Here is a 55,045-nt window from a genome sequence, read left to right as displayed (position 1 = left end):
GCGGCGACGAGGCTGTGCTCGCGGGCAATGCCCTTGCCGGCAATGCCGAAGGCCGTGCCGTGATCAGGCGAGGTTCGCACGAAGGGCAGGCCAAGCGTCACATTGACGGAATCGTCGAAGCCGAGCGCCTTGGCGGGGATCAGCGCCTGGTCGTGATACATGCAGACGGCGACGTCGTAGCGGGCGCGGGCCTCGTCATGGAACATCGTATCGGCGGGCAGGGGGCCGATGGCATCGATGCCCTCGGCGCGCAACTGCTGCACGGCCGGATGGATGATGTCCTCGTCCTCGCGGCCCATCGTGCCGCTCTCGCCCGCATGTGGGTTGAGACCGGCCACCGCAAGGCGCGGCTGTGCGATCCCGAAGCGCTCGATCAGGTCGGCATTGGCAATGCGGCAGGTCTCGACGATCAGGGCACCGGTCAGCGCCTGCGGCACGTCCCTGATCGGGATATGGATGGTGACGGGAATGGCCCGCAGTTTCGGCCCGGCAAGCATCATGACCGGCGTCATGGCCTTACCCGTCGCGCGTGCTGCGAGATCGGCAAGAAACTCGGTATGTCCAGGGAATTTGAAGCCCGCCTCGTAAAGCACCGATTTCGCGATCGGGTTCGTCACGACGGCAAGCGCTTCGCCCTGGTGGGTCAGCGCGACCGCGGTCTCGATCGCGGCGATCGTTCCGGCGGCCGTCGCCACATGCGGTTCACCGGCGGCGACTTCAACGCCGGCCGCTATCGGCAGGACCGGCAGAGCTTCGGCAAAGATGTCGCCAGCCGTGCTGGCATCCGCGTGGCGGATCGGCACGGTAACATCGAGCTGACGGGCACGCACGGCCAGCACGTCGGGGTCGCCGATGAAGAAGAACGGCGCAAGACCGAGCTCGCGGCGGCGCAGCCACGCCGTCAGCGTGATATCCGGGCCGACCCCTGCCGGGTCACCCTGCGTCAGCGCCAGTGGCCGCGAGAAGGGGACTGCCATGGCGATCAGCGATAGATGATCTGCGCCTTGGAGCGCAGTTCGTCGAGGTACTTCTTGGAATTCTCGTCGGTCGGCGCTTCCTTGTTGGCCTTCGCCTTGTCGAGGTCTTCCTGGCGGAACACCATCTCGGCGGCCGTGTCGTCGGAAACCTGACGCTGGCTGCAGATTGCCAGATACTCGACGCCTTTTTCTGTTACGCGCGTCGCCGTCGTGTTGCCCTTGGCCTGCTCGATCAACGGCTTCCAGTCGGCCGGTAGCTGCGGCGCCAGCATGCGGCCGAGATCGCGGACGGAAACGTCACGCATCGTCGCGGCGAAGACCTTCGCCTGATCACAGCCCGGATATTTCGAGCGCGATGCGTCCGCTTCGCTCTTGCGCTTGGCGGTAATGCCCTTCTTCGACTGCGGCACGACGAAGATGATCTGCTGCAGCATGTATTCCGTGGTTTCAGGCTTCTGCTTGTTGTTTTCCATCATGCGCGAGACAAGATCACTGCTCGACATGCGCGCCGCAGATCCATAGCGGGCGTTGACGACGCGTGGCCAGCTCATCTGCACGGCGATGAATTGCTTGAAATGATCAGGGCCAACACCGGCGCGATTGAGGATTTCGGTCAGCTGAGCAACCGTCAGCTTGTTGCCCTGCGCAAAACGCCCGAAGGAGGCATCGACCTCATCGGTCGAAACCGACATGCGAACACGGGCAACTTCCTGACGCTTCAGCGTTTCGTCGACCAGCGATTCCTCGGCGCTTTTCGCATCCGCTTTCTGATGCTGAAGCTTCAGGAAGGCCACACGCTTGGCAACGTCACCGGAGGTGATCGCCGTGCCGTTGACAACGGCCTTGACCTCGCTTGCGGCAAAGGCCGGCTGAAACGCGGCAGCTGCGATGCACATCGCAGCCCCTGCAAGGATTGCCGTAACCGTTCTTCTGGCGCCAATCATCTATAGACCCTTCCCTAGACGGCACAATGCAATGCGCGCCTATTTCCTTCCATCGAGACTACAGGACGTCATTTCCAGCGAAATGATGCTCTCCTATGCCTCAGATAATTGCTGACGGCAATGTCCTGCAAAAGTCTTGCGGCGAAAGAAAGGCTCTCTTTCTTTCGCCGCGGTTCTTCAAGCTTAGTTGTTGTATATCTTCTTGTCCGGATCGTCGAAATTGCCGACGTTGATATCGCCGAGCGTGCGGAACGTCAGCTTGGCGCCGATCGTCCAGTCGCTCGCCGACTCATCGCTCAGGTCGCGCTTGTCGGTATAGGCGATCGTGAAGATTGTGCACTCATCCTCGTAGGACAGGCCGATGCTCTTCCTGGCGATGACGTCGTTGTTCAAATCCCAAGCGATGCCGCCGAAGATCGACCAGTAATCCTTGAACTTGACGGACGCCTTCGTCTGCAGTTCGTCCGCATCAGACAGCAGACCGTAGTCCGGCTGCTTGGTGATATGGGTGTAGATCAACTGGCTCTGGAACGTGTCGTTCTGGAAGCCAGCGGTGAAATCGCCACGGCGGAATGACAGGTCCTTCTCGTCAAGACGATAAGATGCGGCAAGAGCCAGCCCTTGAGGCGTTTCGATGCCGCCGAGACCGACATAGTCTGAGCGCGACGTCTCAAGACCGGATTCGGCACCAACGTTTCTCAGGTCACTCGTATCAAACGAATTCTGGCCGGCAATCTGGAACGACTGACCAAAAATACCATGCAGCTTATAGCCGTTGTCAAAGGTGCCAGTGTACTGGAAGCCGATATTGGCGCGGGTACCACCCTCGATACGATCGTAACCCGAGAACTTGTCGCGATCGAACAGATTGGTCGCATCGAAAACAAAGCTCTGCGCGTCCTCGTTCGGCAGGGCGCCAGCGAGTGGCTCATCGGGTCGCGCATAGATCTGGGCGATCGGCTCGATCACATGTGTGCTGTTGGATGTAGTAATCAGGAACGGGTAACGGGCTTCCAAGCCGGCGGTCACCATACCGCGCGTCGCGGCATCACCGTTGTCGAAATCGCCACTATAGGTGCCGCCGACGGAGTTCGGTCCATCCATATTGAGCGAAAATGCATCGCCGCGAGCCGCAAGCAGAGGCGTAATCAAAACGCCCGCGGGGGTCACGAAGGTGCGCTTCCACTCCAGTTCACCGCTGAGGCGGGACATCTGTCCCTTCAGGGAGTATCGGTCTTCGCCATCAGGGTTGTCAAAGAAGCTGTCATGCGTGCGCGAAATATTGGTCAGGTTGACATCGAATGACAACTCACCGCCAGCAAGCGGTCGAGGTGCGACGTAGTGATAGTCCAATGTCGGATAAACGACAGCCTGCTGCTTCTCCGCTTCGCTGCCGGCGTCGGCATCCTGACGATCGAAGTAAAAGGCGCGCATGTCGAAGTAATTGCGCTTCCCAAGACCAGTCAGATAGACCTGATTGGTGTGGGTCGTCTGATCGTAGCCTTTCAGCTCATATGTACGAGAGAAGTTGTTGTCACTCTGGTACATAACGTCCCAGCCGAAGGTCCAGCGGGGATTGATCTTGAACTCGGCCTGTGAGGCGATCATGCCACGGCTATCGCGCTGGTCGCTGGTGCCATCGGTGAACCTGTCCGGGTTCATCTGGTTGATGCCAGCCATGCGAAGCGTATGGGTGCCGTTTTCGAAGCGCTGGCGGAACTCAGCATCGAGCAGGAAACCCTGTTCGGTATAACCGGTCCCCGTTACCGTCGCATCCATGCTCGGCGAGAAAACGTAATAGTACGGAACCGAAAGACCGAAGCCGAGATTCTGCGACGTGCTCATCGTTGGGAAGAGGAAGCCGGACTTCCGCTTCACCGTATTATCGGGAACTTCGATCCACGGAAGATAGGCGATCGGCATTCCAAGCAGTTCGAAGCGGGCCTTCTCAAGACGTATGGTATGCTTCTCGCCATTCTGGATGACACGCTCTGCCTTGACCTGCCAGAATGGCGGCTTTTCAGGCTTTTCCGCGCAGGGAAGGCAGGCCGTATAGACGCCCCTGTTCAGGATCATCTGCGTGCCGCCGACGCGCTCACCGCTTTCGGCGACGATGCGCGTATTGTCCGCTGTCTCGATACGGAGAGCGTTGATGAAGCCATTGGCAAAATCGTCAGTGACGTCGAGCTTGTCGGAATACATCCGGTTGCCATCGGGACTGATCATCTCGATGTTGCCGAGCGCCATCATCCGGCCGGTCTTCTGATTATATTCGACGCGCTGCGCCACCAGCTTGTAGCCGGCGTAATTGATCTGAACGCCACCCGTGACGGAAACGATCTGCTGGTCCTTGTTATAGACCAGTTCGTTTGCCGAAAGCACCAGCTTCTGGCCCTCTTGGACCTTCGGCTGCAGCTTCTGGATAGCTGGATTTTCCTGTGCAAAGACTTCTGGAATGCTGCCGGAATAGCTGAGCAGAGTCGCACCTGCGAGCAGGGCAACCAACTGTTTACTAAAAGTCTTGCGGTCGCCTGCCGCCACTAGCCATCCTCCTGATGAAGCAGAATCGTTGCGCCGAGTGCCAGCGCGACGACTACCGGAATCCAGGCCGCCACGAAAGGCGGCACAACTCCGCTGCTTCCAAATGCTTTTACAAGCACGGTCAGCACATAAAGCACGAAGCCTGAGAGGATGCCACCCAGAATCACGGACCTCGATTGGTTGAACCGGCTAAATTTCAGGGACACTGTTGCAGCAATGAGAGTCATCGCTACGAGAAGCAGCGGCTGCGACAGCAGTGAGTGGAATTGCGTCTCCAGCGCCTTGGTCGGAACACCGAAGGATTTCGCAATTTCAATTCGATTAGAAAGATCAAAAAAAGCAATGGTTTCAGGTGGAGTCAGGCGCTCCCTGACGAAATCCTGCTTCAAATTGGTACGCAGTTGTACCGTTGGCTTACGCTGGACGATTTCGCCGGGGCGGCGCTCCGTCACATCCTTAAGGAGCCAGTAACCATCTTCCAACTTTGCCGACTTCGCATCCTGGCGCAGGATCACCCGGCCATCCGAATCGAAGTGGATAAGCACGGCGTCGGTCAGCAGCGTGCCGTTCTCAAGGATCGTCTGCGCGCCGATGATAACGTCGTCCTGGCCGCTGATCTGACGAATCCACGGAATCTGCGATGCCTTGTTGGCAAGCTTGTCCTGCCCGCGCCAATCGGTCTCGACGAGCGCGGCCTGGCGCTGGCCCCAAGCGGCAATCGGGTTGATGACCGTGACCGTCAAGACGCCAAGCAGCAAGGCGCCGACAACGAAGGGCGTCATGAACTGCCAGACGGAAATGCCTGCCGCGCGAGTGACGACCAGTTCGTATTTCCGGTTGAGCCCGATCAGCACGGTCATGCCGACGAAGAGGGCGATGAATGGAATAGTCTGCTGCAAAAGCAGCGGTAGACGAACCGCCGTCATCAACAGGCCACTCGCAACCGTGTAGCCGGGAAGGCCGGACATTCGGGTCGCGGTCTCGCTGAAGTCGATCAGGAAGACGATGCTGATGATTCCCAGGAAGAACCAGACGGTCGTCACCATGTAGCGGCGGAAGAAATAACGCCCAAGCGTGCCGAAAATCATGCGGCACCTCCCGATTTTCCGTTCTTACGCGGGCCTAGATAGCCGCTCACAAGACGCGAAATCGCCGTAAGGCGATTGCCTATGGCCGTCGGAACGAGTCGCCTATGGAAATTGAGAAGGACGATCGCAATCAGCGAAGCGACAACAGGGATGCCGTAAAGGATCACGATGTAGGCTGGGCGCGTATCGATCTCGTTTGCAGCGTAGAAAGATGCCCAGCGAAGAGCAAAGGCGATCCCGAGCGCCGAGATCATCGGATGGAGGCGCGCTTCGCGATGCGAGCGTGCGTCGCCGGCAATCACCAGTGAAATCAGAGCAAAGACGAAAGGCAGCGTCCAGTCCGTCAGGCGCCGATGCAGCTCGGCAGTATAACTGCCTGGTTTCGCAATGTAATCTTTATCTGTCGGGTCGGGGTTCAAAAGGAACGACAGATCGCGGTCGCTGGCGCGCAGCGTCGCCTCGCCACGGTTTTCCGTCAGGTCCGACAGGTCGAACGAATAGGAATCGAAGCGGATGATCGAGACGTTGCCGTCGCGGGTCTTTCTCTGGACTTCGCCATCCTTCATGAGCAGCGATGTGCCACTTTGATCGACCGCGCCTTCCCGCGCATAATAGATCATGTCGAAAGCCGGATCGCGCTCGTCGACGACGAAGAGCCCGCGCAGCACGCGGCCTGCAAGACGTTCGGATATCTGAACGTAGAGGCCGTCGTCGATCTTGCGGAAGTTCTTTTCCTCGATGACGGTCGAGAGCAGGTCGGCATAGGTCGCGGCGACCATTGCGCGGACGCCGGTCTTGGCCTTCGGTTCGACGACGTTGTCGACGAAGAAGGAGAAGACGCTGATGACGGCCGCAAGCAGCAGGATCGGTCGCACCAGGATGCTGCGCTTGGCCCCTGCAGCGTCGATGACGGTCAGCTCGGAATCGTTGTTCATCGTCGTCAGCGTCTGAGTGATGCCGATGACGAGAGCGAAGGGCAGGACGATCGGAATGATCGACGGCAGGATCAGTGTCGCCAGCATCGCGAACGATCCGACGGATTGCCCGCTGTCGGTCACGAGATTGACGCGCTGCAGCACCTGAGTCGTCCAGATGATCGCAAGCACTGGCAGCAGCGCTACGAAAAACATCTGGCCGACGCGCCGCAATATGTAGATCTCGAGAAGTTTCATGCCTGCCCTTGAACGATCCGCCGGGCAAACGCCCCGCAGCGGATTCCATCTACGATGTTTGTTTCGCTTTTGCGACCGGTCCGGCTCAAAAATTCATTCAAATTTCAGAATTTTTTGGGCGGTGTGACGAATCTGTGAACGCGTAGAGACCGGCAAAGACGACGACCGCGAGCAGCCAGCCGAGGATGATGTCGGAAAGGAAATGGCCGCCGAAAGCGAGCCGCATCATGGGTGTCAGCAGCGACACCGCGACAACTGGCAGGAAAAGCCCGGTTCTCGCCGGCTGCGGAATGAATACCAGCAGACAGAGAAGCCAGCCGGCACTCGCCGCTTCGCCCGAGATGAACGAACAGTTGCTGACGCATTTGCCCGCGAAGGATCCGGCCTGGACGAAGTCCATCATGCCGCCGAATTCGGTGACGGAAACCGGGCGAGGGCGGCCCCAATGTTCCTTCAGGATCAGATTGACGATCAGGCCCGGGCCGATCAACAGCGAGCCGAGCGCGATCTTCAGATTGCGCGCCCGGACCGCGTTGAACGTCGCTCCATGCTGCGTGTAGCAGGCGATCAGGAAGCCGAGCTGAACGATCGCCACCACATAGGGCAGCCGGAAGAAGATAACGCGGAGATTTTTGAGGAACCAGTTGCCGGCCAGCGTGAAGGAGCCGCAGACATCGCCGGCAAGCGCGGTGGCGTCGCAGGTCGCGGGCGTGAAAAAGTAGCGGGAGGTCGCCAGATCGATCCCGGGAAAGGCGTAGAAGATGACGAGCAGCAGCCACCACAGGCAGAAGAGCCCGACGAAAATATCGGCAGCGGTCGGCGGAAAGCTGATTCTCCAGCCGGAAATATAGGTCTTGAGGGCTGCAATCACTGTCGATGTCTTCCGTTGGCCTGGCCTTCCCGCGGCGCGCTGGCTTTCTGCCCCGGCGGCGCGGATTTGTCCATGGCCCGGCGATCACGTCTTGTTTTCGGGCATGAAACCCGGAATGATCGCCGCCAGAGAGGATTCCGCTGCGAATCCCAAGGAGAAGACATGTCTGTTAAATTTGATATTTCATTCGCTAAATCCGCCAAGATTAGCGGCGGCCTTACCGTTCTCTTGAAGGCTGGCGACGGCGAGCTTGCGGCTGGCGCAGAAATTGCCGACCCCGCGGGCGTCATCGCCAAGGCATCCAAGATCGCCAAGTTTTCCGCCAAGGCGATGTCGGCGCTCGATCTCGTCGCCCCCGAAGGCTCCCCCGCGGACCGCCTCTTCGTCATCGGTCTCGGCAAGCCGCAGGATCTGGTTGCGCATGACTGGCTGAAGCTCGGCGGTATCGCTGCCGGCAAGATCAAGGGCGCCGACAAGGCGACGATCTTCATCGATGCGCCGGGTGCGGCGATCGACGCCAAAGCTGCCTCCGGCTTTGCGCTCGGCATGCTGATGCGCGCCTACGCTTTCGATAATTACAAGACCAAGAAGTCCGACGAGGACGACAAGGCGAATGGCAAGTCGGCCAAGGTGACGATCGTTACTGCGGATGCCTCCGGCGCCAAGAAGGCGCTGGCCGATGCTGAGGCCGTCGCCGAGGGCGTCAATCTCGCCCGCGATCTCGTCAACGAGCCGCCGAATGTGCTTGGCCCGGTCGAATTTGCCGCCAAGGCAAAGGAGCTTGAGAAGCTCGGCGTCGAAGTGGAAATTCTGACGGAACGCGAAATGAAGCGTCTCGGCATGGGGGCGCTGCTCGGTGTGGCCCAGGGTTCCGTCCGTCCGCCGCGTCTGGCGATCATGCATTGGAAGGGCGGCAAGGCGAAGGACCGGCCGATCGCCTTCATCGGCAAGGGCGTCGTCTTCGATACCGGCGGCATCTCGATCAAGCCGGCCGCCGGCATGGAAGACATGAAGGGTGACATGGGCGGCGCCGCAGCCGTGACCGGTCTCATGCATGTGCTCGCCGCCCGCAAGGCGGAGGTCAATGCCGTCGGCATCATCGGTCTTGTGGAAAATATGCCCGATGGTAACGCGCAGCGCCCCGGCGATATCGTCACCTCGATGTCCGGCCAGACGATCGAGATCATCAACACCGATGCCGAAGGCCGCCTCGTGCTCTGCGATGCGCTCTGGTATTGCAACGACCGCTTCAAGCCGCGCTTCATGATCAACCTGGCAACGCTGACGGGCGCCATCATGGTCGCGCTCGGCAATGTCCATGCCGGTCTGTTCTCGAACGACGACACGCTCTCGGCGCAGCTGACCTCGGCGGGGCTCGCGACCAACGAGAAGCTCTGGCGCATGCCGCTCGGCCGCGACTACGACAAGATGATCGATTCGAAGTTCGCCGACATGAAGAACACCGGCGGCCGCTATGCCGGTTCGATCACCGCCGCGCACTTCCTGAAGCGCTTCGTGCAGGAAACGCCCTGGGCGCATCTTGATATCGCCGGCACCGCGCTCGGATCGCCACAGGACGAAATCAATCAGTCCTGGGGCTCCGGTTTCGGCGTCAGGCTGCTTGATCAGCTGGTGCGCGACCACTACGAGGCCTGATCACAGGCTGGAATGCAGGCATGACCGAAGTCCTTTTCTACCATCTGACGGAATCCAAGCTGGAGGACGCGCTGCCGCCGCTCGTCGACAAGAGCGTCGAACGCGGCTGGCGCGTCGCCATCCAACTGAGGGAGACGGCGCGGCGCGATGCGCTCGACGCGCATCTCTGGACCTACAGGGACGACAGCTTCCTGCCGCATGGCACTGAAGAGACCGAGCTGGCCGAAAGTCAGCCGGTTCTCCTGACGGTCACTGGCGACAACGCCAACCAGGCCACCGTCCGCTTCATCGTCGACGGCGCCGAGCCGCCCCAGCTGGAAGCTTATGAGCGCGTCGTTTTCATGTTCGACGGTTACGATCAGGAACAGCTGGAAGGTGCTCGCGCCCAGTGGAAGAAGCTGAAAGGCGAGGGGCATAACCTCACCTACTGGCAGCAGACACCCGAGGGGCGCTGGGAAAAAAAGGCCTGAGGCCTTGCCGCGGACTGCTCAGCCGTCCCGCTTGAACGTCCATTTGACGACATAATCGCCATTGCGTTTGAGCTTTGTCTTGGTTTTCAGCCGTACCGGGCCGCCGAGCGCGGCTTCAGCCTTTTCGAAGGCCTGGCGGGCTTCGGCCATGGCGGCGTGGTAGGCGCTGTTGTCGCGCTTCGGGGTGTCGGCGACTTCTTTCAGGAGGGCGGTCAGTTCCGCTTTGTCTTCGGCCATGTCCGCCCTCGCTATCAGTATGGGCTAGAGCCTTCGTCAGGCGCAGCCTCTCTCGGTATCAATCGTGGAAGGCTTCCACGAATTTGCGCTTGCCGAGCATGAAGGCATCGGCGACGTGGCGCAGCGGCGCCAGGTCGACGTCGGACTTGCCGGCCTTGATGATTTCGGCGAAGCGGCGATAGAGCGACGGATATTCTTCTTCCGGTGCCGAGAATTTCAGCTCGCCGTTGACCGAAAGCTTCGAGCCGCCTTCGGCGAGTTCCATCGTGCCGGCCGCGGTCTCGGCGATGATGTCCCAGCTCTGCTTGCCGGTCTGGCGCCAGTCGAACTCGCCGTGGACGGTCATTGCGCCGGCATCGCGGAAATGCAGGTCGGCCGCGATCGGCGCGTCGCGGTTCTCCGGGAATTCCAGCGTCGCTCCGGTCAGGAAGATCGCCTTCGGCAGGATATGCGTGACGATCGACAGGGCGTTGATGCCGGGATCGAAGACGCCGAGGCCGCCGGCCTGCCAGATCCAGTCCTGGTTCGGGTGCCAGTGACGCACGTCTTCCTTCCAGATGACGTGGACGTTCTTGATTTCGGTCTTCGCAAGCAAATCCCTGGCCGCTTCGACAGCCGCGGCATAGCGCGAATGCCAGCTGGCAAACAGCGAAACGCCCTTCTTGGCGGCCAGCGTCTCGAGATCGGCCACTTCGCTCAGCGTTGCGCCGGGCGGCTTTTCGAGAAACACGTGCTTGCCGGCCGAAAGCGCCTTGTAGGCGGCGTCATAGCGGTATTGCGGCGGCATGCAGAGCGAAACGGCGTCGATCGCGGGAACCGCTTCGAGCATCGCCTCGATCGTCGTGAAGCTCTGGATGCCGTCGACGGTGCCGTGGCGGCTTGCTGTGGCAACGAGCTTGAAGTCGCCATTCTTGGCGATGGAGGGAAGATGCTGGTCGCGGACGATCTTGCCGACGCCGACGATGGCGAGGTTGATGGGGGACATGAAGGGTGCTCGCTCCGAAAAGTATGATTTATTGGGCGCCTGTTTTATCAGAATGCTACCGCCGGGCAAGCGCCCATGTCACGCTCAAAGCGATGCCATGACGACGGGGCGGTCGTCTTTCTTGAACTTCAGCGTCACCACCTTGTAGCCCTCGGCTTCGAGCCTTGTAAGCAGGGCAGGGAGCATGGCGACGGTCCGCTTGTGTATGTCGTGCATCAGGATGATACCGCGGCCGCGCTGGCGCAGCCGGTTCATGGCGCGATCGGCCACCTGGTCGGGCGTCGAGTTGAAATAGTCCTTGGTATCGACATCGACATCCATGACGATCATCTCGCGCATTGCCACCGCCGAGCGCAGCTTATGGCTGTCGGCGAGATAAGGGAAGCGGAAGAAGTTGACGTCGGTGCCGGTCGCCTTGGTAACGGCCGCCGTGCCATGGGCGATCTCGGCGATCGCCTGATCGAATGTCATCGTATTGAGGTTGGGATGCTTGAAGGTGTGACTGCCGATCGTATTGCCTTCCAAGGCGACGCGGCGTGCCAGTTCGGGATGCAGTTCAGCCATCTCGCCGACCATCATGAAGGCGCCCTTGACGCCGAAGCGGTCGAGCGTCGCCAGTACCCGGTCGGTGCGGCCGGGGATCGGGCCGTCGTCGAAGGAAAGGACGACTTCCTTTGGCTCCAGCTTGAGGTCCTTCAGCGAGGAGACCGTCAGCACGCGGCCGGCAAGATGGTGGGTTTCGCCGAAGGCGAGGTTGGCGGGCTTCGGGAAGCCGGCGGCGCTTTCTTCGGTTTGCAGCGAAGACGTCTTGATGGTCTTGTCGGGCGCGGGTTGCTTGGTCGTCTGGCAGCCGCACAGGGCAAGCGCGAGGACGACACTCGAAAGAAAGGCGAAACGGGACATGAAAGGGGCTCAACAAATCAGTAATGAATGTTGAGACAACCTTTCGAATTATGGTTAACGATCGGTTTAAATCGGGCGCCCGGTCGTTAACTTGTGCCGTTCTGCCGCAGCCTTTTCAGCGGGTGTGTGGCTATCCTGCCATGGCCTCTTCATATTCGGCCGAGAGTTCCAGCCACTGCTCTTCGGCTGCTGCCAGTTTTGCGGCTGCCTCTCCGCGCTGCTTGGCCTTTTCGGCGGCCTTGGCAGGCGTCTTCTCGTAGAGCACCGGATCTGCAAGTTCCGCATCAAGAGCCTGAATCTGTTTCTCCAGCTTGCCGGTCAAGGATTCGATTTCGTTGATCTTTTTCCTGAGCGGCGCAAACGAGGCGCGCTTGTCGGCATTCAGCTTGCGCTGCTCGGCCTTGCTTGCGGAATCGTCGGCGCTCTGGACCTTCTCGTCCTTCTTCCTGCCGGAGGAAACGATCAGGTCGCGATACTCGTCCATGTCGCCGTCGAAATTGGAGACGGTGCCGTTGTTGACCAGCCAGAGCCGGTCGACGGTCGCCTCGATCAGGTGACGGTCGTGCGAGATCAGGATGACGGCGCCGTTGTAATCGTTGAGCGCCTCGATCAGTGCCCGGCGGCTGTCGATATCGAGATGGTTGGTCGGTTCGTCAAGGATCAAAAGGTTTGGCGCATGGAAGGCGGCAAGGCCCATCAGCAGGCGCGCCTTTTCGCCGCCGGAGAGATCCTTGGCGGCCGTCGCCATCTTTTCGGTCGCCAAGCCCATCTGCGCGACGCGGGCGCGCACCTTGGCCTCCGGTTCGGTCGGCATCAGCCGGCGCACATGCTCCACCGGCGTCTCGTTCGGCACGAGATCATCGAGCTGATGCTGGGCGAAGAAGCCGATCTTCAGATTGGAGGCGACCCGCAAGTCGCCGCTCTCGGCGTTCAGGCGCCCGGCAATGAACTTCGCGAAGGTCGACTTGCCGTTGCCGTTGGAGCCGAGCAGGGCGATGCGGTCGTCATTGTCGATGCGCAGGGAAATGTTCTTCAGGATCGGCTTGCCCGGCTCGTAGCCGACAGCGCCGCCCTGGATCGCCACGATCGGCGAGGCCGGCTGCTTCTCCGGCTCGGGGAAGGTGATCGGCTGGACGTGATCCTCGATGACGGCGGCGACGGTCCCCATGCGCTCCAGCGCCTTGACGCGCGATTGCGCTTGGCGGGCCTTGGAGGCCTTGGCCTTGAAGCGGTCGATGAAGCTCTGCAGATGCTTGCGCGCCGCATCGTTCTTCGCCTTCGCCTTCATCTGCAATTCGTCGGCTTCGGCCTTCTGGCGCTCGAACTGGTCGTAACCGCCGCGATAGAAGGTCAGCTTCTTTTGGTCGAGATGGACGATCGAGTTGACCGCGTTGTTGAGCATGTCGCGGTCGTGGCTGATGACGATGACCGTATGCGGGTAGCGGCGCACGTAATCCTCGAGCCACATCGTGCCTTCGAGGTCGAGATAGTTGGTCGGCTCGTCGAGCAGCAGGAGATCAGGCTCGGCAAACAGCACCGAGGCGAGCGCCACGCGCATGCGCCAGCCACCCGAGAAGGAGGAGGCAGGCCGCAGCTGGGCTTCCTGGCTGAAGCCGAGGCCGGCGAGAATGCTGGCGGCGCGGGCTTCGGCCGAATGCGCATCGATATCGACGAGCCGCGTCTGGATCTCGGCGATGCGATGCGCATCGGTCGCGGTCTCGGCTTCCTTGAGGAGAGCGGCGCGCTCCTTGTCGGCCGAAAGCACGATCTCGATCAGCGACTGCTCCGTCGCCGGCGCTTCCTGCGCCACCTGGCCGATGCGCGCATTCTTGGGGATCGACACGCTGCCGGTCTCGGCGCCGAGATCGCCGGTGATGATGCGGAAAAGCGTCGACTTGCCCGCGCCATTGCGCCCGACAAGGCCTGCCTTGGTGCCCGCCGGAAGCGTCACGCTGGCATGGTCGAGGAGAAGGCGCCCGGCAATGCGGGCAGAGATTTCGGTAATCGTGATCATGCCCGGCGTTTTGGCCGAAACGGCGGATCAAGGCAAGAGCGTGGAAAGCCTCAGCGGCCGAAAGCCTGGATCGGCTGGCGGCGGTTGGATTGGGCGGCGAGCAATGCCACGCGGGCATTGGCCTGGAGCTGCGTGCCGGTCGCCGCATCGCCGCTGAGCGCGATGCCGATCGAGATCGTCAGCTTGCCGGGATCCGATTTGTCCGACGTCGCAAAGACCATGTTCTCTTCGACGGACTGGCGCAGGCGGTCGGCGATGGCGATTGCATCGCGCATGCCGACATTGGCAAACAGGAAGGCGAATTCGTCGCCTTCGACGCGCGAGACGAAGTCGTTCTTCTTGATCGATTTGCGGAACAGGTTGCCGAGCTTCTTCATCAGCTTGTTGCCGGCCTGCACGCCGTATTTGGCATTCAGCTGGCGGAAGTCGTCGATATCGACCATGAGCAGCGCGCTGCCGGCGGCATCCTCGCCCTCGTAGAGATCGCCGATCGTCTTGGCGAGCGCGATGCGGTTTGGCAGGCCTGTCAGCGGATCGGTGACGGAAGCGGCCTGGGCGGCGGCGACGCCGCGCTCCAGGGTCTCGATCCGCTCGACATCGGAAAGGAGCTTGGCTTCGAGTTCGGTCTCGGCGGCGAGCACCGATGCCAGCGACGAGGCGAGATATTCCATCTCGCTCATGAAGCCGTCGAGGCCTTGTTCGGAATTGCCGGAGAGCGACTGCAGCAGCGTTTCGGCCGCGCGGGCGAAGGCATATTTCTGCTTCAGCCCGTCCGAGAGACGATCGGCCGCCTCGCGCAGCAGCTTGCTGGCCTCGGTGCCGGCCGTTTCGGCGGCAAGGCCGCAATGGCTGACGAGCCGGTGTTTGAGGCCGAGCTCATCGAGCCGGGCCTGCGCCGGGTGGCTGCCAAGCGCGGAGATATCGGTGGCGAGCGCCGTGTTGCGGCCGCAGACGGCTTCGTGCAGCAGCTCGTAGTTCCGCGGCAGACCCGCAATGTTCAGCCGTGCCATATGCTCGGCGATCTTCTGGGCGTCGTTCTGCGGGGCAGGGCGGGCGCCCTCGCGCTGTGCTGCATTCCTGGTTGTGTTCTGCATCACCGTTCCTCGCACCTTCGGCACTGCTTTAGCCGTGGCTTATCTTCCCGCTATGCGCTGCAGATTTTAAAATAGCTTGAATTTTCAGTATCTCCGCCTTGGCGCGGCCTGAAAGGCGCAAATGCGGTTAATGCAACCTTGAAGCGGCGCTCACCAAAGGCGATGGCGCCCATCAGATTTCGTCATTTGATTGCGGCGCCGCTTTGCCGTGAAATGCGCCTGTCATTCATGAAAGGATCGCCATGACGCTTGCGCTCTATTCGCTCTGCGGCGCCAATCCGCAGCACTTCTTTTCTCCGCATTGCTGGAAGGCGGTGATGGCGCTGGCGCATAAGGGCCTGGCCTTCGAGGAAATCCCGACGACCTATGCCGGCATCGCCAAGATCGGCGGCGGCTTCTCGCCGACCCTGCCGGTGCTCGACGATAACGGCCACCTCGTCACCGACAGTTTCGCGATCGCGCTCTATCTGGAGGAAGCCTATCCCGATCGCCCCTTGCTGTTTGGCGGCGAGGGCGGCAAGGCGCTATCACGCATGGTCGAGGGCTATTCGCAGATGGTGATCCACACCGCGATCATGCGCATGGCGCTGATGGATATCCATGGCGCGCTCGACGAGGGCGACAAGGCCTATTTCCGTGAAAGCCGCGAGCAGCGGCTCGGCCGGAAGCTGGAGGATGTGGTGGCGAACCGCGCTGCCGAAGAGGTAGCCTTCGCCGCCAAGCTGGAGCCGATGCGCCACATGCTGAAGTTCCAACCGTTCATCGGCGGCGAGACCCCGCTCTTTGCCGACTATATCGTCTTCGGCGCGCTGCAGTGGCTCCGGGTCACCGCAGGGCTCTCGATGCTGGCGCCGGACGATCCGGTTGTCGCATGGCTCGATCGCTGCCTCGATCTTCACGAAAGCCGGGGGCGCACTGTGACAGCGGCGTGAAATTGCCTCATCCCCCTTGTTTTCGGGGCGGCGGGCGGGTAAAGACCGCCCACTTTTCCCGCTAAACCAGAGGATTTGACCCAATGGCGATTGAACGCACCTTTTCGATGATCAAGCCTGATGCAACGAAGCGCAACCTCACGGGCGCTATCACCAAGATGCTCGAAGACGCCGGCCTGCGCGTCGTCGCATCCAAGCGCGTCTGGATGAGCAAGCGCGAAGCAGAAGGCTTCTACGCCGTTCACAAGGAACGCCCCTTCTTCGGCGAACTCGTTGAAGGCATGACCTCGGGCCCGACCATCGTTCAGGTTCTGGAAGGCGAAGGCGCCATCCTGAAGAACCGCGAAATCATGGGCGCGACCAACCCGGCAAACGCTGACGAAGGCACGATCCGCAAGGTTCACGCTCTCTCGATCGGCGAAAACTCGGTTCACGGCTCGGACGCTCCTGAAACCGCTGCCCAGGAAATCAAGTACTGGTTCTCCGACACCGAAATCGTCGGCTGAATCGGAATGTCAGCCTGAGGGCTGAAGTGATTGAAATGACTCTTGAAGCCGGGGCTTTTGCTCCGGCTTTTTGTTTGGGCGCTGTTAGGCGTTGGCGTGTGCGGCCCCCTCATCCGCCCTACGGGCACCTTCTCCCCAAGGGGAGAAGGGAGGTGCCGCACCGTTTCGTTTCCCCTTCTCCCCAGCGGGGAGAAGGTGCCCGTAGGGCGGATGAGGGGGCTCCGAGCAGAGCGTTTGATATTTAACGTGGCTACTTACGCCGCCGGACACTTGTCCGTATTCGAATAATCCACCGTCCCGTCAGCCTTAAACACCTCGGGATTCTTATTGTAGAATGGCCCGACCACCAGCGGCTTGCTCGGCAGCATCGCCGCCTGGTCGACATCGGAGACGAATTGCGTTTGCAGTTCCTGCAGCGTCTTGCCGTCGGCGGAGACCAGCTTGATCTTGGCGCTGTACGGCTTGTCCTTGCGCACGCAGTGGATCGCCGGGCTCTGCAGTGTGATCTTGTCCCAGGCGGGGAAGATCTTCTCCTGCAGGGTGATCGGATCGCCGCCCGCGGGGTTTTCAAACTCGGCGATCGCCACGGCGCCATCGGGGATCGGCGAGGTCTTGCGCAGTGTCACCAGATAGGTGGCGGTCGCCACGCGGTAGTTGAAGACGAACATGTGGCCGGTCACTTCGACCATCTTTTCCATCTCGCGCTGGCAGCCCGCAATCAGCAGGGCCGAGAGGCCGAGCGCGGCAATCGCCTTGATTTTCATGGCATCTCCTCCTTCTTGCGCCGGTAATGGCGGTTGGCCTTGGCCCGGTTGCCGCAGACCGCCATGTCGCACCAGGCGCGGCTCCTGTTCTTGCTGCGGTCGATGAACAGCCAGCCGCAGTTCCGGCATATCTTCATCCTGTCAGGATCCGGCATGACGATCAGCCGTAGCGCCGAATGCGCCGTCGCCGCATCGAGACCATCCGGCCGCGCCCCGCGCAGCGACGATGCGATCCGCTCCAGAAGATCGGCCAGCATCGCATCATCGGCTTCGCCAAGCACCCGCTGGCGGAAATAGCGGTCGACAGCCTCGCGAAGACCGAGAAAGGCCGGCCGGTTCTCTTGATGGACCGGCAGGACATCGCCGAACAGCGCCCGCTCGGCGCAGAACTCCGTCGCCGCAGCCGGAAAGGCATCGAGTTGCGCTGTCGAGGCGAAACGGTCGATGCTGCGCTCGGCATCGTGACGCAGAATGACGCTGTTGGCGACATCGAGCGCCAGGGCGCCACCGGAAAAGCGATGCGGGGTCCAGGTAAAGCTCATGCTGAAAATATAACTGGTAAAACGTATTTTGCCAGTTATTATTTTAAGCGATGCGGAGCATGTGAATGGGATATCTGCTGCAGCAACTGGCCAATGCCGTGCCGCTCGCCGCGCTCTATGCGGCGCTCGCCTTCGGCTATTCGCTGGCCTTCGGCGTCACCAAGCGTGCCGATATCACTTATGGCGCGATGTTCGCCTTCGCCGGCCAGATCCTGCTGCTCTTCACCGATTTCGCCTATAACAAGCTGTGGCTGGTGCTGCCCGCTGCGTTGGCGATCGGCATCGGCCTGTCCTTCGTCTATTCGCTGCTCACAGGCTTCTGGATCGGCCGCAGCATCATGCGGCCGCTGGTGCGGCGCTCGGCAAATACCGTGATCGTCGCCGCACTTGGCGTCACCATCCTGCTGATGGAAACGGTAAGGCTCGCCTCGCAGACCCGCGAGCTCTGGCTGCCGCCCTTGCTGAACAGCACGGTCGTGCTCTGGAGCGACGCCTCCTTCAAGGTGACGCTGACGCTGATGCAGCTCGTCAATACCGGCATGATGATCGCGCTGATTGCAGCGGGAGCACTGATCCTGCGCTACACCCGCCTCGGCCGCATCTGGCGCGCCGTCACCGATGATCCGCTCGCCGCCGAACTTTGCGGCACGAGCTCCGGCCGCGTCTTCCTGATCGCCTATGTGGCAGCCATCTTCTTCGCCACCTGCTGCGGCATCCTCACGACCTTCTATTACGGCACGATGGATTTTGGCGCCGGCCTGCTCTTCGGCCTGAAAGTGCTGATGATCTCGGCCGCCGGCGGCTATTCCGATCCGTTGAAATCAGCGGGCGGGGCGGCAGGTGTCGGCTTCGCGGAAACGCTCTGGACGGCCTATGGCTCGTTCCTCTGGCGCGACTTCGCGGTCTTCTCGCTGCTGGTCTTCCTGCTGGTGATGAGCCGGCGGGAGCGGGCAATACCTTAAAAGGTTCTGCTCATTTCCACTTGTCGCGGGCGCTGTCGTCGCTGTCCTTGGCGGCGATCCAGTCGCCGCTCTTGCCGTCTCTGGCATGTTCCTTCTTCCAGAATGGCGCCGAGGTCTTCAGGTAATCCATCACGAAATTGGCGCCGTCGAAGGCTGCCTGCCGATGCGGGGCGGCGGCGATGACCAGCACGATATTCTCGCCTGCCGCGATCTTGCCGTAGCGGTGGATGGCGGTGAGGCCCTTGAGCTCGAAGCGCTCGATGGCGAGATTGGCGATCCTGAGCATCTCGGCTTCCGCCATGCCCGGGTAGTGCTCAAGCTCCAGCGCCGAAAGCGTCCCGCCTTCGTCGCGGCAGAGGCCGGTGAAGGTGACGATGGCGCCGATGCCGGGTTTGCCCTTGGTGAGGAGGGTGGTTTCGGCCTGTAGGTCGAAATCGTCGCGCTGGACGCGGATGGTGGGGGTCATGGGCACACCCTCGCGGAGGCGGAGAGGGTGTGCCGTGCCAGCCCCCCTCTGGCCTGCCGGCCATCTCCCCCACGGGTGGGGAGATTACGAGTGGCGTGCTCCTCGCGCCATTCCTGCGTTGGGTGGTTCTGCAACGTCAATTGTTTGGGGAAGCCGGTGCGTCCAGCCAATCTCCCCACCTGTGGGGGAGATGCCCGGCAGGGCAGAGGGGGGCGGACTGGCACGGCGCTCACCGTCTCACCCACCCGTCATCGGCGGAAAAATCCCGATCTCGCGGGCATTCCCGATCGGTTCGTCGTGCTCCACATGCTCCTGATCGAGCGCCACGCGGATGACGTTCTCATATTGAAGCGCGGTCTCATACTCTTCGCCCAAGCCCTTCAGATGACTCAGAAGATCGGAGACGGTGACGACGGAGGCGGGCAGCGAAATCTCTTCCTCGCTCTTGCCGATCCGCTCGCGCACCCAGGCGAAGTAGACGAGGCGTGTCATCACTCTTCGTCCACGATGTGCTTGAGGCCGGCGCGGAAATAGTCGTAGCCGGTATAGATCGTCAGCAGCGCGGCGATCCACAGAAGGCCGATGCCGATCTGCGTCGTGTAGGGCAGCACGGCGTCACCGGCGGGGCCTGCCAGCAGGAAGGCGATGGCGACCAGCTGTACCGTCGTCTTCCACTTGGCGATCCGCGTCACGGGAACGCTGACCTTCAGCGCCGCCAGATATTCGCGCAGGCCGGAGACCAGTATTTCACGGCAGAGAATGATGATCGCCGCCCAGATCGACCAGCCGGCAATCGTGCCGTCGGCAGCAACGAGCAGCAGGATCGAGGCGACCAGCAGCTTGTCGGCGATCGGATCGAGCATGCGGCCGATATTCGACGTCTGGTTCCAGATGCGGGCCAGATAGCCATCGAGGAAGTCGGTGACCGAGGCGATGACGAAGATCCAGAATGCGACCCAGCGGGCGAGATCCGAGCTCTGCAGCCGTCCCTCGACGAAGAAGCAGATGACGATCAGCGGCACCGCAAGAATGCGTCCGTAGGTCAGCAGGTTCGGGATATTGTATGCGCGCGATGCCATGAATCTGTTCTCTGAAATGATGTGCCCGTAGATGACGGCTTTGGCCCTCGACCGTCAACATTCTTTCTGGTTTTCGCTGTCCTTTGCGTGGAATTTGCGACCGTAACAGCCTATTTCGCGGCGTCGTCGTGAAAATGATTGTAGACCACCTTGGCCACCGTCTCCGAAATGCCCTCGACGGCCATCAGATCGGAGAGAGCGGCGCGCGAAACGGCCTTCGCCGTGCCGAAATGCTGCAGAAGCGCACGCTTGCGCGATGGCCCGATGCCGCCGATCTCGTCGAGCGGGTTCTTGACCATCTCCTTCTTGCGCCGCGCCCTGTGCGAGCCGATCGCGAAGCGGTGCGCCTCATCGCGCATGCGCTGGATGAAGTAGAGCACCGGATCGCGCGGCGGCAGCGTGAAGCTCTCCTTGCCGGGCGGGAAAAACCGCTCGCGGCCGGCATCGCGGTCGACGCCCTTGGCGACACCGATGGCGATGACGCTGTCGGTAATTCCGAGTTCGGCCAGAATGCTGCGCACCGCCGTCATCTGTCCCTGGCCGCCGTCGATGAGAATGACGTCGGGCCAGGCGGGGAAGGGCATGTCGGCCGCATCCGTGTCGGCTGCAACAGCGGGCTGCGAACGGTCGGGAATGCCTTCTTCCTTGATCAGCCGCTGGAACCGCCGCGTCATCACTTCCTTCATCATCCCGAAGTCGTCGCCGGGGGTGATGTCGGTCGATTTGATGTTGAACTTGCGGTACTGGCCCTTCACGAAGCCTTCCGGCCCTGCGACCACCATGCCGCCGACGGCATTGGTGCCCATGATATGCGAGTTGTCGTAAATCTCGATGCGCTGCGGCGTATAGGGCAGGGCGAACGTATCCTTGAAGCCGTCGAGCAGGCGCGATTGCGACGCTGTCTCGGCAAGCTTGCGGCCATGCGCCTCGCGAGCGTTGCCGACGACGTGATCGACGAGATCGCGCTTTTCGCCACGCTGCGGCACGAGGATCGACACTTTATGCCCGGCCTTTTCGCCAAGTGCGGCAGCCAGCAGTTCCATTTCCTCGACGGTTTCCGAGAGCATGATCTGCTTCGGCACCGGCTTGTCGTCATAGAACTGCGCCAGGAAGGCATTCAGCACTTCGGCGCCCGTCAGCTGCGGATCGGCCTTCGGAAAATAGGCGCGGTTGCCCCAGTTCTGCCCGGTGCGGAAGAAGAACACCTGGATACAGGAAACGCCGCCCTCGTGATGGATGGCGAAAACGTCTGCCTCTTCGACGCCTGCCGGATTGATGCCTTGGTGGCTGGAGACATGCGACAGCGAGGCGAGGCGGTCGCGATAGACGGCGGCCCGCTCGAAATCGAGATCCTCTGCGGCGGCATTCATGGCTTCCGCCATATGCGCCTTCACCTTCTGGCTTTTGCCGGACAGGAAGTCCTTGGCTTCCTGCACCAGTTCGCCATAGCCGGCATCGCTGACCTCGTGGGTGCAGGGGCCCGAACAGCGCTTGATCTGGTAAAGCAGGCAGGGGCGGGTACGGGTCTCGAAGACGCTGTCTGTGCAGGTGCGGATCAGGAAGGCGCGCTGCAGCGAATTGATCGTGCGCCCGACGGCCCCGGCAGAGGCGAAGGGGCCGAAATAATCGCCCTTGCGGGCGCGGGCGCCGCGATGCTTGAAGATTGCGGGTGCGCGGTGATCGCCGGTGATCAGGATATAGGGAAACGACTTGTCGTCGCGCAGCAGCACATTAAAGCGCGGCCGCAAGCGCTTGATCAGATTCGCTTCGAGCAGCAGCGCTTCCGTCTCGGTGCGCGTCGTCACGAATTCCATATTGGCCGTCAGCCGCACCATCTGGGCGATGCGGTTCGAATGCACCCGGCCCATGGCATAGTTGCCGACGCGCTTCTTCAGGCTGCGCGCCTTGCCGACATAGAGCACGTCGCCATCGGCATTGAACATGCGATAGACGCCGGGGCTGTTCGGCAGCCGCTTGACGAATTCGGCGATCAGATCCTGGCCAACCAGCCCTGTTTCGTTGACCCCGCCTTCGTTCCAGTCGATCCCGGCCGAAATCGGCGCGGCGGAAGCATCGCCTTCCACCTCGATATCGTCTTCATTCTCGTCGGCTTCATCATAAAGAACACCGCCATCCGGCAGCTTCTTGGCATTCATTCCTTGATCTCCAGCACGTCAGGCGTCTGCCACGCGAGATGCTGGCCGCCGTCGAGTGCAATCATCTGACCCGTGATCGAAGGCGTTTCGAACAGAAAACGAATCGTTCGCCCAAATTCCTCCAATTCGGGGCCTCTCTTCAAGATAAGAGCTGCGACCTGCGCTTGGAAGTCTTCTTGCAGCTGCCTTTCGCTCGGCATCGAGGGGCCAGGCCCGATCGCGTTGACGCGGATGCGCGGTGCAAGCGCCTGCGCCATCGTCTGCGTCGCCGTCCACAGTGCCGATTTCGACAGCGTATAGGAATAGAAGCTCGGCCGCAGCGCCCAGACCCGCTGGTCGATGATATTGACGATCAGCCCGTCGGCGCCATCCGGCAGCTGCTCGGCGAATTTGGCGGCGAGAATCGACGGCGCGCGGAGATGCACGGCGAAATGCTCGTCCCAGATTGCGGCGTCGAACTTGCGCAGCGAATCTTCGGCGAAGATCGAGGCGTTGTTGACGAGCAGATCGAGCGATCCGAGCTCCGCAGAAGCCTTTTCGATCAGGCTTGCCGTCTCATTTATTTTTGTAAGATCGCCTTGGACCGCAATCGCCCGCGCACCGCTCTGCCGCAATTCGGCCACAAAGCGATCGGCTTCCGCGAGCGAGCCATTCGCATGGACTGCGACCGAAAAGCCGTTATCCGCCAAATCCTTGGCAATCGCCCGGCCTATTCTTTTGGCGGCACCGGTTACCAATGCGGCCTTAAGTCTTTTCCCGCTCAAAAGCTTGCCTTCGTCATCAATGAATCTAAGTGCTTCCTATATAGGGGCGGGCGAAGAGTAGATAAATAGGTGAACGCAATTGCGTTTCAGGCCGATTTATTCTATGTATTATTTGAGAATAGATTTTCGTAAAATAAGTATTGTGAATTTAACCATTCATTATGGTTAACAAATAGTCTGTTGCGCTATAGCAACATCGAATTTCAGCCACCCCACCGCCACAATCATTTCACAATTTGGCTCTTTCAAATCCGCAATTGGGCTCCACTTTCACCCTCGATCCGAGAGGGACATCTAGTAATTGCTCGCGAATGCTTCGGTGTAAAACAGTTGACGAAGAGCGCGGGACTGAAAGGAGACAAGTATGCGTACACTCATTGCTAGCCTGATGGCTTCTGCCTTCGTCGTAGCCGGCTTCACCGCTGCAAACGCTGCCGATGCAGTTGATCAGGTCCCGGAAGCTCCGGTTGCACAGAACGAGCCGGTTACCCCGGCCGGTAACTGGGAAGGCTTCTACCTCGGCGGTGCAGGCACCTATAACGCCGGCGACTTCAACGGCGGCCGCGACGGCTACGCCCTCGGCGGTCAGCTCTACACGGGCTACAACTGGCAGGCCGGTCAGATCGTTTACGGTGTTGAAGGTGACCTCGGCTATTCCGGCCTTGACCACTCGGCTGGCGGCATCACCGAAAAGAACCGTTTCAACGGCTCCGTTCGCGGTCGCGTCGGCTACGACTTGAACCCGTTCCTTCTTTATGCGACCGCCGGTCTCGCTGCGACCAACAACAAGGTCAGCGGCTTTGGCGACTCCGACAGCAAGACCTCCTACGGCTACACCGTCGGCGTCGGCGCAGAAGCTTTCGTCACGAACAACATCACCGCTCGTGTCGAATATCGCTTCAGCGACTACCAGAACAAGAACTACGACGTCGGCCCTGCAAACGTATCGCGCGGCTATGACGAACAGAGCGTCAAGGTCGGTATCGGCGTGAAGTTCTGATCGGCTTCCGGTCAAAGAAAAAGCCCGGCTTCGAGCCGGGCTTTTTTATTGTTGCGGTTTGAGATCGGGATAGGCGGGGAACTTCTTCTCGAAATCCCGGATCCAACCGATCAGCTCGGAATGATCCGCTTCCCACTGGCCCTTGAAGCGCAGGTCGAGATAGCCGATTGCGGCGGCGAGGGCGAAATGGCCGCCGTGCAGCTTCTTGCCGAGTTTCGGCGGATGGGCGCTGATATGGTTGAGGCCGCTGACGGCCTTCTTCCACTGCCGGTCGATCCAGGGCTGATGCACCTTTTCCTCGTCCCGGAAACGCCGTTCATAGACGATCGCCAGCAGGCAGTCGCAGATGCCGTCGCAAAGCGCTTCCAAAATCTCGGCCTCGGTGCGCTTGCCGTTCTTGTCGGGATAGAGCTTCTTTTTCTTCAGCCGGTGGAAATAGTGCATGATGGCGATGCTGTCGAAAACCGAGGCGCCATCGTCGGTCAGCAGGGTAGGGATCTTGCCCAGCGGATTGTTGTCGACGAGGATCGCCGGGCCGGCATTGGTATCGACGCGGATTTCCGTGACATCGAGCTCGAGATAGCGCGCCGCCATGCGGACTTTGCTCGAATAGGGTGAGGTCGTTGCGCAGAGGAGCTTCATCATACACCTATGGAAATGCGTTGGCGCGGCGGACTATTCCGCACGCCGCCGTCATGGTCAATCGGGGCGATGGCCAGTCGTCGTTGGGCAGGCGTCAATCGTCCCGCGCGGCCTTCTCTTCGCCGCGCAGCCAGAAGGCGCGGTGCGATGCGTAGCGGTCCTGCGCCATGATATCCTTGAGGGCAGGGAGCATCCGGTGCAATTCGTCCTTCAGCGTGAAGGGCGGGTTGACGATGATCAGCCCGGAGCCGGTCAGGCCGGTGATGCCCCGGTCGCTGCGCACGCTGAGTTCGGCGCAGAGAATCTTCGGAATGCCGGTCGCCTGTAGCGCTTCGTGGAATTCCTTGATCGGCGCGCCCTTCTTCAGCGGATACCAGAGGCAATAGGTGCCGCCCGGAAAACGGCGGTAGCCCTTGACCAGTCCGTCCACGAGCCGCTCATATTCGCCATCCTCTTCGAACGGCGGGTCGACCAGCACCATGCCGCGCTTTTCCTTCGGCGGCAGATGCGCGCCGAGCGACAGCCAGCCGTCGAGCTCGGTGATACGCACATGGTGGTCGCCTTCGAACAGGCGATGCAGCCGCACGAAATCTTCCGGGTGCAGCTCCATGGCGGACAACCGGTCCTGCGGGCGGAACAGCATGCGCGAAAGCTTCGGCGAACCCGGATAGTAGCGGATGCCGCCTTCAGGATTCAGTTCGCGAACCGCCGAGAGATAGGGCTCGAGCAGATCGGCCACCTGCGGATCGAGGTCGGCCTCGATCAGCTTGCCGATGCCCGTCTGCCATTCGCCGGTCTTCTGCGCTTCCTCGGAAGAGAGGTCGTAGAGACCGATGCCGCCATGCGTATCGAGCACGCGGAAGGCGGCGTCCTTCTTCTGCAGATAGCGGATCAGCCGTGCCTGCACCGCATGCTTCAGCACATCGGCAAAATTGCCCGCATGATAGATATGGCGGTAGTTCATCGTTGCTGATGCCTGTCATGAATTCGCCTGATCGGCGCAATTTCCGGCTTTTGGCCGCTTTCCGCTTCGCATATAGAAATCATATGAACATTGCGACCCCCATTCACGCGAAATCCCGGGTCGGGCACACCGCCTGTCCGCATGACTGTCCCTCCACCTGCGCGCTGGAGGTCGATATCACCGATGACGGCCGGATCGGCCGCGTGCGCGGGGCAGGCGACCACAGCTATACGTCGGGCGTCATCTGCGCCAAGGTCGCCCGCTACGCCGAGCGCCTCTATCACCCTGACAGACTGATGCATCCGCTGCGCCGCAAGGGCGCCAAGGGTGCGGGCAACTGGCAGCAGATTTCCTGGGACGACGCGCTGGATGAAATCGCCGAAGCTTTCGTCAAGGCGGAAGCCAAGGACGGCAGTGAAGCGATCTGGCCGTATTTCTACGCCGGCACCATGGGCTGGGTGCAGCGCGACTCGATCGAGCGTCTGCGTCATGCCAAGCGCTATTCCGGCTTCTTCTCCTCGATCTGCACCAATCCGGCATGGACCGGCTTCACGATGGCAACCGGCACGCTACGCGGCCCCGACCCGCGCGAGATGGCGCGCACCGATTGCGTCGTCATCTGGGGCACCAATGCGGTCGCCACCCAGGTCAATGTCATGACCCACGCGATCAAGGCCCGCAAGGAACGTGGCGCAAAGATCGTCGTCATCGATATCTACGACAACCCGACGATGAAGCAGGCCGACATCGCGCTGATCGTCAAGCCCGGCACCGATGCGGCACTTGCCTGCGCCGTCATGCACATCGCCTTCCGCGACGGCTATGCCGACCGCGCCTATATGGCGAAATTCGCCGACGATCCCGCCGGTCTCGAAGCGCATCTGAAGACCAGGACGCCGGAATGGGCGGCCGGGATCACCGGGCTTTCCGTTACCGAGATCGAGGATTTCGCAAAGCTCGTCGGCACCACGAAGAAGAGCTATTTCCGCCTCGGCTACGGCTTCACCCGCCAGCGCAACGGCGCGGTCGCCATGCATGCGGCCGCCTCGATCGCCACGGTTCTCGGCTCCTGGCAATATGAGGGCGGCGGCGCCTTTCATTCGAACAGCGATATTTTCCGCATGAACAATGCGGAGCTGACCGGCAAGTCGATGAAGGACCCTGACATCAGGATGATCGACCAGTCGCAGATCGGCCGGGCGCTGACCGGTGATGCCGTGGCGCTTCGCCACCGCGGCCCTGTCACCGCCATGCTGATCCAGAACACCAATCCGGTGAACATCGCCCCCGAACAGCGGCTGGTGAAACAGGGCTTTGCCCGCGACGATCTCTTCGTCGCCGTCCACGAGCAGTTCATGACCGATACCGCCGAGATGGCCGATATCGTCATCCCGGCCACGATGTTCGTCGAGCACGACGATATCTACCGCGCCGGCGGCCAGAACCACATTCTGCTCGGCCCCAAGCTCGTCGAGCCGCCGGAAACCGTGCGCACCAATCTTTTCGTCATCGAGGAGCTCGCCAAGCGCCTCGGCGTTGCCGACCGCCCGGGCTTTGGCTTCACGGCGCGCGAAATGGTCGATCGCGTGCTGAAGGACAGCAACCTGCCGGATTACGACTATTTCCTCGAAAACAAGTGGTTCGACCGCCAGCCGGAATTCGACGACGCGCATTTCCTGAACGGCTTTGCCCATGCCGACCGCAAGTTCCACTTCCGCCCGGACTGGGTGAACGGCGCCGCGCCGAACAAGCCGCCTGAAGTCCTCGGCGCCTTCGGTCCGCATGAGCAGCTGCCTGCCTTCCCGGATCAGGTTGATGTCATCGAGCTTGCCGATGCCGACCATCCTTTCCGCCTCGCGACCTCTCCGGCCCGCAATTTCCTGAATTCGAGCTTCGCCGAGACGAAGACCTCGCGCCAGAAGGAAGGCCGCCCGGAACTGATGGTCAATCCGGCCGATGCCGAAGCGAACGGCATCGAGAGCGGCGATCTCGTCCACATCGGCAACACCAGAGGCGACCTGCGCATCCATGTGAAGATCACTGAAGAGGTGAAGCCCGGCGTCCTCATCGCCGAGGGTCTCTGGCCGAACAAGGCGCATGTCGACGGCGAGGGGATCAACGTGCTCACCGGCGCCGATCCCGTCGCGCCCTATGGCGGTGCCGCCGTCCACGACAACAAGGTCTGGCTACGCAAGGACGCCGCATGACGAAATTCGAGAAGGCTGGCGCCAAAATCGTCAGCGAAGCCGTGCTCTCCCGGGGCTGGACCAAGCTCAGCACCTACAAGATCGACTATACCGATTCCGAAGGCGTCACCCACCGGCTCGACCGCGAGGTCTACCACCGCACGCCGGCCGCAACGATCCTGCTCTACGATGCCAAGCGCGGCACCGTCGTGCTGGTGCGCCAATACCGTCTGCCGCCTGACCTGCACGGCGAAATGCCCTTCATGTTCGAGACGCCGGCCGGCCTGCTCGACGGTGACGAGCCGGAGGCCGCCATCCGCCGCGAGGCAATGGAAGAAACCGGCTTCCGCATCCGCGACGTCCGCTTCCTGTTCAAGGCCTACAGCTCGCCCGGCTCCAACGCCGAAATCGTCCACTTCTTCGCCGCCGAGGTCGATACCGCAGATCGCGTTTCAAACGGTGGCGGACTGGCCGAGGAGCATGAGGATATCGAGGTGCTGGAAGTGGCGTTCGACGACGCGCTGGCCATGATCGGCAACGGCGACATCCGCGACATGAAGACGATCATCCTGCTGCAATGGGCGGCGATGAACAAAGGGATCTGGCGCTAGCCCGAAAATATCCACGCGCCACGGTGTTTTCACGCGTTTGTCACGAATCCGGCCTATGCGCTGCGGTTTGTCTTCCCGCCTTGCCCCAACAGGAGAAAAATCATGTGGCTCAGTAATTTCACGCTCGTCCTTCCCGGTGAAATCGTGAGCCACGGCTCGGTGCGTATCGAGGATGGCGTCATCGCCGAGATCCGTGATGCGCCGGTCGCCGGTGCGGCGATCGATGGCGGCGGGCGCTTCCTGATGCCGGGCTTCGTCGATCTGCATGGCGATATGATCGAGCGCGAGATCGCGCCGCGCCCGAATGCGATGATGCCGATCGATTTCGGTATTCACGAGCTCGACAAGAAGCTCGCTGCGGCCGGCGTGACGACGGCCTATGCGGCGATCTCCTTTGCGACCGAGAGCGTCTATGGCCATGTGCGTTCGCTGGCGACCACCTCTGCCGTCATCGAGGGCATCAATCGTCTGCGCAACTCGCTGCTGATCGATCACAAGGTTCATGCGCGCTACGAGATCACCAATGTCGGCGCCGCGGCCACGCTGGAAAAGCTGCTCGTTGCCGATCAGGTCGACATGGTCTCGCTGACTGACCACACGCCGGGGCAGGGCCAGTACAACAATATCGAAGCCTATGTCGCGAGCATTTCCGAGCGCCGCGCGATCACCAAGGACATGGCGCTGGAAATCGTCCAGAAGCGCATCGCCATGCGCGAGGATCCGGCGATCGACGCCAAGCTTCGCGAGATCGTCGCGCTGTCGCTGCAGCACAAGCTGTCGCTCGCCTCGCATGATGACGACAGCGCCGAGAAGGTTGCCGAGATGCATGATCTCGGCGTGACGATCAGCGAATTCCCGGTGACGCTGCCGGCCGCCGAAGAAGCCCGCCGTCGCGGTCTCTGGACGCTGATGGGCGCACCGAACGCGCTGCGCGGCCAGTCGATGTCCGGCAATCTCAGCGCCCTCGATGCCGCCAAGGCCGGCCTTCTCTCCGTCATCGCCGCCGACTACCACCCAGCCGCCTTCGTCCCCGGCATCTTCAAGATCGCCGACGCGATGGATAACGACCTGCCGGCCGCCGTTGCCATGGCGACGTCGAATGCCGCCCGCTCGGCCGGATTGCTGGATCGCGGCGAGATCGCGCTCGGTCAGCGCGCCGATCTGGTGGCAGTCGAGAAGGGGGATGTGCACCGCATCCGCGCGACGTTCCGGGCTGGGCAGTTCGTCTATAGCGACGGCACGCTGCATCCGCTTCAGGCGATTGCGGCCTAAGACGGCTTTCCGATCACGAAAGCAGCGGTACGTTTTCGCGTGCGGCCGCTTCGATCAGTTGCTTGTCCAGGGTGGCAAGCGGCAGTTTCGATCCGATCGCGAGTGCCAGATAAGCAGCGTCGTAGGCGGTCAGCCGATGCCGCTCTGCCAGGTCGAGAATGAGTTCACCGTTCAATGAGGTCGCGGTGACGACATTGAGCTGTGTCAGGTGCAACATCGACCGCCGCACCTCGTCGCGCGACAACCGCTGACGGCGGCAAGACAAGGTGAGAACGTTTCGCATTTCATGCCAGAACAGATCTGGCACAAGGGCGCCATCGCTAGCGACACGCTGCAGCACCTTATCTGCAAACAGAGTAGCCTCATCAGGCAGAAACCAGACGGCGGCGATCGAGGCGTCGACTACTAGGGTCATCAACGCCGGCCGATTTGTTTCCACTCGGCAATTTCGGCCTGTGTCACCGGTTTACGAGTGCTGCGCTCGCGGATGATTGTATCGATGATGTCCTGGGTGTCGCGCTTTTGAGTTGCAACACCAGCCATGCGCGCCACGGGCACGTCGTCGCGGACGAGGATAATTTCCTCGCCTGCTTCAATCTTTGCGAGAAGCTCGGCAAGCGTTGTGTCTTCTATGCTGACGGTTATCGTCATGCGTGGGCTCCATCAATACCGGAGCCATGATGATCCGCATCGGCGGACCGGTCAACCGTCACGCGATCAGCGAAATAACCCGCTCAGTCCCCGCCGCAGCGCCGGCACCGGTCCCGACAGCCTTGCCGCCTTCCATCCGCACCTTGCCCTCGGCAAATAGCCTGAGCGCCTGCGGATAGAGCTGATGCTCGACCGTGAGCACGCGTCCGGCCAGCGTATCGGCCGTATCGCCGGAGAGTACCGGTACTGCCGCCTGGCCGATGACCGGGCCTTCGTCCATGCCTTCGGTGACGAAATGCACGGTGCAGCCTGCGATCCGCATGCCGGCGTCGATGGCGCGCTGGTGGGTGTGCAGGCCGGGGAAGAGGGGGAGCAGCGAAGGGTGGATATTGATCATCCGGCCCTCATAGCGCTGGATGAAGGTCGCGCTCAGCAGGCGCATGTAGCCGGCGAGGCAGAGGATGTCGGGCGAGAGCGTATCGAGCGCCTCGAAGATCGCCGCCTCATGGGCTTCCTTGCTGACATAGTCCTTGCGCACGAAGGCGAAGGCCGGGATGCCCTCGGCGGCCGCCTTGGCGAGGCCGCCGGCATCCGCCTTGTCCGAGATCACGCCGACGATCTCCGCCGGGAAGTCTGCGGCTTTCGCGGCGGCGACAAGCGCCAGCATGTTGGAGCCGCCGCCCGAGATGAAGACGACGACGCGTTTGCGCGGCGTGCTCATAGGGCGAGCGTACCCTGATACTGGGTGCCGGTCGCGCCTTCGGCACGGGCGATCATCCGGCCGAGCACGACGATCTTCTCGCCTTCGGCCTCGAGCGCCTTGGTCACGGCTTCGACATTCTCGGCCGAAACGACGGCGATCATGCCGATGCCGCAGTTGAAGGTGCGCAGCATTTCCTTGGCTTCGACGCCGCCGGTCTTTGCAAGCCAGGAGAATACGGCCGGAACCTTGACGGCCGACAGGTCGATCTCGGCGGCCAGATGCTTCGGCAGCACGCGCGGAATATTTTCAGGGAAACCACCGCCGGTGATGTGGGCCAGCGCCTTGATCGCCTTGGTCTCGCGGATCGCCTTCAGGAGCGGCTTCACATAGATGCGGGTCGGCGTCAGCAGCGCTTCGCCGAGCTTCTTGCCCTCTGCAAAGGGTGCCGGTGCATCCCAGCCGAGGCCGGAGAGCTCGACGATCTTGCGCACCAGCGAGAAGCCGTTCGAGTGAACGCCGGAAGAAGCGAGGCCGAGAATGACGTCGCCTTCGGCAATGTCGCCGGCCGGAAGCAGTTCGCCGCGCTCGGCAGCACCAACGGCAAAGCCCGCGAGGTCGTAGTCGCCGGAGGAATACATGCCGGGCATTTCAGCCGTCTCGCCGCCGATCAGCGCGCAACCAGCATCGCGGCAGCCTGCGGCAATGCCTTCGACGATCGCCGCACCCTGGTTCGGGTCGAGCTTGCCGGTGGCGAAATAGTCGAGGAAGAACAGCGGCTCGGCGCCCTGGACCACGAGGTCGTTGACGCACATGGCAACCAGGTCGATACCGACGGTGTCGTGATAATCCGCGTCGATGGCGATCTTCAGCTTCGTGCCGACGCCGTCATTGGCGGCAACCAGAACCGGATCCTTGAAGCCTGCGGCCTTGAGGTCGAAGAGGCCGCCGAAGCCGCCGATTTCGCCGTCTGCGCCGGGGCGGCGCGTCGAGCGCACGGCAGGCTTGATCTTCTCCACCATCAGGTTGCCGGCATCGATATCGACGCCTGCATCGCTATAGGTCAGGCCGTTTTTTCCAGACTGGCTCATGCTGCTCTCCGGTGGTTTTTGCACGTGCGGACAATATGGGGACAAGCAACCCCGTCACATGCCGGTCGCAATTGCATGAGAGTGCGCTTTATGCAAGGCGGTGCACAGAGAAAAGCCCCAATTTCCCGCTCTTTCAAGGTCTGCGAATGGGATTTCTCCAGGCAGGGTTGACCATCTTCCGGGCTGCATCCTATGTGCTTTGAAAGCGTTCGCGGCCAAAATCGCGTCGCGGGCGGGACAACACGGGGTAATCGATGCCAAATCAGGTCAGCGGGACAAGTCTGAAGCGCCAGGTCTTCTTCTGGCTCGGCGTGCTCGCATTCTTCATCCTGTTCCTGCTCGTCTTCAGCTCCATCCTGCTGCCGTTCCTGGCCGGAATGGCGATCGCCTATTTCCTTGATCCGGTCGCCGACAGGCTGCAGCGCATAGGCCTCAGCCGGATGATGGCGACGATCGTCATCCTCGTCTGCTTCGTGCTGGTCATCGTCATCGCGCTGATGACGCTGATCCCGATCCTCGCGAGCCAGTTCACAGATTTCGCAGGCAAGTTCCCCGGCTATATCGATCAGCTGCAGCAGTTCATCACCACCTCGCAGAATTCGCTGCTGCCGGAATGGATCAAGAGCCAGCTCGGCACGATCAAGAACAATTTCTCGGAAATCCTCTCGCAGGGCGTCGGCTTCCTGACCGGCCTGTTCGCGCAGATCTGGAGCTCCGGCCTTGCCGTCGTCAACTTGATCTCGCTGCTGATCGTCACACCCGTCGTCGCCTTCTACATGCTGCTCGACTGGGATCGCATGGTGGCGCAGATCGACCGTTACATTCCGCGCGACTACGTCGCCAATGTCCACCAGATCGCCCGCGAGATCGATCAGGCGATCGCCGGCTTCATCCGCGGACAGGGCTCGCTCTGCCTGATCCTCGGCATCTACTATGCCGCCGGTCTGTCGCTGGTCGGCCTCAATTTCGGCCTGCTGATCGGTCTCTTCGCCGGCATGATCAGCTTCATCCCCTATGTCGGCTCGATGCTCGGCCTTCTGATCGCCGTTGGCGTCGCCATCGTGCAGTTCTGGCCCGATTACATCTGGGTCGGCGCCGTGCTCGCCGTCTTCTTCAGCGGCCAGTTCCTCGAAGGCAATATCTTGCAGCCGAAGCTCGTCGGCCATAGCGTCGGTCTGCATCCTGTCTGGCTGATGTTCGCGCTCTTTGCGTTCGGCGCGCTCTTCGGCTTCGTCGGCCTGCTGATTGCGGTGCCTGCAGCCGCCGCCGTCGGCGTTCTTGTCCGCTTTGCCCTGTCGCGCTACCTTGAGAGCGATCTTTATGCGGGTCAGTCGAAATCCGTTGCCCGCAAGAGCAAAGCCGAATCCAAATGAGCGATGCAAAGCGCAAGGCCGGAGAGCAGCTTCCGCTGGTCTTTACCCATGATGCCGCGAGCGGCCGTGACGATCTTCTGATCTCCGACCGTCTGAGCGCTGCCGTCACCATCGTCGATGCCTGGCCGCAATGGCCGTCGCCTGTGGTGATCCTGGCGGGTCCAGTCGGCTCCGGAAAGTCGCATCTCGCCAGCATCTGGAAGGAGCACAGCGGCGCGCAGAGCATCCATCCGAAGGCCGGCTCCGATGCCGCAGTCGCTGCCGCTGCCGGTCCCGTCCTGTTCGAGGATGTCGACCGCGAAGGCTTCGATGATACGGCGCTTTTCCACGTCATCAACAGCGTGCGCGAGAACGGCCACAGCCTGATGATGACGAGCCGCCTCTGGCCGATGTCCTGGCCGGTCGAACTCCCGGACCTGCGCTCGCGCCTGAAGGCTGCGACCGTCGTCGAGATCGGCGAACCGGACGAGGAGCTGTTGTCGCAGGTGATCGTCAAGCTCTTCTCTGACCGGCAGCTTAATATAGATGACAAACTGGTGTTCTATATCGTCAACCGGATGGAACGCTCGCTGAATGCCGCCCAGACGATCGTCGACCGGCTCGACCGGCTCGCCTGGTCGCGCGGCACGAAGATCACCCGGGCAATGGCGGCCGAAGTATTGAATGAATTGGGAAATTCCGGCCCGGTCGATTGACTGTCACAGTTCTGTCGTGAAACTGATATAATTCGCGATGGCGAATAAAAGGGGACGGATCGGCCTATGGACAGTGCAGTTGCGGAGCATCAGGAACCGAAGCCGGAAGCGTCCTCCGCCGTCCCTCCACTTGCAGAATTGCTGCAGAGCCCCGAGCGCTTCATCAACCGGGAATTTTCCTGGCTGCAGTTCAATCGCCGCGTTCTCGAGGAGACGCTGAACACCGAGCATCCGCTGCTCGAACGTGTCCGCTTCCTGTCGATCTCGGCTGCCAACCTCGACGAATTCTTCATGGTGCGCGTCGCCGGCCTCGAGGCCCAGGTGCGCCAGAACATCGCCGTGCGCACGCCCGACGGCAAGACGCCGGCCGAGCAGCTCGATGCCATCCTGCAGGAGATCGACAATCTGCAGATGGAGCAGCAGGCATCGCTTGCCGTTCTCCAGCAGTATCTCGCCCGCGAGGACATCCTCATCGTCCGCCCGGGCGCATTGAGCGATACCGACCGCCAGTGGCTGGCTACCGAGTTCGAGCAGGCGATCTTTCCGGTCCTGACGCCGCTGTCGATCGACCCCGCCCATCCGTTCCCGTTCATCCCGAACCTCGGCTTCTCGATCGGCCTGCAGCTCGCCAGCAAGCATGGCCGCGAGCCGATGACGGCGCTGTTGCGCCTGCCGCCGGCGCTCGACCGCTTCGTGCGCCTGCCCGACGACGGCAACACGATCCGCTACATCACGCTCGAGGACGTCGCCAACATCTTCATCCACCGGCTCTATCCGGGCTATGAGGTGCAGGGTTCGGGTACGTTCCGCATCATCCGCGACAGCGATATCGAAGTCGAAGAAGAAGCCGAAGATCTCGTGCGCTTCTTCGAAACGGCGCTGAAGCGACGCCGCCGCGGCAAGGTGATCCGCATCGAGACCGATTCCGAAATGCCGGCTTCGCTGCGCCATTTCGTCGTCCAGGCGCTCAGCGTTCCCGAAAACCGTATCGCCGTTCTACCGGGTCTGCTGGCGCTGAACACGCTGTCGGAGATCACCAAGGCGCCGCGCGACGATCTCCGGTTTCCGCCCTACAATGCGCGATTTCCCGAACGTGTCCGCGAGCATGCAGGCGACTGCTTCGCCGCCATCCGCGAAAAGGACATGGTGGTTCACCACCCCTATGAATCCTTCGACGTGGTGGTCCAGTTCCTTCTCCAGGCTGCGCGCGATCCTGACGTTCTGGCGATAAAGCAGACGCTTTACCGCACCTCCAACGACAGCCCGATCGTTCGCGCGCTGATCGATGCGGCCGAATCCGGCAAGTCGGTGACGGCGCTGGTCGAGCTCAAGGCGCGTTTCGACGAAGAGGCGAACATCCGTTGGGCGCGCGACCTCGAGCGCGCCGGTGTGCAGGTTGTCTTCGGCTTCATCGAACTGAAGACCCATTCGAAGATGTCGCTGGTGGTGCGCCGCGAGGAGGGCAAGTTGCGCAGCTACTGCCATCTCGGCACCGGCAACTATCACCCGATCACCGCGAAGATCTACACCGACCTGTCCTTCTTCACCTGTAATCCGGTCATCGCCCATGACATGGCGAACATCTTCAATTTCATCACCGGCTACGGCGAGCCGGAAGAGAGCATGAAGCTGGCGGTCTCGCCCTATACGCTGCGCTCGCGCATCCTGCGTCATATCGACGAAGAGATCATGCATGCGAAGAACGGTGCCCCGGCGGCGATCTGGATGAAGATGAACGCGCTGGTCGATCCCGAGATCATCGACGCTCTCTATACGGCGAGCCATGCCGGCGTCGAGATCGATCTGGTCGTGCGCGGCATCTGCTGCCTGCGCCCGCAGGTGCCGGGCCTGTCGGAGAATATCCGCGTCAAGTCGATCGTCGGCCGCTTCCTGGAACACAGCCGCATCTTCTGCTTCGGCAACGGTTATGGCCTGCCGTCGGACAAGGCGCTCGTCTATATCGGCTCGGCCGACATGATGCCGCGCAACCTCGACCGCCGTGTCGAGACGCTGGTGCCGCTGACCAATCCGACGGTCAAGGAGCAGGTTTTGTCCCAGATCATGCTGGGCAATATCATTGACAATCAGCAAAGCTACGAGATATTGCCCGACGGAACGTCCAGGCGCATGGAGGTGCGCAAGGGCGAGGAGCCGTTCAACGCGCAGCAGTATTTCATGACCAACCCCAGCCTTTCCGGCCGCGGTGAAGCCCTGAAATCCAGTGCGCCCAAGCTGATTGCCGGTCTGCTTTCCGGCCGGACCAAGAGATAACTGGACCTGCATGGTTGAATCAGAAGCCCAGGGGCGCCTGCCAGGGATTGCCCCGGTCTCCGTCGTCGATATCGGGTCGAACTCGATCCGCGTGGTCATCTATGAAGGTATGTCGCGCTCGCCTGCGATCCTTTTCAACGAAAAGGTTCTGTGTGGCCTCGGCAAAGGCATCGCGCTGACCGGCAAGATGGACGAGGACAGCGTCAACCGGGCGCTGACAGCTCTCCACCGTTTCAAAGCCCTGTCCGATCAGGCCCGCGCCGCGACCATGTATGTGCTCGCGACCGCTGCCGCACGCGAAGCCTCCAACGGCCCGGATTTCATCCACAAGGCCGAGACCATCCTGAAGCGCAAGGTGCGCGTGCTCTCGGGCGAGGAAGAAGCAAAGTTCTCTGCCCTCGGCATCGTCAGCGGCTTTTTCCACCCTGACGGCATCGCCGGCGACCTCGGCGGCGGCTCGCTGGAGCTCATCGATATCAAGGAGCGCGAGATCGGCACCGGCATCACGCTGCCGCTCGGCGGTCTGCGCCTGTCGGAATATGCCGGCGGCTCGCTCGACAAGGCCCGCGGCTTCGCCCGCAAGCATGTGCGCAGCGCCACGAAGATCCTGGGGAAGGGCACCGGCCGCACCTTCTATGCCGTCGGCGGCACCTGGAGAAACATCGCCAAGCTGCACATGGAGTTGACCCAGTATCCGCTGCACATGATGCAGGGCTACGAAGTCACGCTCGACAGCATGATGCAGTTTCTCGATCAGGTCGAAGTCGCAAGAGACAGCAAGGACCCGGCCTTCCAGGCGGTCTCCAAGCATCGCCGCGCGCTGCTTCCCTTTGGCGCCGTCGCCATGAAGGAAGTGCTGAGCGCCATGAAGCCCTCGATCATTTCCTTCTCGGCGCAGGGCGTTCGCGAAGGCTACCTCTATTCGCTGCTGTCGGAAGGCGAGCGCCGCGCCGATCCGTTGCTAGCCGCTGCCGGTGAGCTCGCGATACTGCGTGCCCGCTCGCCCGAGCATGCGCGCGAACTGGCCGAATGGACCGGCCGGATGATGCCCTGTTTCGGCATCACCGAGACCGAGGAAGAATCCCGCTACCGCCAGGCTGCCTGCCTGCTCGCCGATATCAGCTGGCGCGCGCATCCTGATTATCGCGGCCTCCAGGCGCTGAACCTGATTGCCCACTCGTCCTTCGTCGGCATCAGCCACCCCGGCCGCGCCTTCATCGCGCTCACCAATTACTACCGCTTCGAAGGCCTGCACGACGACGGTTCCACGGCGCCGCTCGCGACCATCGCCGGCCCGCAATTCGTCGACCGCGCCAAGTTGCTGGGCGGCATGCTGCGCGTCGTCTACCTGTTCTCGGCATCGATGCCTGGCCTGGTGAAGAACCTGCATTTCCGCAAGTCGGCGCAGCCCGATATCGACATCGAGCTCGTCGTGCCGCACGAATATCACGACTTCACCGGCGAACGCCTCGACGGCCGCCTGCAGCAGCTTGCGAAGCTCACCAACAAGCGCCTCGCCTTCGTTTTCGAATAAGTCTCAGGGAATGCGGTCTTCCGGCCGCATTCCCGTTTGTCTCAGTTAGGCGGCGGCGTTCTGCGGGAACAGCGCCTTGCGCGTTTCCTCGTCGAGCGTGTGCTTGAACGTATGCTCCTGCTTCAGCAGCAGGGCGCGCTGGACGGCGGGCCGCTCCGCCATCGTCTGCATGAAGCGGGCAACGTTGGGATAGTCGTCCAAGCCTTTCTCGCCGAAGACATAGCCGGCAGACGCCGCCCAGCCCCACAGCGCCATGTCGGCAATGCTGTATTCGGCTCCCGCCAGCCAGGGTGATGCGCCGAGGCGCTGGTCGAGCACCCGGTAGTGACGCTCCAGCTCCTTCACGTAACGGTTCTTCGCATAGGGGATATCCTCCGGCGCATAGTGCAGGAAGTGGATCGCCTGTCCCGAGAACGGCGAGAGGCCGGTCGCCACCAGCTGCAGCCAGGACAGCATCGCCGCCTTCTCGACTGCTCCGGCGGGAATGAAGCGCCCATGCTTCCCGGCGAGATAGAGCAGGATGGCGTGGGAATCGAAGACCGTCACGCCGTCATCGCGGAGGGCAGGGACCTTGCCGTTGGGATTGATCTTCAGGAACTCGGGCGCGTGCTGCTCGCCCTTGAAGATATCGATCGGGTGAACCTTGAAGGCGAGGTCGAGTTCGTGCAGCAGCACCGCCACTTTCATCGAGTTCGGTGTCGCGTGAAAATAGAAATCAAGCATCGGCTATATCCTTTGTCGCGGCCTTCGCGAGGGGAAGGCGTGCCGCGACCATGCCGGTGCGTGAGTATGTTGACCAATCGATCCTGTGGATCGCACCTAGCGCGCCGGTCGATATCTCCGCCCGTTGCTGCGTTCAGCTCTTGGCTGGCCGTGAGGCGCCCATCACCATCTTCCTGAGCCAGCTATGTGCCGGATCGGCGCGCATGCGCGGGTGCCAGAACAGATTGATGCTGAACGGCGAGAGCGCCACCGGCGGCTCGAACAGATCGACCGTGTCGGTGAAGCGCTGCAGGAAGCGAAGCGGCAATGTGCAGATGCAGTCGGTGCTCGCCAGCACCAGCGGCGCCATCGCATAGCTCTGCACCGATACGGACACCCGCCGCTCGCGGCCGGTCTCGGCCAGCGCATTGTCGATCATGCCGGTGAAATGCCCGCCGCTGGTGGAGATCAACAGGTGGTCGAGGGCACAGAATTCGTCGAGCGTCAGCTCCCGCATTCCCCTGGGATGGCCGCGCCTCTGGGCGGTCATGAACTTCTCTTCGAAGAGCGTGCTCGATATCAGCTCATTCGATCCGTCTTCCGCCGCGCCGACGAAGAGATCGATTTCGCCCTGTTCCAGCAGACCGGCGATCTTCGATTTGTCCGGCAGGGTGAAGGCGATCCTGACCTCGGGCGCATGCGCCTTGATCAGCGGAATGAGATCGGGCGCCAGGATGGCGGCGGGATTATCGGTCGCGGCGATCCGGAAAACCCGCTTGCTCGTTGCCGGATCGAAGAGATGGGCGGTGTTGACGAAATCCTCGAAGCGCTCCAGCAGCCGGGTGAGTTCCGGCTGAAGGGCGACGGCGTGAGGCGTCGGCGTCATTCCGCGGCCGGAGACGGAGGGGATGAACAGCGGATCGTTGAGCAGATGCCGGAGCCGGTTCAGGCGGGCGGAGAGGGCGGACTGGCTGATGTTCAGCCGCGCCGCCGCCCGCGTGACATTCGGCTCCTTCAGAAGCATGTCGAATGTCATCAGCAGGCTGGCATCGAAATCGGAAATTCGCTGGCTCAACGGCGCTTTCCCCTATCTGGAGCTGAACTCATTACATGAGCTCGCCACTTGGTCATAGCGCTGTCTCGGCAACGGCGGCCTTGCGCAGCCGCTGCGACAGGAAGTCGATGCACAGCCGGACCTTCGCCGCCGCCAGACGGTTGTGAGGGAAGACGACGTGGATCGGCGCTGCCGCGAGCCTCGCCTCCGGCAGCACGATTTCGAGTTTGCCGCTATCGATATCGTCGCGCACGTCCCAGATCGATTTCAGCACCAGCCCGGCACCGGCCAGCGCCCAGCGATGCGCGAGCTCGCCATTGTTCGTCGTCAGCTTGGACCGGACATTGGCGCTGCGCCCGTCGGCGAAGACCCAGTGCGTGTTGGGCGGCTCGCCGAAGGCGATGACGTCATGGCCGGGCAGGTCGTCGATCGCGGTCGGTCGCCCGCGGCGGTCGAGATAGGTGGGGGAGGCGCAGATGACGCGGCGGTTCGGGGCGATCTGCCGGGCGATCAGGCTGGAGTCCGAAAGCGCCCCGAAGCGGACGGCAAGATCGTAGCCTTCCTCGACGATATTGACGACGCCGTCATCGGTATCGAGATGCACCAGAAGCTCCGGATGCGCCTCCTGGAATTCCTTGAGGATCGGCGCCAGCCAGCGGCAGCCGAAGGCAAAGGTCGACGTGACCTTGAGAAGCCCGCTTGCCGTATCGCGGCCGCTCGACGCTTCCGTCTCGGCATCGTCGATCTCGGCGAGGATCTGCACGCAGCGTTCGTAGAAGCGCGCCCCTTCCTCCGTCAGCGCCAGCGAGCGCGTCGTCCGGTTGACCAGCCGCACGCCGAGCCTCTCCTCAAGCCGAGACAGCTTGCGGCTGACGACGGTCAGCGAAAAGTTCAGCTCGCGTGCCGCCGCAGAGAGGCTTCGCGCCTGCACGACGCGCACGAAGACCAGCATGTCGAGAAAATTGTCGCTCATATTCTTGCTGATATCGCAAGAGACAGTCGACGACAATCTCCGTTCCGGCAAGAGAGGCGCCGGACTATTGTCGCCTCATCGAAACGGCGGCACGGTTGCCGCAAAGAGGAGAGCAGCAGATGACATCCCTTGCAAGTCAACGCGTTCTCGTGGTCGGCGGCAGTTCCGGTATCGGTCTGGCCGTTGCAGAGCAGGCCGCCGCCGCCGGTGCCGCAGTCACGATCGCATCCCGCTCGGCAGACAAGCTTGCCGAAGCCGCCAGCCGGATCGGGCAGGGCGTGCGCACCGCCGCCATCGACACCGCCGATGAGGCCGGGATCGACGCCTTCTTCGCGGCAAACGAAGCATGGGACCACATCGTCATCTCGGCGGCGCAAACGCCCTCCGGCCCGGTGCGCAAGCTTTCGCTCGACGACGCCAAGCGCGCCATGGAGAGCAAGTTCTGGGGCGCCTATCGCATCGCCCGGGCAGCAAAGCTTGCCGAACGCGGCTCGCTGACCTTCATTTCCGGCTTTCTGAGCGAGCGCCCCTCGGCATCCTCTGTGCTTCAGGGCGCCATCAATGCGGCGCTGGAATCGCTGGCCCGGGGCCTCGCGCTCGAACTCTCCCCGGCGCGTGTCAACACCGTCTCGCCAGGCCTGATAGATACGCCGCTCTGGTCGAAGATGGACGAGACGAACCGCAACGCGATGTTCGAGCGTGTCGCGGGCTCGCTGCCGGCAAAGACGGTGGGCAAGCCTTCCGATATCGCCAATGCCGTCTTGTTCCTGATGACGACGCCTTTCGCAACTGGCTCGACCGTCCGCGTCGATGGCGGCGGCGTGATCGGGTGATGCCATGCTCATCGATCACGTTACGCTACGCACTGCCGATCTGGAGGCGACCAGGCGTTTTCTCGAAGACCTGCTCGGCCTGACCACGGGAAGCCGACCCGATTTCGGCTTCCCCGGCTACTGGCTCTATAGCGGCGGCGAACCCGTCGTTCACCTGATCCCGGGTGGCGGCGCCGCCGTTGGCCGCAATGCGGAGACGATCGACCATGTCGGCTTCCGGCTCGAAGGCTATGACGCCCATCGCCGGAAGCTCGACACCGCAGCCATACCCTATTCCACCATGGATCTGCCGGATCTCGGCGAGCGCCGCCTTTTCGTCCGCACGCCGGGCGGCATCCTCCTCGAGCTCGTCTTCCGCGAAGGCGAAGCGGTCAACTGAATGGCGAAGGGCTTGCCGCGGCCCGCGGCCGGGTGTACATCATCCCGGTCGCGAAAAGCGGCTGCTTCCCTTGATCCGCCATCGGCGTGAGTAAACAGGTGGACGAATTGTCGTCCAGGCGGCCGAGTACAAGTCAGCCATGCCCGCTATGCGCATGGTTCGGCCAGCGTTTCCCAAACCTGTAATGCCTGACCTCGTCAGGCCTCCAATCGCAAGCTCCCGGCGTGCGCGCCGCGCGTTTGCGTCGATAGGATCGCGCCATGAACAGACCGCTTGTTGTCATTTTCACTGCCATTGTCCTCGATGCCGTCGGCATTGGCCTCATCTTCCCCATTCTCCCCTCGCTGCTGCAGGAGGTCACTCATGCCGATAAGGTGGCTCAGTATATCGGCATCATGACCGCGCTCTATGCGGCCATGCAGTTCATCTTCGCGCCGGTTTTCGGCGCGCTCAGCGACCGCCTCGGCCGCCGGCCGGTGCTGCTGATCTCGCTCGGCGGTGCGGCCATCAACTACCTGGTGCTCGCCTTCGCGCCCAATCTCTGGCTGCTGCTGATCGGCCGTGCCATTGCCGGGCTGACCAGCGCCAATGTTTCCGTCGCCACCGCCTATGTGACCGACATCTCGCCGCCGGAGATGCGCGCCAGACGCTTCGGTCTGCTGAACGCCATGTTCGGCATCGGTTTCATCATCGGCCCAGTCCTTGGCGGCGCGCTCGGGGACTATTGGCTGCGGCTGCCCTTCATCGCCGCGGCAGGGCTGAACGCTGCCAATCTCCTGCTGGCATTCGCCGTCCTGCCGGAAACGCGCAAGCCCAGCCGCGAGAGGATCGATCTTGCCGCGCTCAATCCGTTGCGGCCGCTGCGCTGGATCTTCTCGATGAAGAGCCTGTTGCCGGTGATCCTGATCTTCTTTGTCTTCAGCGGCACCGGCGAAGCCTACGGCACCTGCTGGGCGCTCTGGGGCAGCGATGCCTTCCACTGGAACGGCCTCTGGATCGGGCTTTCGCTCGGCACCTTCGGCATCTGCCAGACCTTGTCGCAGGCTTTCCTGCCGGGGCCTGCCGTCAAGCTGCTCGGCGAGCGCACGGCCATCCTCACCGGCGTCGGCGCCGTCTGTATCGCGCTTGCCGTCATGGCCTTTGCGACCGAGGGCTGGATGATCTTTGCGATCATGCCGCTCTTTGCCCTCGGCGGCATCGGCGTTCCCGCGCTGCAGTCACTGGCGACCCGCCAGGTCGGCGAAGACCAGCAGGGCCAGTTCCAGGGCGTGCTCGCCTCCGTCGTCAGCCTTGCCTCGATCATCGCGCCGCTCGGCTTTTCGAGCTTCTATTTCGTCGTGCGCGATGCCTGGCCGGGCGCCATCTGGCTCTCGGTCGTGGCGCTCTATGCGGTCGGCATTCCGCTGGTTCTCGGCCTGAAGCTCGCCAAGCGCGAGCCGATGCCCGCCTGACACGGCCGGCAGAAGGCGGACAGAGAGCCCGCCTTCTGCTAGGCTCCTTCACTGAAACGGAAGGAGGACACCGTTGGAAAAGCCGAAACTGCTGGCGGGCGGCAACCCGCAGATGCCGAAGGGGGAGGGCGACGCTCCGGTCCAGGCCTATATCGACGCCGTGCCCGGCTGGAAGCAGGAGGTCTGCCGCAATATTGATCGGCTGGTGCAGCAGGCCCTTCCTGGCGTGCGCAAGGCGGTCAAATGGAACTCGCCGCTTTATGGGGCAGGCGAGAAGACCTGGTTTCTGGGCCTCCACTGCTTCGAGAAATACGTGAAGGTCTCCTTCTTCCAGGGCGGCTTGCTCGACCCCATCCCGCCCGGACAATCGAAACAGGCCGAGGTCCGCTATCTCGATATCCGCGAGACAGACGCGATGGATGAGGCGCAGTTTGCCGCATGGATCAGGCAGGCGGCGGCATTGCCGGGCGTCAAGATGTGACGCCGCGCGATCACCGCCGCAGACCGCTTTTCCGCGTCCCGTCGTAGAAGCCCGGCGGCTTCTTGCGCACCCAGGCGACGAATTTCCGGATGGCCGGATGTTCCAGCAGCTGCGGGATCGTCGGATAGGATTTCTCCAGCTCCGCTTCCGAGAACAGCGCATGGATCTGGCGGTGGCAGATGCGGTGCAGCACCTGCGTCTCACGCCCGCCGCGGCTCTTCGGCACCAGATGATGCTCGTCACGCTGATCCTCCGGCACGACGCGCCCGCAGAGCGGACAGATCGCCGGCGCCGGGGCCTCGTACCAGGACTTCACCTCGCGATCGCGCTTCCTTGCCATGAGGATACCCTTGAGCTGGCGGGCAAGGTATCGCCCGGGAGGGGCTCTGTCATCACATGGATCGCGTGGAGATGCGGGTTCGATGCCGCTCGTTATCTGATCCTAAGCCACAGTGCGTCGCCATTCGGCAATCGCTGACGCGCCCTCCGTCGCGCTTCTGATGCGCCAGACGCGCAAAGCGCTCGCGGCGGCGAGCTGAGCGGTGATATCACTTTGAAATCTGGTGCGATTTCGCAGGCTTCGTATCGCAAATCCGTATTGCTGCCACGGCCAATCGACATTGCCATCGGGAAGCTCCGGTCGCGTCTTTCCGAGATTGCGGAGGGGCCGTGCAAACAGGCGCCAGGCTCTCAGCCATTCAGGAGGATCTAGCCACATGACGCCGTCGGCGTATTTGATGGCTTGAGGCAGCAGGCTTGGGCCGCCTTCCAGAATCCAGCTGCGGCCCTGAATGACATCTGAAAGCGCTGCCGCGATTTCGGATTGCGGGCGGCGTTTCCACTCGCTGGTAAGTTTGATGGCATCATAGGAAATGAGGGGAATGTCAGGACGTGCCGCCGCCAGCTCTCTGGCAAAGTGGCTCTTGCCGGTCCCATTTGCACCGGTGACGATCAGCCTCTGCAACTTCATTGTCTTGACCAAGCAAAGAGCAATTTTCGCGGGATGCCCGCGCATCACTACGCGATTCCGGCGGCAGCGCAATGATATCGCCCAATACAAAAAGAAGCGCCCGGCCATGGCCGGACGCTCCCCGTTTTGCAAGCCGGATCCGGCGCTTACTTGGCGTTCAGGAAGTCGCCGACTTCGAGCAGGCTGAACTCGTTGTTGTCGGCCTTGTCGACGGCGCGGCCGGCCGAGAAGGGCAGGTTGTTGTCGTTGCCGATGATGATATGCGTGGCATCGACGCGATCGACATTCTCGATCGTCACGAACGGCATGTCGTAGACGCCATCCTTGCTGCCGGCCTTCTTCTTGTTGTCGGGGTCCTTGATGTTGAGCAGGTCGATATAGCCGATCTTGCGGACGGCCTTGCCTGCGTTGGCATCGTTGAACTCGATCTTGTAGACGCGCTTCAGCTCGGCCGGAGCCTCGAAGCAATCCGGCTTCGGCTGCTTCGGATCGGCGCAGGCCTTGTCCTTGGTGCCGGCGCCGTTGTCGCGTTCGATGACGAGCGCGGTCGTTTCGTCCAGCATGTTGAAGTCGCCGATCGAGGCGCCCTTGTCTTCGAACGGGTAGAACCAGCTGCGGCCGGTCCACTTCTTCGAGGCGACGTCGAACTCGATGACGCGAATCGCGGTGTGGCCGTCAACCGTCTCCATCTTGCCGTCGTCCTGATAGAGCGCGCCTTCGAGCAAGCCGTAAAGCTTGCTGCCGTCCTTCGACATCGCCAGTCCTTCGAAACCGCCGGAACGCTTCAGGTTGAAGACCGGGTTCTTGCCGACCGGCGTGCCCGGCAGCTGGATCAGCGCGTTGTCGGGCGAGATGACCGGCTTGCCATCGACGGTCGTCGGGATGACGTCGGTGAGCGCGCCCTTGGTGTCGAACTTCAGGAGGTAGGGGCCGAACTCGTCGCCGAGCCAGAAGCCGTCGGCGACCGGCTGTACGGATTCGATGTCGAAATCGGCGCCGGTCAGGTAGCGCTTGTCCGAGCCTTCCATGACGATCGGGAAGGGGGCGATCTTGTTGGGATCGGAGAGGAACAGGTTCTCGACGACGTCAGCCTTGTTCGTCGCCCAGTCGAACTTCATCCGGTGCAGGAAGAGCATCGAGTCCGACGAGGTGAACTTCGAGCCGAAGCCGTTGTCCGAGAGGGTCCAGAAGGTGCCGTCGGGCATCGTCTTGATGCCGGAGAAGCCCTGGATCGGCTGGCCGTCGAACGGCAGCTTGATATCGGTCACGCGGGCGCCGTCCTTGCCGGGCACGGTGCCGAGCGCCTCGGTGCGCTTGCGATCCGGCGTGGTGAACTTGCCGGAATGCTTGAGAAATTCAGGGGCATCGGCAGGAGCCGGTGTCATCGTGTTGGCAGGCAGGATCGCCTGGCCAGCAAGAGTGGCGGTAAACTCCTGCTGGTCGGCCGAAGCGGACGTCGCAATCAAAAGAAACAATGAAACGGAAGCGAAAAGAGCTTTTTTCATGGGGACCCCCGAAAAATGAAGTGGCGGTCCCGATTAGCAGCCGATCTATGTCGCCGAATTGACGGTTGAGTGAAGCTTTGGTGACTGTGCGGAAGCTGGAATGGCCTGGGCGAGCGCCATGACGCCAAGACCCTGGCCGCGCCCCTTCAATGCGTGCATGCCGAGATCCTCGGCATTGACGAAGTCGGGCAGCGTCATGCGGTTGGCGAGTTCGCTGGAAATGAGGATCGGCCGATTCAACGTCTTGCAGAGCGATTCAAGCCGCGAGGTTGTATTCACCGTGTCGCCGAAATAGGTGATCTTGTGGTGATCGACGCCAATTTCCGCGGTTATGACGAAGCCGCCATGGAGGGCGGCGCGCAACCGCGGCACCTGTCCATATTGCTTCAGCCAGCTTGGCGCCTCTTTCTCGATCGCGTTCAGGATATCGAAGACGCAGCGCACGCAGCGGCCATTCTTCATGCCGCGAGCAAGCGGCCAGGTGATGATGGCGGAATCGCCGACGTAATCGTCGATCGTGCCCCTGTTGCGGCGCACCGGTTCGGCAAAGGCGGCAAACAGCGAATTCAACATCTGCTGGGCACGCAGGTCGCCATGCTTCTCGGCGAAGGGCGTGGAATCGACGAGATCGACGAACAGGAAGATGCGCTCCTCGCTGACCGGATTGCGGTAGCGGCTGGTCAGCATCGCCAGGAACACGTCTCGCCCAAGCAACTCGCGCACCCGCACGACGAAGATGATCGCCGCGCAGACGACGAGCGCATACATGAAGACGTTGAACGGCAGGATGGTGGCCTCGATCCACGAGGTCGGCTGGATGGCGCCGACGGCGCGCAGGAGAACGCCGGCAACTGCAAAGCCGGCGCTCATCAGCACTTCGTAGATGAAAAGCTGCGCCAGGAAATAGGTGAACGTCGGCAGCTTCTGGATGCGTCGCGACAGCCCGCGCAGGATCGCCTTGCGCTCGAAGGCGAGGATCGGCATGCCGATGAACAGGGCAAAGGTGGCGCCGATGAACGGCCGGCTGTCGCCGTAAAACAGGACGTCGTAGAGCACGCCGCTGCCAGCCATGACCAGCGTCAAAAGCAGCCAGTTCTGGACTGGAGAAATTTCTCGCATGCGCCATCGCCTTGATTTGCCTGATAGTGTCCGGCCATGTAGGCGCCGGTCAAGGCATTTCGAAGGCAGGTAAATTAGAGAAGGACGGTATCGACTTTCCGCCCGGCAAAACGCAGCGCGATTTCGCCCTTGATGAGCTGCAGGGCAGGCTCGCCAAAGAGCTCCCGGCGCCAGCCATGCAGCGCCGAAACCTCGGCCTTCTCGCCTTCGGCAGCGATCTTGTCGAGATCTTCGCTATTGGCGATGACCTTCGGCGCGACGCCATGCTTTTCGGAGATCAGCTTCAGCAGAACCTTGAGCAGCTCGACGGCGGCGGCGGCCCCCTCGGGCGCCTGGGTGTGTCGCGGCACATGCGGCATGTCGGCCTTCGGCAGCGCCAGCGCTTCGTTGACGGCTTCGAGGACGGCCGCGCCGGAGGAGGATCGCTCCCAACCCTTCGGGATGGTTCTCAGGCGGCCAAGCGCTTCCGTATCCTTTGGCTGCTGCTGGGCAATCTCATAGATCGCGTCGTCCTTCAATACGCGCGAGCGCGGCACGTTGCGGGCGCGCGCCTCGCGTTCGCGCCAGGCGGCGACATATTTCAGGATCGCCAGTTCCTGTGGCTTGCGCAGGCGCATCTTCAGGCGCTGCCAGGCATCGTCAGGGTGGAGATCGTAGGTTTCGCGCGCTTCGAGGATATCCATCTCTTCGGAAAGCCAGGAGGAGCGGCCTTCGCGGGCGAGCTCGTCCTTGAGATAGAGATAGACATCGCGCAGATGCGTGACGTCGGCCAGCGCATAATCGAGCTGCTTTTCGGAGAGCGGCCGGCGGCTCCAGTCGGTGAAGCGCGACGACTTGTCGATCTGCACGCCCTTGGTGCGGCTGACGAGCTGGTCGTAGGAGACGCTGTCGCCGAAGCCGCAGACCATGGCGGCGACCTGCGTGTCGAAGATCGGATGCGGGATCAGCCCGCCACGGTTGAAGATGATTTCGATATCCTGCCGCGCGGCGTGAAAAACCTTGAGGACGGCGGTGTTCGCCATCAACTCGAAGAATGGCGTCAGATCGATGCCCTTCGCCAACGGATCGACGATGACTTCTGTCGTCGGGCTCGCCATCTGGATCAGGCAAAGCTCCGGCCAGAAGGTCGTTTCACGCAGAAACTCGGTGTCGATCGTGATGAAGTCAGACTTGGCCAGCTCTTTGCACGCGGCCGCCAAATCGGCGGTGGTTTCGATCATATCAATTCATTCACAAGGAAAAAGGTCGGTTAACCTTCCTTCTCCTTTCGAAGAGATATGTCAATACGTTGAACCGGTGCGTGTTGCGCAGAAGCCGCTATTTGCCGGGACGCATTTCATCCTTGCCGCGCTTGTTGCGCGTGGCATAGAGCGCAATGAGGCCGAAGATCAGCCCGCCTACAGGCATGATCAGAAAATTGATGAACTGATCAGTTGTCATTTCTCAATCCTCTCAGTGTGCCTCTTGCCGTCAAATGTAATGCACCCGAGGCCAGAAGACAAATAACGGCGATCATGCGGATGGTTGTCGAGGTCGTCCCGGTTGCGCCGAGGCTTGCAATCGTCGGAGCAAAGGAGCCGACCGCGAAGACGGCAATGGCAATGCCATTGAGGAAGGTCGCGGTAAGTTTGGTTCGCTCGTTTTCTACAAGGCTCATACTGGATTGCTCGAAAGGTGTTTCTTATACCTTGATACAATCTATGCGCTCATCGTGCAATCGCCCTAAGCAACCCTGACGTAGCTCGTCATCCCCGTCTTCTGATGCTCGATGATATGGCAATGCAGCAGCCAGTCGCCGGGGTTGTCGGCGACAAAGGCGAGCTGGACCTTTTCGTCGGGCTGGATCAGGTAGGTGTCGGAGATAACCGGCATGACTTCGCGTGTCGAGGACGAGATCACCTTGAAACTCATGCCGTGCAGATGGATCGGGTGCAGGTGAGGGGTGACGTTCTCAAGCTGGAAGATGTAGCTCTTGCCCTGCTTGAGTTCGGCAAGCGGCGCCGTCGGATCGGCGGTATCGCCCGGCCACGGCACCTTGTTGATCGCCCAGAAGCTGTAGCCCAGCGTGCCGCAGATACTGTCGACGGGCGCGTTCTCGGCGGTAGCGCTCAGCACCAGCGGGATCTTTTCCGCCGAGGAAAGATCGGCCTCCGGCACCGGATTGGCGGCGAGAGCGCCGAGATCGGCGACGTCGCGCTTCAGCGACTGGCCGGTGGCGCGCAGCTTCGCGAGCGTCTTCGGCGTCGTGCCGCGGATGTCTTCGAGCGTTGCGACCGCGCCTTCGCTGTCGGGCATGCGTACGGCGAGGTCGAGGCGCTGGCCGGGGCCGAGCTGCAGGAGCTCGAGCGGAAAGCGCTTGGGCACTGGGTTGCCGTCGATGGCGATGACGGTGGCCTCGCCGCCTTCCATCTTCAAGGAATAGATGCGGGTGACATCGGTGATTGCGATGCGCAGCCGCACCAACCCGCCGGCCGGAGAATCATATTGCGGCTCCTGATGCCAGTTGGCGGTGCGTACCGTGCCGTAGGTGCCGGTTTTCGCCGCATCGCGCGGCCGGAAGGGGGCGATGAACTGCCCGTCGCCGCCAAGCCGCCAGTCGCGCAGGTTGAGCACCACTTCCGCATCGAAGAGAGGATCGGCTGCGTCCTCGACGACGATGACGCCAGTCATCCCGTGACCCATCTGCGTCAGCGTGTTGCAATGCGGGTGATACCAGAAGGTACCCGCATCCGGCGGCGTGAAATTATAGTCGAAGCTGTCGTTGGTATAGACGTAGGGCTGCGTCATGAACGGCACGCCGTCCATCCTGTTGTCGATGCGCAGCCCATGCCAGTGGATCGTCGTCGGTTCGTCGAGAGCGTTGGTCAGCCGCGCCGCATAGGGCCTGCCGCGCTGCATGCGCAATACCGGCGGCACGCCCTGGTCGCCCCACGTCATGATATCCTTGGTCGGGCCGAATTCCGTCAGTACGGCCTCAGTCTTGGCCGCCTTCAACAGCTGAGGTTCGGGGGCGGCCTCCGCAAAACCGAACTTCCCGGCAACGCCGATCCCGACACCGTAAGCACCGGCGACGGCTGAGGCTTTGAGCAGATTTCGGCGGGTGAGGAGGGGCATGCGAGGCTCCGGCAGCTGATATGCGCCATCTTTAAAGTTGACTGGCGGTTTCATCAATAAGCAAATACCGGCCAAACTGCCGCAGTGGCACAGGCATCGCTGGCCGTAATAAACCGCCGTGAAACCGGCCTGCTCTCGCGCCAAGTCTTGACAAATCAGACCGTCCATGCGCTTGTCCGCCCGATTTTCTTGTCGGCGCTTGAGGGTGGAAATTTGCCCTTGCAGCCGTCTCAGCAGACATCGGGAATAGAGATTATGCATCGCTACCGCAGCCACACCTGTGCCGCCCTCCGCAAGTCGGACGTCGGCTCGACCGTCCGGATTTCCGGTTGGGTTCACCGCGTTCGTGACCATGGCGGCGTTCTCTTCATCGATCTTCGCGACCATTACGGCATTACCCAGGTCGTCGCCGATCCGGATTCGCCGGCCTTCAAGACCGCCGAAGCCGTTCGCGGCGAGTGGGTCATCCGCATCGACGGCCTCGTCAAGGCCCGTACCGAAGACACCGTCAACAAGAACATGGCGACCGGCGAGATCGAACTCTACGCTCAGGAAATCGAAGTTCTGGCCGCTGCCAAGGAACTGCCGCTGCCGATCTTCGGCGAGCCCGATTATCCTGAAGACGTCCGCCTCAAGTACCGCTTCCTCGACCTGCGCCGCGAAACGCTGCACAAGAACATCGTCAAGCGCACGCAGATCATCTCCGATATCCGCAACCGCATGGCATCTGCCGGCTTCGGCGAATACACGACGCCGATCCTGACCGCATCCTCGCCGGAAGGCGCGCGCGACTTCCTCGTGCCCAGCCGTATCCATCCCGGCCAGTTCTTCGCGCTGCCGCAGGCGCCGCAGCAGTACAAGCAGCTGCTGATGGTTGCCGGTTTCGATCGCTACTTCCAGATCGCGCCTTGCTTCCGCGACGAAGATCCGCGTGCCGACCGCCTGCCGGGCGAATTCTACCAGCTCGACGTCGAAATGAGCTTCGTCACCCAGGAAGATGTCTGGGATACGATGGCCCCGATCATCACCAACGTGTTCGAGCAGTTTGCCGAAGGCAAGCCGGTCACCAAGGAATGGCCGCGCATCCCCTACGACGTCGCGATCCGCAAGTACGGCTCCGACAAGCCTGACCTGCGCAACCCGATCGAGATGCAGGCCGTCACCGAACATTTCGACGGCTCCGGCTTCAAGGTCTTCGCCGGCATGATCGCCGCAAACCCGAAGGTCGAAGTCTGGGCGATCCCGGCCAAGACCGGTGGTAGCCGCGCATTCTGCGACCGCATGAACGCCTGGGCGCAGTCGTTGGGACAGCCGGGTCTCGGCTACATCTTCTGGAAGGAAGAAGACGGCAAGGTCGCTGGTTCCGGCCCGCTCGCCAAGAACATCGGCGAAGAGCGCACCGAAGCCCTGCGCATTCAGCTCGGCCTTGAAGCAGGCGACGCCGCCTTCTTCGTCGCCGGCGAACCGGCGAAGTTCTACAAGTTCGCAGGCGAAGCCCGCACCAAGGCCGGTGAAGACCTGAACCTCGTCGATCGCGACCGGTTCGAGCTGTGCTGGATCATCGACTTCCCGTTCTACGAATGGAGCGAGGAAGACAAGAAGGTCGACTTCGCGCACAACCCCTTCTCGATGCCGCAGGGCGGCCTCGAGGCGCTGCAGACCCAGGAGCCGCTGTCGCTCAAGGCCTACCAGTACGACGCCGTCTGCAACGGCTTCGAAATCGCCTCGGGCTCGATCCGTAACCAGTCGCCGGAAGCCATGGTCAAGGCCTTCGAACTGGTCGGCCTCAGCCAGGCGGATGTCGAAGAACGCTTCGGCGGCATGTACCGCGCCTTCCAGTACGGCGCGCCTCCGCATGGCGGCTGCGCATTCGGCATCGACCGTATCGTCATGCTGCTGCTCGGCGCCAAGAACCTGCGCGAAATCACGCTGTTCCCGATGAACCAGCAGGCGCAGGACCTCCTGATGAACGCGCCGTCGCCGGCAACGCCGAAGCAGCTCATGGAACTGTCGCTGCGCGTCATGCCGCAGCCGAAGAAAGACTGAGCCTTCCTTCGCTAGAGTTCGAAAAGCCCGGCCATATGCCGGGCTTTTCATATTGCGCAGTGCCAAAGCTGCTTTTATAGTCCGGCCATTCGCCCCGGACCCGGTGAAACTCCGGGTGGCTCTTCTGGCCGCCGATCCGCCAGACAACGCACAACATCTTCCAATATGTTGAACCGGACTCGCGTCCGGTCGCGCTGAACCTTGTGAACAATCCGACATGAACAAACTCTCCGCTTACAAGCGCGAATGGTTTTCGAACATTCGTGGTGACATTCTTTCCGGCATCGTTGTGGCGCTCGCCTTGATCCCGGAGGCCATCGGCTTTTCTGTCATTGCCGGCGTTGACCCGAAGATCGGGCTTTTTGCCTCGGTTGCCATTGCCTGCGTCTCCGCCATCGCCGGCGGCCGGCCGGGCATGATCTCGGCGGCGACGGCTGCAACCGCGGTGCTGATGGGCTCGCTGGTGCGCGAGCATGGCCTGCAATATCTCTTCGCTGCCACGATCCTGATGGGCATCCTGCAGATGATTGCGGGCATGCTGAAACTCGGGCGGCTGATGCGCTTCGTGTCGCGCTCGGTGATGACCGGCTTCGTCAATTCGCTGGCGATCCTGATCTTCATGGCGCAGTTGCCGGAGCTGATCGGCATGCCGCAGACGACCTATGTGATGATCGCCGCGGCCCTGCTCATCATCTACCTCTTCCCCTACATCACCAAGGTCATCCCATCGCCGCTGGTGGCGATCGCGGTGCTGACGGCGGCAACGGTCATGCTGGGGCTCGATGTCCGCACGGTCAGCGATCTCGGCGAGCTGCCGACCAGCCTGCCTGTTTTCACCATCCCGCAGGTGCCGCTGACATTCGAGACGCTGCAGATCATCTTCCCGTACTCGATCGGCTTGGCCGCCGTCGGACTGCTGGAGTCGCTGCTGACGGCGCAGATCGTCGATGATCTCACCGATACCCAAAGCAACAAGAACACCGAATGCTACGGGCAGGGGGCTGCCAATATCGCCTCCGCGCTGATCGGCGGCATGGGCGGCTGCGCGATGATCGGTCAGTCCGGCATCAACATCGCCTCCGGCGGCCGCGGCCGTCTGTCGACCTTCGTGGCCGGTGCCTTCCTTCTGATCCTGCTTCTGGTGCTCGACGATATCCTGCGCGTCGTGCCGATGGCGGCGCTGGTCGCGATCATGATCATGGTGTCGATCGGCACCTTCTCCTGGCGTTCGATCCTCGATATTCGCCGCAATCCGCCGTCGTCGTCGCTGGTCATGCTGGCAACCGTTGTCACCGTCGTCGCGACCCATGATCTGTCGAAGGGCGTGCTGGTCGGTGTTCTCCTCTCGGGCGTGTTCTTCGCCGGCAAGGTCGCCAAGCTGTTCCATGTCCGCTCGTCGCTGGATGCGGACGCCGGTGTCCGGACATATCGGGTCGATGGCCAGGTGTTCTTCGCCTCGGCGGAAAGCTTCTCCGCTGCCTTCGACTTCGAGGAGCAGGTGACGTCCGTCGTCATCGACGTCACCGCCGCGCATTTCTGGGACATCACCGCCGTCGGCGCGCTCGACAAGGTCGTCCTGAAATATCGCCGCCGCGGCATTGTCGTCGATGTCCGCGGCCTGAACGAGGCGAGCGCCAACATGCTCGACCGCTTTGCTTTGCATGACAAGGGCGATGCTGCACTGGCCTCCACCGGCTCGCACTGACAAACAAAAAGCCCGGCATCGCTGCCGGGCTTTGCATTTCAGCGGGTCTGAACCTTACTGGTTCGCGTTGATCTTCACGCCGAGAACGTTCGGCAGCGTGTTCGGTGCGCCCATGGCGGCGCCCATGATCGTCGGGAACGGCACGGCCTGCGCCGGTGCAGCCGAGACAGCGAAGTTCTTCGGGTCGTCGAGATAGGTGTTGACGGCGGCCGAGATCGCGTTCTGCAGCTCGGGAACGTTGAGCTGTGCGACGGCGAGCGGCGCCATTGCCTTCAGCGCGTCGCCCATCTGCTTGCCGGTCATGTTCTGCTTCGAACCGGCATATTCAAGCGCGCGCTTGGTGATCGAGGCGTCGTCGAAGCGGACTTCGGCGCTGTTGAACGAAAGCTGCTGCAGCAGGCCGAGCATTGCGAGGCCGAGAGCCTGCTGGGCTTCTTCCTTGTTCGGGTTGGCTTCCGAAGCCTTGGCGGCTTCCTGCAGCGACTTCATGAAGGCAGGCGTGTAGCCGGAGATCTTGAAGGCGAGGTTCAGGCGGCCGACATTGGTGACGTCGAAGGCGAATTCGGAAATGTCGATCGTGCCGGGGCCGAGATCCCAGGC

At 61.9% G+C, this 55,045-nt stretch carries 55 protein-coding genes and 1 other annotated feature (2 of these 56 running past the window's edge); of the genes, 19 read left to right on the top strand and 36 right to left on the bottom strand.

Annotated features, from left to right (window positions below; translation table 11 throughout):
• From pdxA to ACODR6_RS00530, 6 genes are all read right to left on the bottom strand, one after another.
• A protein-coding gene (gene pdxA, locus ACODR6_RS00555) for a 4-hydroxythreonine-4-phosphate dehydrogenase PdxA (protein ID WP_489020018.1) crosses the window boundary here: on the bottom strand, window positions 1–977 show its 5' portion. Its footprint begins 49 nt before the window's first position; 977 of the gene's 1,026 nt are visible here — the first part of the coding sequence; it begins with the start codon at window positions 975–977; its stop codon lies beyond the left edge, outside the window.
• Window positions 978–982: 5 nt separating this feature from the next.
• Window positions 983–1,921 (bottom strand): SurA N-terminal domain-containing protein, encoded by a 939-nt coding sequence (locus tag ACODR6_RS00550; RefSeq protein ID WP_489020016.1) that lies wholly within the window; start codon window positions 1,919–1,921, stop codon window positions 983–985.
• Between the two features lie 183 nt (window positions 1,922–2,104).
• On the bottom strand, window positions 2,105–4,462 hold the full coding sequence (locus ACODR6_RS00545; RefSeq protein WP_489020014.1) for an LPS-assembly protein LptD: 2,358 nt from the start codon (window positions 4,460–4,462) through the stop codon (window positions 2,105–2,107).
• Window positions 4,462–5,550: an LPS export ABC transporter permease LptG gene (gene lptG / locus ACODR6_RS00540; protein WP_489020012.1), complete on the bottom strand. Its 1,089-nt coding sequence runs from the start codon at window positions 5,548–5,550 to the stop codon at window positions 4,462–4,464. The genes ACODR6_RS00545 and lptG overlap by 1 nt, the downstream gene beginning before the upstream one ends.
• Entirely contained in the window at window positions 5,547–6,722 is a 1,176-nt protein-coding gene (locus ACODR6_RS00535) for an LptF/LptG family permease (protein WP_489020010.1), read from the bottom strand. Before ACODR6_RS00535 ends, lptG begins: the two co-directional genes overlap by 4 nt.
• Before the next feature lie 97 nt (window positions 6,723–6,819).
• On the bottom strand, window positions 6,820–7,569 hold the full coding sequence (locus tag ACODR6_RS00530) for a phosphatase PAP2 family protein (protein WP_489020696.1): 750 nt from the start codon (window positions 7,567–7,569) through the stop codon (window positions 6,820–6,822).
• Between the two features lie 186 nt (window positions 7,570–7,755).
• On the opposite strand from ACODR6_RS00530, the gene ACODR6_RS00525 reads away from it, so the two are divergent.
• Together ACODR6_RS00525 and ACODR6_RS00520 are read left to right on the top strand one after the other, a co-directional pair.
• Window positions 7,756–9,249: a leucyl aminopeptidase gene (locus ACODR6_RS00525; RefSeq protein ID WP_112718816.1), complete on the top strand. Its 1,494-nt coding sequence runs from the start codon at window positions 7,756–7,758 to the stop codon at window positions 9,247–9,249.
• Between the two features lie 20 nt (window positions 9,250–9,269).
• A complete protein-coding gene (locus tag ACODR6_RS00520) occupies window positions 9,270–9,719 on the top strand; it encodes a DNA polymerase III subunit chi (RefSeq protein ID WP_489020008.1) in 450 nt (149 codons plus the stop codon).
• Window positions 9,720–9,737: 18 nt separating this feature from the next.
• Here ACODR6_RS00520 and ACODR6_RS00515 read toward each other — a convergent pair whose 3' ends face one another.
• The 5 genes from ACODR6_RS00515 to ACODR6_RS00495 form a co-directional block, all read right to left on the bottom strand.
• Complete coding sequence (locus ACODR6_RS00515; RefSeq protein WP_489020006.1) at window positions 9,738–9,956, bottom strand: hypothetical protein; 219 nt, start codon at window positions 9,954–9,956, stop codon at window positions 9,738–9,740.
• A gap of 58 nt (window positions 9,957–10,014) precedes the next feature.
• A complete protein-coding gene (locus tag ACODR6_RS00510; protein ID WP_489020004.1) occupies window positions 10,015–10,941 on the bottom strand; it encodes a Gfo/Idh/MocA family protein in 927 nt (308 codons plus the stop codon).
• An 84-nt stretch (window positions 10,942–11,025) separates the two neighbouring features.
• Complete coding sequence (locus tag ACODR6_RS00505) at window positions 11,026–11,844, bottom strand: polysaccharide deacetylase family protein (protein ID WP_489020002.1); 819 nt, start codon at window positions 11,842–11,844, stop codon at window positions 11,026–11,028.
• 130 nt (window positions 11,845–11,974) lie between these two features.
• Window positions 11,975–13,858: an ABC-F family ATP-binding cassette domain-containing protein gene (locus tag ACODR6_RS00500; protein ID WP_489020000.1), complete on the bottom strand. Its 1,884-nt coding sequence runs from the start codon at window positions 13,856–13,858 to the stop codon at window positions 11,975–11,977.
• Between the two features lie 50 nt (window positions 13,859–13,908).
• Window positions 13,909–14,952, bottom strand: coding sequence for a GGDEF domain-containing protein (locus ACODR6_RS00495; protein WP_489019998.1), 1,044 nt, complete (start codon window positions 14,950–14,952; stop codon window positions 13,909–13,911).
• A gap of 242 nt (window positions 14,953–15,194) precedes the next feature.
• Between ACODR6_RS00495 and ACODR6_RS00490 the strand changes: the two genes are divergently transcribed.
• Both ACODR6_RS00490 and ndk read left to right on the top strand, forming a co-directional pair.
• Complete coding sequence (locus ACODR6_RS00490) at window positions 15,195–15,884, top strand: glutathione S-transferase family protein (RefSeq protein WP_489019996.1); 690 nt, start codon at window positions 15,195–15,197, stop codon at window positions 15,882–15,884.
• 83 nt (window positions 15,885–15,967) lie between these two features.
• Complete coding sequence (gene ndk, locus ACODR6_RS00485) at window positions 15,968–16,390, top strand: nucleoside-diphosphate kinase (protein WP_016553456.1); 423 nt, start codon at window positions 15,968–15,970, stop codon at window positions 16,388–16,390.
• Between the two features lie 254 nt (window positions 16,391–16,644).
• Here the strand turns inward: ndk and ACODR6_RS00480 are convergent, their stop codons facing one another.
• Together ACODR6_RS00480 and ACODR6_RS00475 are read right to left on the bottom strand one after the other, a co-directional pair.
• Window positions 16,645–17,154: a hypothetical protein gene (locus ACODR6_RS00480; protein ID WP_489019994.1), complete on the bottom strand. Its 510-nt coding sequence runs from the start codon at window positions 17,152–17,154 to the stop codon at window positions 16,645–16,647.
• On the bottom strand, window positions 17,151–17,696 hold the full coding sequence (locus ACODR6_RS00475; RefSeq protein WP_489019992.1) for a CGNR zinc finger domain-containing protein: 546 nt from the start codon (window positions 17,694–17,696) through the stop codon (window positions 17,151–17,153). Before ACODR6_RS00475 ends, ACODR6_RS00480 begins: the two co-directional genes overlap by 4 nt.
• A gap of 65 nt (window positions 17,697–17,761) precedes the next feature.
• Between ACODR6_RS00475 and ACODR6_RS00470 the strand changes: the two genes are divergently transcribed.
• A complete protein-coding gene (locus ACODR6_RS00470; protein WP_203429156.1) occupies window positions 17,762–18,658 on the top strand; it encodes a branched-chain amino acid ABC transporter permease in 897 nt (298 codons plus the stop codon).
• Window positions 18,659–18,668: 10 nt separating this feature from the next.
• Here ACODR6_RS00470 and ACODR6_RS00465 read toward each other — a convergent pair whose 3' ends face one another.
• The 5 genes from ACODR6_RS00465 to ACODR6_RS00445 form a co-directional block, all read right to left on the bottom strand.
• Entirely contained in the window at window positions 18,669–19,130 is a 462-nt protein-coding gene (locus tag ACODR6_RS00465; RefSeq protein ID WP_203429155.1) for a molybdenum cofactor biosynthesis protein MoaE, read from the bottom strand.
• Window positions 19,131–19,361: 231 nt separating this feature from the next.
• Window positions 19,362–19,616 carry a molybdopterin converting factor subunit 1 gene (gene moaD, locus ACODR6_RS00460; protein WP_199628821.1) on the bottom strand — a complete coding sequence of 85 codons (255 nt, stop codon included), beginning with the start codon at window positions 19,614–19,616 and terminating at the stop codon, window positions 19,362–19,364.
• On the bottom strand, window positions 19,616–20,203 hold the full coding sequence (pgsA, locus tag ACODR6_RS00455) for a CDP-diacylglycerol--glycerol-3-phosphate 3-phosphatidyltransferase (protein ID WP_203429154.1): 588 nt from the start codon (window positions 20,201–20,203) through the stop codon (window positions 19,616–19,618). The genes moaD and pgsA overlap by 1 nt, the downstream gene beginning before the upstream one ends.
• Window positions 20,204–20,313: 110 nt before the next feature.
• Entirely contained in the window at window positions 20,314–22,359 is a 2,046-nt protein-coding gene (gene uvrC / locus ACODR6_RS00450) for an excinuclease ABC subunit UvrC (protein ID WP_489019988.1), read from the bottom strand.
• Complete coding sequence (locus ACODR6_RS00445) at window positions 22,356–23,123, bottom strand: SDR family oxidoreductase (protein ID WP_489019986.1); 768 nt, start codon at window positions 23,121–23,123, stop codon at window positions 22,356–22,358. Before ACODR6_RS00445 ends, uvrC begins: the two co-directional genes overlap by 4 nt.
• A 364-nt stretch (window positions 23,124–23,487) precedes the next feature.
• Here ACODR6_RS00445 and ACODR6_RS00440 point away from each other — a divergent pair, with 364 nt between their 5' ends.
• Window positions 23,488–24,123 (top strand): outer membrane protein, encoded by a 636-nt coding sequence (locus tag ACODR6_RS00440; RefSeq protein WP_489019984.1) that lies wholly within the window; start codon window positions 23,488–23,490, stop codon window positions 24,121–24,123.
• Between the two features lie 45 nt (window positions 24,124–24,168).
• Here ACODR6_RS00440 and ACODR6_RS00435 read toward each other — a convergent pair whose 3' ends face one another.
• A complete protein-coding gene (locus ACODR6_RS00435; RefSeq protein WP_130282768.1) occupies window positions 24,169–24,765 on the bottom strand; it encodes a glutathione S-transferase in 597 nt (198 codons plus the stop codon).
• Between the two features lie 94 nt (window positions 24,766–24,859).
• A complete protein-coding gene (locus tag ACODR6_RS00430; RefSeq protein ID WP_112718798.1) occupies window positions 24,860–25,729 on the bottom strand; it encodes a 23S rRNA (adenine(2030)-N(6))-methyltransferase RlmJ in 870 nt (289 codons plus the stop codon).
• Between the two features lie 83 nt (window positions 25,730–25,812).
• On the opposite strand from ACODR6_RS00430, the gene ACODR6_RS00425 reads away from it, so the two are divergent.
• The 3 genes from ACODR6_RS00425 (at window position 25,813) to ACODR6_RS00415 (ending at window position 29,798) form a co-directional block, all read left to right on the top strand.
• Window positions 25,813–27,936, top strand: a complete 2,124-nt coding sequence (locus tag ACODR6_RS00425; RefSeq protein WP_489019981.1) for a molybdopterin oxidoreductase family protein — start codon at window positions 25,813–25,815, stop codon at window positions 27,934–27,936.
• On the top strand, window positions 27,933–28,526 hold the full coding sequence (locus tag ACODR6_RS00420) for an NUDIX domain-containing protein (RefSeq protein ID WP_489019979.1): 594 nt from the start codon (window positions 27,933–27,935) through the stop codon (window positions 28,524–28,526). Before ACODR6_RS00425 ends, ACODR6_RS00420 begins: the two co-directional genes overlap by 4 nt.
• A gap of 102 nt (window positions 28,527–28,628) precedes the next feature.
• Window positions 28,629–29,798: an alpha-D-ribose 1-methylphosphonate 5-triphosphate diphosphatase gene (locus ACODR6_RS00415; RefSeq protein WP_489019977.1), complete on the top strand. Its 1,170-nt coding sequence runs from the start codon at window positions 28,629–28,631 to the stop codon at window positions 29,796–29,798.
• A gap of 13 nt (window positions 29,799–29,811) precedes the next feature.
• Here ACODR6_RS00415 and ACODR6_RS00410 read toward each other — a convergent pair whose 3' ends face one another.
• The 4 genes from ACODR6_RS00410 to purM are packed head-to-tail and all read right to left on the bottom strand — an operon-like array spanning window position 29,812 to window position 32,240.
• Window positions 29,812–30,237, bottom strand: a complete 426-nt coding sequence (locus ACODR6_RS00410) for a type II toxin-antitoxin system VapC family toxin (RefSeq protein ID WP_489019975.1) — start codon at window positions 30,235–30,237, stop codon at window positions 29,812–29,814.
• Window positions 30,213–30,449 carry a type II toxin-antitoxin system prevent-host-death family antitoxin gene (locus ACODR6_RS00405; protein ID WP_112718793.1) on the bottom strand — a complete coding sequence of 79 codons (237 nt, stop codon included), beginning with the start codon at window positions 30,447–30,449 and terminating at the stop codon, window positions 30,213–30,215. Before ACODR6_RS00405 ends, ACODR6_RS00410 begins: the two co-directional genes overlap by 25 nt.
• Window positions 30,450–30,507: 58 nt before the next feature.
• On the bottom strand, window positions 30,508–31,170 hold the full coding sequence (gene purN, locus ACODR6_RS00400; RefSeq protein WP_489019973.1) for a phosphoribosylglycinamide formyltransferase: 663 nt from the start codon (window positions 31,168–31,170) through the stop codon (window positions 30,508–30,510).
• Window positions 31,167–32,240 carry a phosphoribosylformylglycinamidine cyclo-ligase gene (gene purM / locus ACODR6_RS00395; protein WP_112718791.1) on the bottom strand — a complete coding sequence of 358 codons (1,074 nt, stop codon included), beginning with the start codon at window positions 32,238–32,240 and terminating at the stop codon, window positions 31,167–31,169. Before purM ends, purN begins: the two co-directional genes overlap by 4 nt.
• Window positions 32,241–32,494: 254 nt before the next feature.
• Between purM and ACODR6_RS00390 the strand changes: the two genes are divergently transcribed.
• From ACODR6_RS00390 to ppx, 4 genes are all read left to right on the top strand, one after another.
• The gene (locus ACODR6_RS00390) at window positions 32,495–33,613 is read left to right on the top strand and encodes an AI-2E family transporter (RefSeq protein WP_112718790.1); all 1,119 of its coding nucleotides are present in this window, start codon (window positions 32,495–32,497) and stop codon (window positions 33,611–33,613) included.
• Complete coding sequence (gene hdaA / locus ACODR6_RS00385; protein ID WP_489019970.1) at window positions 33,610–34,308, top strand: DnaA regulatory inactivator HdaA; 699 nt, start codon at window positions 33,610–33,612, stop codon at window positions 34,306–34,308. The genes ACODR6_RS00390 and hdaA overlap by 4 nt, the downstream gene beginning before the upstream one ends.
• 66 nt (window positions 34,309–34,374) lie before the next feature.
• Window positions 34,375–36,579 (top strand): RNA degradosome polyphosphate kinase, encoded by a 2,205-nt coding sequence (locus ACODR6_RS00380; protein ID WP_112718788.1) that lies wholly within the window; start codon window positions 34,375–34,377, stop codon window positions 36,577–36,579.
• A 10-nt stretch (window positions 36,580–36,589) separates the two neighbouring features.
• The gene (gene ppx, locus ACODR6_RS00375; RefSeq protein ID WP_489019968.1) at window positions 36,590–38,113 is read left to right on the top strand and encodes an exopolyphosphatase; all 1,524 of its coding nucleotides are present in this window, start codon (window positions 36,590–36,592) and stop codon (window positions 38,111–38,113) included.
• Window positions 38,114–38,158: 45 nt separating this feature from the next.
• Here ppx and ACODR6_RS00370 read toward each other — a convergent pair whose 3' ends face one another.
• From ACODR6_RS00370 to ACODR6_RS00360, 3 genes are all read right to left on the bottom strand, one after another.
• A complete protein-coding gene (locus ACODR6_RS00370; protein ID WP_489019966.1) occupies window positions 38,159–38,836 on the bottom strand; it encodes a glutathione S-transferase family protein in 678 nt (225 codons plus the stop codon).
• 133 nt (window positions 38,837–38,969) lie between these two features.
• Entirely contained in the window at window positions 38,970–39,890 is a 921-nt protein-coding gene (locus tag ACODR6_RS00365) for a LysR family transcriptional regulator (RefSeq protein ID WP_489019964.1), read from the bottom strand.
• Between the two features lie 52 nt (window positions 39,891–39,942).
• Window positions 39,943–40,842 carry a LysR family transcriptional regulator gene (locus ACODR6_RS00360; RefSeq protein WP_489019961.1) on the bottom strand — a complete coding sequence of 300 codons (900 nt, stop codon included), beginning with the start codon at window positions 40,840–40,842 and terminating at the stop codon, window positions 39,943–39,945.
• Window positions 40,843–40,961: 119 nt separating this feature from the next.
• Between ACODR6_RS00360 and ACODR6_RS00355 the strand changes: the two genes are divergently transcribed.
• From ACODR6_RS00355 to ACODR6_RS00340, 4 genes are all read left to right on the top strand, one after another.
• A complete protein-coding gene (locus tag ACODR6_RS00355) occupies window positions 40,962–41,675 on the top strand; it encodes an SDR family oxidoreductase (protein ID WP_489019959.1) in 714 nt (237 codons plus the stop codon).
• Between the two features lie 4 nt (window positions 41,676–41,679).
• Window positions 41,680–42,054: a VOC family protein gene (locus ACODR6_RS00350; protein WP_203429141.1), complete on the top strand. Its 375-nt coding sequence runs from the start codon at window positions 41,680–41,682 to the stop codon at window positions 42,052–42,054.
• A 260-nt stretch (window positions 42,055–42,314) separates the two neighbouring features.
• Entirely contained in the window at window positions 42,315–43,505 is a 1,191-nt protein-coding gene (locus ACODR6_RS00345; protein ID WP_489019957.1) for a TCR/Tet family MFS transporter, read from the top strand.
• 112 nt (window positions 43,506–43,617) lie between these two features.
• A complete protein-coding gene (locus ACODR6_RS00340) occupies window positions 43,618–43,986 on the top strand; it encodes a DUF1801 domain-containing protein (protein WP_489020694.1) in 369 nt (122 codons plus the stop codon).
• Between the two features lie 10 nt (window positions 43,987–43,996).
• On the opposite strand, the gene ACODR6_RS00335 is transcribed toward ACODR6_RS00340, so the two are convergent.
• The 8 genes from ACODR6_RS00335 to ACODR6_RS00300 form a co-directional block, all read right to left on the bottom strand.
• Window positions 43,997–44,326 (bottom strand): HNH endonuclease, encoded by a 330-nt coding sequence (locus ACODR6_RS00335; protein WP_130282736.1) that lies wholly within the window; start codon window positions 44,324–44,326, stop codon window positions 43,997–43,999.
• 102 nt (window positions 44,327–44,428) lie between these two features.
• Window positions 44,429–45,064, bottom strand: a complete 636-nt coding sequence (locus ACODR6_RS00330) for a P-loop NTPase family protein (protein ID WP_246777497.1) — start codon at window positions 45,062–45,064, stop codon at window positions 44,429–44,431.
• Between the two features lie 38 nt (window positions 45,065–45,102).
• Window positions 45,103–46,461 (bottom strand): esterase-like activity of phytase family protein, encoded by a 1,359-nt coding sequence (locus ACODR6_RS00325; RefSeq protein WP_112718779.1) that lies wholly within the window; start codon window positions 46,459–46,461, stop codon window positions 45,103–45,105.
• A gap of 45 nt (window positions 46,462–46,506) precedes the next feature.
• The gene (locus tag ACODR6_RS00320) at window positions 46,507–47,580 is read right to left on the bottom strand and encodes an adenylate/guanylate cyclase domain-containing protein (protein WP_112718778.1); all 1,074 of its coding nucleotides are present in this window, start codon (window positions 47,578–47,580) and stop codon (window positions 46,507–46,509) included.
• Between the two features lie 74 nt (window positions 47,581–47,654).
• The gene (gene rnd / locus ACODR6_RS00315; RefSeq protein WP_112718777.1) at window positions 47,655–48,800 is read right to left on the bottom strand and encodes a ribonuclease D; all 1,146 of its coding nucleotides are present in this window, start codon (window positions 48,798–48,800) and stop codon (window positions 47,655–47,657) included.
• A 97-nt stretch (window positions 48,801–48,897) separates the two neighbouring features.
• The gene (locus tag ACODR6_RS00310) at window positions 48,898–49,020 is read right to left on the bottom strand and encodes a hypothetical protein (RefSeq protein ID WP_281438208.1); all 123 of its coding nucleotides are present in this window, start codon (window positions 49,018–49,020) and stop codon (window positions 48,898–48,900) included.
• Window positions 49,010–49,237 carry an amino acid transporter gene (locus tag ACODR6_RS00305; protein WP_112718776.1) on the bottom strand — a complete coding sequence of 76 codons (228 nt, stop codon included), beginning with the start codon at window positions 49,235–49,237 and terminating at the stop codon, window positions 49,010–49,012. Before ACODR6_RS00305 ends, ACODR6_RS00310 begins: the two co-directional genes overlap by 11 nt.
• 65 nt (window positions 49,238–49,302) lie before the next feature.
• Window positions 49,303–50,694, bottom strand: coding sequence for a multicopper oxidase family protein (locus ACODR6_RS00300; protein WP_489019952.1), 1,392 nt, complete (start codon window positions 50,692–50,694; stop codon window positions 49,303–49,305).
• Between the two features lie 255 nt (window positions 50,695–50,949).
• Here ACODR6_RS00300 and aspS point away from each other — a divergent pair, with 255 nt between their 5' ends.
• Both aspS and ACODR6_RS00290 read left to right on the top strand, forming a co-directional pair.
• Window positions 50,950–52,740, top strand: a complete 1,791-nt coding sequence (gene aspS / locus ACODR6_RS00295; RefSeq protein WP_489019950.1) for an aspartate--tRNA ligase — start codon at window positions 50,950–50,952, stop codon at window positions 52,738–52,740.
• Between the two features lie 93 nt (window positions 52,741–52,833).
• Window positions 52,834–52,889: a sequence feature (sul1 is cis-regulatory element that is thought to sense ions involved in sulfur or methionine metabolism; They are found in Alphaproteobacteria), on the top strand.
• 68 nt (window positions 52,890–52,957) lie between these two features.
• Window positions 52,958–54,445 (top strand): SulP family inorganic anion transporter, encoded by a 1,488-nt coding sequence (locus tag ACODR6_RS00290; protein ID WP_489019948.1) that lies wholly within the window; start codon window positions 52,958–52,960, stop codon window positions 54,443–54,445.
• 54 nt (window positions 54,446–54,499) lie between these two features.
• Here the strand turns inward: ACODR6_RS00290 and ACODR6_RS00285 are convergent, their stop codons facing one another.
• On the bottom strand, window positions 54,500–55,045 hold the 3' portion of the coding sequence (locus ACODR6_RS00285) for a hypothetical protein (protein WP_413709225.1). 642 nt of this gene lie beyond the right edge of the window; only the last 546 of its 1,188 coding nucleotides appear in the window; its start codon lies beyond the right edge, outside the window; its stop codon occupies window positions 54,500–54,502.

This window comes from Rhizobium sp. FG96 (genome assembly GCF_057808655.1).
The sequence above is the reverse complement of the archived record's forward strand: the minus strand, read 5'-3'. Positions and strand labels throughout refer to the sequence as shown.

Excerpts from the sequence above, each read along its gene's own strand:
- ACODR6_RS00360 (WP_489019961.1), bottom strand. The coding sequence starts at position 40,842 with ATGAGCGACAATTTTCTCGACATGCTGGTCTTCGTGCGCGTCGTGCAG.
- ACODR6_RS00535 (WP_489020010.1), bottom strand. The coding sequence starts at position 6,722 with ATGAAACTTCTCGAGATCTACATATTGCGGCGCGTCGGCCAGATGTTT.
- ACODR6_RS00380 (WP_112718788.1), top strand. The coding sequence starts at position 34,375 with ATGGACAGTGCAGTTGCGGAGCATCAGGAACCGAAGCCGGAAGCGTCC.
- ACODR6_RS00335 (WP_130282736.1), bottom strand. The coding sequence starts at position 44,326 with ATGGCAAGGAAGCGCGATCGCGAGGTGAAGTCCTGGTACGAGGCCCCG.
- ACODR6_RS00500 (WP_489020000.1), bottom strand. The coding sequence starts at position 13,858 with ATGATCACGATTACCGAAATCTCTGCCCGCATTGCCGGGCGCCTTCTC.
- ACODR6_RS00470 (WP_203429156.1), top strand. The coding sequence starts at position 17,762 with ATGGGATATCTGCTGCAGCAACTGGCCAATGCCGTGCCGCTCGCCGCG.
- ACODR6_RS00490 (WP_489019996.1), top strand. The coding sequence starts at position 15,195 with ATGACGCTTGCGCTCTATTCGCTCTGCGGCGCCAATCCGCAGCACTTC.
- ACODR6_RS00305 (WP_112718776.1), bottom strand. The coding sequence starts at position 49,237 with ATGAGCCTTGTAGAAAACGAGCGAACCAAACTTACCGCGACCTTCCTC.
- pgsA (WP_203429154.1), bottom strand. The coding sequence starts at position 20,203 with ATGGCATCGCGCGCATACAATATCCCGAACCTGCTGACCTACGGACGC.
- ACODR6_RS00415 (WP_489019977.1), top strand. The coding sequence starts at position 28,629 with ATGTGGCTCAGTAATTTCACGCTCGTCCTTCCCGGTGAAATCGTGAGC.
- aspS (WP_489019950.1), top strand. The coding sequence starts at position 50,950 with ATGCATCGCTACCGCAGCCACACCTGTGCCGCCCTCCGCAAGTCGGAC.
- ACODR6_RS00290 (WP_489019948.1), top strand. The coding sequence starts at position 52,958 with ATGAACAAACTCTCCGCTTACAAGCGCGAATGGTTTTCGAACATTCGT.
- ACODR6_RS00325 (WP_112718779.1), bottom strand. The coding sequence starts at position 46,461 with ATGAAAAAAGCTCTTTTCGCTTCCGTTTCATTGTTTCTTTTGATTGCG.
- ACODR6_RS00510 (WP_489020004.1), bottom strand. The coding sequence starts at position 10,941 with ATGTCCCCCATCAACCTCGCCATCGTCGGCGTCGGCAAGATCGTCCGC.
- purN (WP_489019973.1), bottom strand. The coding sequence starts at position 31,170 with ATGAGCACGCCGCGCAAACGCGTCGTCGTCTTCATCTCGGGCGGCGGC.
- ndk (WP_016553456.1), top strand. The coding sequence starts at position 15,968 with ATGGCGATTGAACGCACCTTTTCGATGATCAAGCCTGATGCAACGAAG.
- ppx (WP_489019968.1), top strand. The coding sequence starts at position 36,590 with ATGGTTGAATCAGAAGCCCAGGGGCGCCTGCCAGGGATTGCCCCGGTC.
- ACODR6_RS00300 (WP_489019952.1), bottom strand. The coding sequence starts at position 50,694 with ATGCCCCTCCTCACCCGCCGAAATCTGCTCAAAGCCTCAGCCGTCGCC.
- ACODR6_RS00505 (WP_489020002.1), bottom strand. The coding sequence starts at position 11,844 with ATGTCCCGTTTCGCCTTTCTTTCGAGTGTCGTCCTCGCGCTTGCCCTG.
- ACODR6_RS00355 (WP_489019959.1), top strand. The coding sequence starts at position 40,962 with ATGACATCCCTTGCAAGTCAACGCGTTCTCGTGGTCGGCGGCAGTTCC.
- ACODR6_RS00420 (WP_489019979.1), top strand. The coding sequence starts at position 27,933 with ATGACGAAATTCGAGAAGGCTGGCGCCAAAATCGTCAGCGAAGCCGTG.
- ACODR6_RS00340 (WP_489020694.1), top strand. The coding sequence starts at position 43,618 with ATGCCGAAGGGGGAGGGCGACGCTCCGGTCCAGGCCTATATCGACGCC.
- ACODR6_RS00370 (WP_489019966.1), bottom strand. The coding sequence starts at position 38,836 with ATGCTTGATTTCTATTTTCACGCGACACCGAACTCGATGAAAGTGGCG.
- ACODR6_RS00430 (WP_112718798.1), bottom strand. The coding sequence starts at position 25,729 with ATGAACTACCGCCATATCTATCATGCGGGCAATTTTGCCGATGTGCTG.
- moaD (WP_199628821.1), bottom strand. The coding sequence starts at position 19,616 with ATGACACGCCTCGTCTACTTCGCCTGGGTGCGCGAGCGGATCGGCAAG.
- ACODR6_RS00390 (WP_112718790.1), top strand. The coding sequence starts at position 32,495 with ATGCCAAATCAGGTCAGCGGGACAAGTCTGAAGCGCCAGGTCTTCTTC.
- ACODR6_RS00525 (WP_112718816.1), top strand. The coding sequence starts at position 7,756 with ATGTCTGTTAAATTTGATATTTCATTCGCTAAATCCGCCAAGATTAGC.
- ACODR6_RS00550 (WP_489020016.1), bottom strand. The coding sequence starts at position 1,921 with ATGATTGGCGCCAGAAGAACGGTTACGGCAATCCTTGCAGGGGCTGCG.
- purM (WP_112718791.1), bottom strand. The coding sequence starts at position 32,240 with ATGAGCCAGTCTGGAAAAAACGGCCTGACCTATAGCGATGCAGGCGTC.
- ACODR6_RS00345 (WP_489019957.1), top strand. The coding sequence starts at position 42,315 with ATGAACAGACCGCTTGTTGTCATTTTCACTGCCATTGTCCTCGATGCC.
- uvrC (WP_489019988.1), bottom strand. The coding sequence starts at position 22,359 with ATGAATGCCAAGAAGCTGCCGGATGGCGGTGTTCTTTATGATGAAGCC.
- ACODR6_RS00310 (WP_281438208.1), bottom strand. The coding sequence starts at position 49,020 with ATGACAACTGATCAGTTCATCAATTTTCTGATCATGCCTGTAGGCGGG.
- ACODR6_RS00425 (WP_489019981.1), top strand. The coding sequence starts at position 25,813 with ATGAACATTGCGACCCCCATTCACGCGAAATCCCGGGTCGGGCACACC.
- ACODR6_RS00330 (WP_246777497.1), bottom strand. The coding sequence starts at position 45,064 with ATGGCCGGGCGCTTCTTTTTGTATTGGGCGATATCATTGCGCTGCCGC.
- ACODR6_RS00480 (WP_489019994.1), bottom strand. The coding sequence starts at position 17,154 with ATGAAAATCAAGGCGATTGCCGCGCTCGGCCTCTCGGCCCTGCTGATT.
- ACODR6_RS00495 (WP_489019998.1), bottom strand. The coding sequence starts at position 14,952 with ATGCAGAACACAACCAGGAATGCAGCACAGCGCGAGGGCGCCCGCCCT.
- ACODR6_RS00350 (WP_203429141.1), top strand. The coding sequence starts at position 41,680 with ATGCTCATCGATCACGTTACGCTACGCACTGCCGATCTGGAGGCGACC.
- ACODR6_RS00520 (WP_489020008.1), top strand. The coding sequence starts at position 9,270 with ATGACCGAAGTCCTTTTCTACCATCTGACGGAATCCAAGCTGGAGGAC.
- ACODR6_RS00475 (WP_489019992.1), bottom strand. The coding sequence starts at position 17,696 with ATGAGCTTTACCTGGACCCCGCATCGCTTTTCCGGTGGCGCCCTGGCG.
- ACODR6_RS00320 (WP_112718778.1), bottom strand. The coding sequence starts at position 47,580 with ATGCGAGAAATTTCTCCAGTCCAGAACTGGCTGCTTTTGACGCTGGTC.
- hdaA (WP_489019970.1), top strand. The coding sequence starts at position 33,610 with ATGAGCGATGCAAAGCGCAAGGCCGGAGAGCAGCTTCCGCTGGTCTTT.
- lptG (WP_489020012.1), bottom strand. The coding sequence starts at position 5,550 with ATGATTTTCGGCACGCTTGGGCGTTATTTCTTCCGCCGCTACATGGTG.
- rnd (WP_112718777.1), bottom strand. The coding sequence starts at position 48,800 with ATGATCGAAACCACCGCCGATTTGGCGGCCGCGTGCAAAGAGCTGGCC.
- ACODR6_RS00435 (WP_130282768.1), bottom strand. The coding sequence starts at position 24,765 with ATGAAGCTCCTCTGCGCAACGACCTCACCCTATTCGAGCAAAGTCCGC.
- ACODR6_RS00405 (WP_112718793.1), bottom strand. The coding sequence starts at position 30,449 with ATGACGATAACCGTCAGCATAGAAGACACAACGCTTGCCGAGCTTCTC.
- ACODR6_RS00515 (WP_489020006.1), bottom strand. The coding sequence starts at position 9,956 with ATGGCCGAAGACAAAGCGGAACTGACCGCCCTCCTGAAAGAAGTCGCC.
- ACODR6_RS00440 (WP_489019984.1), top strand. The coding sequence starts at position 23,488 with ATGCGTACACTCATTGCTAGCCTGATGGCTTCTGCCTTCGTCGTAGCC.